This window comes from Streptomyces longisporus (assembly GCF_039532765.1).
In the GTDB taxonomy this organism is placed as follows: domain Bacteria; phylum Actinomycetota; class Actinomycetes; order Streptomycetales; family Streptomycetaceae; genus Streptomyces; species Streptomyces longisporus.
Window position 1 is genome coordinate 770,979 of sequence record NZ_BAAASG010000007.1, and the last position, 57,671, is coordinate 828,649.

Sequence of the window (57,671 nt, forward strand, 5' to 3'; positions counted from 1 at the left end):
AACGGCACGAGGTGCTGCGATCCGCACTGGTCCCGGTGGACGGGCGACCCGAGCAGGTGGTCCGTGGCTGCGCGCCCTTCGAGCTGAGGTGCGTCGACATGGGCGACGGGGACGGACAGGAGCAGGACGATGTCATTGCCGGCCACCTGGCCGGAGAGTTGGAGAAGCCGTTCGACCTGTCGTCCCCGCCCTTGCTGCACGGCGTGCTGTTCCGGATGGCAGCGAACCGGCACACCTTGGTGCTGGTGACGCACCATATCGTCTGGGACGGCGGCTCGGACGTCCTGCTGAGGCGAGAACTGTCCGAACTGTACGCCGCCGAGGTTCGCGGAAGGCGACCTGAACTACCTGAACTCGCCGTGCAGTACGCCGACTTCGCCCGGTGGCAGCGTGAGGAGGAGGCCCCCGCACTGGAAGCCTCCGTCGAGCACTGGGCGCAACGGCTGCGGGACGTGCGCGCGCCGGAGCTGCCCACCGACCGGCCAAGGCCCGCTCTGCGCCGCTTCACGGCGGCCTACAGCCAGATCCCGATCCCGGCTGCCGCGGTCCGCGGTGTGACGGAGCTGGCCCGCACCGCCTCCGTCCCCCCTTTCGTGGTCTACCTGGCGATCTTCGACGTCCTGCTGGCACGGTGGGCGGACGAGCCGCGGGCTGTGGTCGGCACGCCGCTGTCGGGGCGGAGCGAGCCGGAGCTCGAGAACCTGCTGGGCTACTTCGTCAATTCCGTGGTCCTGGTCGCCGACTGCGACCCGGGGTCGACCCTGTCCGAACTGCTCGTCGCGGTCCGCTCGGACCTTTCGAGCGCCTTCGAGCACGGGGACGCTCCCTTCCACCACGTCGTGGACCGGATCAACCCGCCGCGCGACAGCAGTCGCCACCCGCTCTACCAAGTGGCCTTCCAGTACGTGCCCGAAAGCGAACCCCTGCGTCTGATCGGCGTGGACGCGACGGAGGTGAGCGAGCGGTTGCTGCATCGCATCGAGGTCACCACGGAGTTCGACCTCCTGGCCGAGGTGCGGGAGGAAGCGGACACGCAACGTGTCCTGAACCTGCGCTATGCCACGGACATGTTCGACGTCACCAGCATGGACGGTGTCGCCCGGGCTTATGTCGAGATACTCGAAGCCGCCGTCGCGACTCCCGACTCGACTCTCGCCCAGCTCGCCGAGGCGGCGGTGTCGCTGCCCGCCGCGGGGACGAAGCCCTTGAGGGGCCCGGAAAACGTGCCGCACCGCGTGGCGCCGAGCGATGCCGCGCCTACGGTCGTGTCGCGGACGGAGCTGCACGGGCGCATCGCGGCAGTGTGGGCGGAGGTCCTGGGTCTGCCGGAGGTCGACTGCTCGGCCAACTTCTTCGCCATGGGCGGCAGTTCACTTCGCGGTGCGCAGCTCGTACGCCGGCTCGGTGCGGAACTGGGTCTGAACCTTGAGCTGATCGATCTCTTCGACAGCGAGTCGGTGGACGGCCTCGTGGAATTTCTCGGCCGCGCGTCCGCCGCCGCCGGACCGGGGGGTTTCGACCGGCCCGATTCCCGGGCTGCACCCGCCTGAACGGCGCCGCACCACCCGGTTCGCTCGACGCGGCGGGGATGACCACGACACATGGAGGACTGTGATGAGCAACCCGTTCGACGACACCGACGGCGCCTACCTCGTCCTGTGCAACGAGGAGGGGCAGCACTCGCTGTGGCCCGCGGACCTCGACGTGCCGGGGGGCTGGAGCACGGTGCACGGGCCGGCGGGGCACGCGTCGTGTGTGGAGTACGTCGAGGAACACTGGGTGGACATGCGTCCGCGCAGTCTCGCCGCGGCCATGGACCAACCGACGCGGTGACTGAGCGGCGTGACGTGCGGGCCGCCCAGGTGACCACCGCCGCGGTCAGAAGGCGGAGATCGTGCGAGGCGCCCGCTCGCTCCGGCTGAGCGCCCGGACCACGGCAATCGGCCCGTGCCGTCGCATCGCGAGCCGCGACAGGAGAGCGATCGTCTCCTCGTAGTGCTCGGTCGGCAGTTCGGGGGTGGGCAGGCCGACGCTCACCGCCACGTCGTCGCAGTGGACCACCACCTCGACCAGGCGGGTCAGCAGGAAGTCGTCGAGCGTCAGGCTCCACATGCCGGGCAGGTCGACGACCCGGTCCGCGGGCTGCGCGGGGATGGCCCGATCCAGCCGGCTCAGGGCGCCGGACACCTGCTCTGCCAGACTCTCCGGTCCCTCGGCCGCAGCCTTCTTGCCCCGCTCGCGGATCGCGAGATGCTGCTCACTCTGAGGGTCCGCGTCCAGCCAGTCGTCGCCGGTGTAGTGATCGAGGACAGGGATGGGGTGCGCGCCGCGGGCAGGGGCGGCGAGCAGCGGCTCGACGAGCACGATGTTGCGTGCGAGATGGCCGCACAGGCCGGCTACGTCATACCCGGGAAGGACGCTTGGCTCGTTCCATGCGGCGGCCACGGATGGACGGCCGATGAGATCGGCGGCGGCCGTGGCCACCTGCAGATACGCCTCTCTGATCATGCAGAGAGTGTAAGGCGATTCAGTGGCGGCCAGGCTTTGGTCGGCCGATTTCAGTGGGCTGCCGTGGGGCTGGGGCAGTCGATGGATTCCCAGCTGTGTGCGTTGAGTTGGCCGTGCATGGCGCGGGAATAGGTGAGCCTGGTCGCTGGTTCCGGGGCGGCTTGCAGGTCTTCGCGTAAACGTGTTGTGCATAGGTCGTACCAGCGGCGAACCTGATTGAGCTGCCCGAGCTGAGCATGCGTGTACATCAGTATGCGATAGCTCTGCTCGCGATATGGCTCGATTTCAAGGATCCGACGGCAATAGCGCATCACCGAGAGCGGATCGTCTTCCACAAGACTGGTTTCGGCCAACCGCTGGAGAACATAGAGGAATCGGCCACGGAGCCATTCCCTGTGGACATTGGCCCATTCCATGGGGGCTCCTGCCAGGAAGTCCCCTCCGTACAGTTCGGCGGCCGCCCGGTAGTGTTGGCTCGCTTCGCGATGGGCCCCGGCCGACTCGGCACGGTGCCCTTGGTCGACCAGGTCGTCGAAGACCTCGGAGTCCACCCATACTCCCCTGGCCTGCAGGGTGTAGCCGGTTTCGCGAGTGACCAGGCGCAGTGACGGCGAGCTCGTCTCCTCCGACGATGCTTGGCAGTTGGCCAGAACTCTGCGCAACGTGTGCACCGCCACTTTGAGCGAACTGGAATTCGCCGACCAGTAGGATCCCGGCCACAGTGACTCGTGAAGTGTTTCCCGCGGAACCACTCGCCCTTGGCGTAGTAACAGAAACTGAAAGAGGTCACGGGCCTTGCCCGCCTTCCATCGTTGGACCGGTTTCCCGTGAATGGCCAGTTCGAAACTTCCGAGGGTGTGAACCGAGATCGCGTGATTCATCGAGCGCAGGACTCCTCATCAGGGGGCGAGCGTGGGGGCTGATGGTCTCGGATGAAAACGGACGTGGACATTCGGTGAATATGTCCGTGTAGCGACCAGGTGTGGAATCGCGAAGCTCATACGAGTCTGCGACCGAAATGAGGTTACGCACCTGTCCATGCAAGTGCAAGGTTCTTTGGCGGGGCTTGATCAATTCCTGTGGGTGTCTCGGTTGTGGGTGATGCCCAGGACCCGGAGAGTTCATTCAGGTCCGTCGCGGACGGCCTGGGTGGTCTCGGCGAGGTTGCGGAAGGCGGCAGCGCCCGCGGGTGGCTGAGATCACCGGACGTGGATACCCAATGATCACGAACCGTGCCTGCACTGCCACCCGCCCAACGTCCATGGCGATCCGGTCAAATGGCGAAATCCCGCAGGGCGTCGGGCACGTAACTCCCCTACAACCGGCCGCGCGTACGGTCCATCTGTTCCCGGCACCGCGCCCGGGAAGACGACGGATTCGTCCGTGGGCTCCGACCGAACTGCGGGGGTGTTCATCGCATGGCCGGCCTCGACTGCGTGGTCATCGGCTACAACGAGGGAAACTTCGACGACTATCGGGTCATGAGTGAACGGGCGGGCCCCGGTTCACCGGAATACCAGGTCTTCCGCAAGGAGCATCTGGTCGTCGACGGGCGGCCGATGCCATGGATGGACGCCTTCAGCACCCTGCGCAATCGCGTCACCGGACGGCACGACCGCTATCACGTCGGAGAGGTCTTCAACCTCGCGGCGCTGTATCTGACCAGCTTCCTTCGCCGGCGCGGCCTGAGCGCCGAACCGGTGTCGCTCTACAGCGGCGAGCGCGATCGACTCGCGGACCTGCTGGCGGAGCGGCCCACGGTGGTGGCGGTCACCACCACGTTCTACGTCAACATCCTTCCGGTCGTGCCCATCGTGGAGTTCGTCCGGGAGTACTCGCCCGACAGCCACATCGTGATCGGGGGCCCGCTTGTCGACAACCTGTGCATGAACGGCATCACGGACACCGTCCAAGACCTGTTCGACGCGATGGGTGCCGACTCGTACGTGCGGGAATCACAGGGAGAGACCGCCCTCGCGAGGCTCGCCGCGACCCTCAAGGAAGGGCGGGACATCTCCGCCGTCGACAACGTCATCCACTGCACGGACGGCATGTGGCAACTGACCCGGCGGCGTCCGGAGAGCAACGATCTCGACGACAGCTCCATCGACTGGTCGGGCTTCTCCCCGGAACTGATAGGGGCCACCGCTCAGCTGCGCACCGCCCGCAGCTGCGCCTTCAAGTGCAGCTTCTGCGACTACCCCTCACGGGCCGGCGCATTGACGACGGCGTCCGTGGAGACCGTGCGCAAGGAGCTGCGCGCCATGGCGGAACTCGGTGTCAGGAACGTCGTGTTCGTCGACGACACCTTCAACGTACCGCCCAAGCGGTTCAAGGAGATCTGCCGCATGATGATCGAGGAGGACCTCGGGCTGCGGTGGTACTCCTACTTCCGATGTTCCAACGCCCGGGACGAGGAAGCGTTCGACCTGGCCGCCGAGAGCGGCTGCTCCGGGGTGTTCCTGGGAATCGAATCCGGCGACACCGAGATCCTCGCCAACATGCACAAGCTCGCTCAGGACAGCCAGTACCGTGTCGGGCTCGAACGGCTCAACGAGCGTGACATCACCACCTTCGCCTCCATCATCGTCGGGTTTCCCGGTGAGAACGCCCGCACGGTGAGCAACACCGTCGACTTCCTCAACGAGACGAAGCCGACCTTCTGGAGGGCGCAGGCATGGTGGGCCAACCCCCGCTCGCCCGTCTACCGCAACAAAGAGGCGCTCGGCATCGAGGGCGAGGGCTACAGCTGGAGCCACGCCACGATGACGTCGAGCGAGGCGGCCGACCTGACCGATTCCATGTTCGACAGGGTCACCGGCTCCACCTGGCTCCCGCTGTACGACTTCGACTTCTGGTCGTTGCCCTACCTCAGCGGCAAAGGCGTCGGCGTCGACGAGCTGACCCCGATCCTGCAGCTCTCCGAGCAGATCATGCGCGTCCGCGACACCGGTGGAGCCGACGGCGCCCCCCAACTGCGTTCGCTCGAGCAGCAATTCGAAGCCGCCGTCGGTGCGCTCGACTCGGCACCGGCTCGCTTTCGCTTCTGAACCATCCACGCCGACCTGGGCCACCTTCGGAAAGGAGTGCGACCATCATGACTGATTCGGCGTCCGTTGCCGCGACGGTCGATCAGGTCTCCTCCCCGCACTCCCCTCCGCCTGGAACGCAGCCCCGGACACAGCCGGACAACCGGGTTTCCCTGCAGGAGCGGTTCGAGGCATGCGTGGGCCGCTTCCCGGACCGCACCGCCGTCGTGGCGGAGGACGGACGCCTCTCCTTCGCCGAACTCGACCGCCGATCCGATGCCGTCGCCGCAGCCCTCGCCGCCCGCGGCGCCGGCCCCGAGACCTTGGTCGGACTGTGTCTGGGCCGCAGCACGGGACTCGTCATCGGGCTGCTCGGCATCCTGAAGTCGGGCGCCGCCTATCTTCCGCTCGACCCCGCTCACCCGGGTGAACGGCTCTCCTACATGCTCAGGGACAGCGGGGCGCGCCTCGTCCTGGTGGACGCCACCACGGTGGGATGCCTGCCCGCCGGGTCGGATGCACGGGCGCTGCGCGTGGAGCGGCTCTCCGCGCCCGCCACGACCTCCGGGGATCTGCGGGCACTCCCGCTGCATCCCGCCGCTCTCGCGTACACGCTCTACACCTCGGGCTCAACGGGGCGCCCCAAGGGCGTGGCCGTCCAACACGGATCTCTGCCCCGGCTGTTGGACGCTCTGGAGCGAGGCATGCTCACGGGAACGCCCCCAGGCCGCGTGGGCTGGAACGCGAGCATCTCCTTCGACGCGTCCGTCCAGCAGTGGCTGCGACTGTTCCGCGGTGACACCCTCGTCCTGCTCGGCGAGAAGACCCGATCGGACCCGGCGGAACTCGCCGCCGCCATCGACGCCCACTCCCTGACCGACCTGGACATCACTCCCTCCCACCTCGCGCCACTCCTCGACCACTTCAGCCCCGCCCCGGGCCGCGCTCCCCTGCGGCTGCTCGTCGGAGGCGAGGCCGTCGCTCCCTCCCTGTGGACCAGGCTGCGCGACCTGGCCGCCGCCGGCGGGGTGGTCCCCGTGAACCTGTACGGCCCCACGGAGTGCACGGTCGACGCGACGGCCACGTCCATGGCCGACGCGCCGCAGCCACACATCGGAGTTCCGCTCCCCGGCGTACGGGTGTACGTCCTCGATGCCCAACTGTGCCCGGTGCGTCAGGGCGAGACCGGCGAGATATACGTGGCCGGCACGGGAGTCGCCCGTGGCTACCACGCCCGGGCCGGCCTGACCGCCCGGCGTTTCGTCGCCGACCCGTTCGCCGCGGACGGCTCGCGCATGTACCGCACAGGCGATCTGGCCCGGCCGGGGCCAGGGGGGCTGGAGTACCTCGGGCGCACCGACGGACAGGTCAAACTGCGGGGCTACCGCATCGAACTCGGCGAGATCGAGGGCGTGTTGTCCCGGGAGGCGGATGTCCACCAGGTGGTCGCCTCGGTGCGGGACGACTGTCCGGGCGGGCGCGGTATCGCCGTCCACTACGTCCCCGACCACGGGGAGCCCGGCGCGGCCGAACTGCACCGTGTCGCCCGCACACATCTGCCGCCCTACATGATCCCGTCCGCGATCGTGCCCGTGGATCGCATCCCCACCACCGCCGCGGGCAAGGCCGACCGAGCGGCCCTGCCACCGCCCGCGGGCCACGGCCCCGACCCTGGACGAGAGCGTCCGGACCATGTCCCGCCGCAGAGCGCCACCGAGATCATGCTCGCCGAAGTGTTCTCGGACGTCCTCGGTGTCCGGCCCGTCGGCGCGACGGACGACTTCTTCCAACTCGGCGGCCAGTCGCTGTTGGCCATCCGTCTGGCCGGACGGCTGCGTCGCGCACGGGGCCGTGGAGTCCCCCTGGTCGCTGTGTTCGAGAACCCGCGCCTGCGTGACCTGGCCGCGTACCTGGACCGATCCGGGGGCGAAGGGCCGACGGGGCCCGACGAGCGACCCGACCCCCATGCCCGAGCAGGTGAACGATGAGGGAGACCCGGTTGGCACGCACATCGACCCCGCTCGACCTCGTCGGAGCGATACGGGCGCGCGCCGAGCGAGAGGGCACAGCCGTCGCGCTGTCCTGGCTCACCGACCTCAAGGACCGCACCGACACACGCACGTGTGCCGAACTCGACGACGCGGCAGCCGCGGTGGCCGCCGCGCTGCTCGCCGAAGTCGCCCCGGGCGACCGCGTCCTGCTGATCCAGCCGCCCGGACTCGACTTCGTCACTTCATTCGTCGGCTGCCTGTACGCCGGATGCGTCCCGGTCCCGGTGTACCCCCTGCTCGACACCGCGGAGGACCGCGCCAAGGTACGGCGCATCCAGCAGGACAGCGGCTCCCGGGTGGCCTGGACCTCCGACGCGGGCATGGCGGAGTACGTGGCGGAAGCACTCGCCACCCCGGTGTTGTGGCGCACCGGCGAGGACCGACACGTCCCGAGCGATTCCCCGGCCCCTGACACGCTGGCCTTCTTGCAGTACACCTCGGGCTCCACCGCCCAACCGCGCGGCGTCATGGTGACGCACGGCAATCTCACGGCGAACCTGACCGCCATCCGCGACGCGTTCCGGCACACCGCGGACAGCGTCGTGCTGAGCTGGCTGCCCGCGTATCACGACATGGGCCTGATCGGAAACATCCTGCACCCCCTGCACACCGGGTGCAGCGCCTACCTGGCCTCGCCGATCGACTTCATCCGCAACCCCACGGCATGGCCCGCCGCGGTGCACACGTACGGAGTGACCACCAGCGGCGCCCCCAACTTCGCGTACGATCTCGTGGCCCGCACCGTGAACCGCGACGGACTGCCCGCCGGTCTCGATCTGAGCGGCTGGCGGACCGCCTACAGTGGTGCCGAACCCGTATCGACCACCACGCTCCGCCGCTTCGCCGAGGCGCTCGCTCCGGCAGGATTCAGGGACGACTCCTTCGTTCCCTGCTACGGGCTGGCGGAATCCACGCTGTTGGTGACCTCAGTGCCCGTGGGCACGGGCGCGAGCACCCGCATCTCCCGTGAGGGAGAGGAAGTCGTCAGCTGTGGAGTACCGCGCGACTGCGAGGTCGCCGTCGGCGGGCCGGACGGCACGCCGCTGCCCGTGGGGGAAGTGGGCGAGATCCTGGTGCACGGGCCGGCCGTCGCCGCCGGGTACTGGAATCGGCCCGACCTCACCTCCGAGGTGTTCGCAGCGAACGTCAGCGGCAGCGACAAGAAGTGGCTGCGCAGCGGTGACCTCGGCTTCCTGCAGGACGGCGAACTCCACGTCACGGGTCGCATCAAGGATGTCATCATCGTTCGGGGCCGCAATCACCACCCCCAGGACATCGAACGACTCGTCGTCGACCTCTGTCCCGCGGTGCGCCCCGGTTGCGTCGCCGCGTTCGCCGCGCCGGACGACCAGGGCGTGGTGATCGTCGCGGAAGTGCGCCCGGGACAGAGCCTGACCGACGACGACCGGGCACGGATCGCCGGTGCCATCGCCACGTCCTTCGGTCTGGCCCCACACGAGATCGTCGCGGTGCCGCGAGGCACGGTGCCCAAGACCACCAGCGGCAAGCTCAGACGCGGCGAGTGCCGCACCCGGTACCTTGCGGGCGACTACGCCGGGCACCGCTTCGACCACGGCCGGGCCCCCGCTCCGGGCGACACGGCCCCCACAGCCGCTGTACGCCGGGCCGTGCGGGAGGTGCTCGGCACGGGTGTCGGCGACGATCGACCGCTCACCCTGCACGGCCTCGACTCGCTGGGCGCCGTACGGCTGACGGAACTGATCGCGCGCCACGCCGGCGTGGACATCCCCGTCCGCGACCTTTTGGCAGGCGCCACCCTCGCGGACCTGATGGAGCAGGTCGGCACTGCCGAACCGGCGCCGGTCCGGGCAGGCGACGATGCCTCCGGCGCACTGTCCAAGGCTCAGGAATCCCTGCTGTTCCTGCACATGCTCGACCCCGACAGCGACGCCTACACCATCTCCTTCGCCTGCGAGCCAGGACCGGGCACCGACCACGATCTGTTCGAACGGGCCCTGCGCACCGCCCTGGAGCACCAGCCGGAGCTGCACGTCCGCTTCACGTCGTCCGGGGCCGACGGACGCCGAGAACCTGTGTCCACCCGCCGCATGCGCGACGCCCTCGCCCTGACACCGGTGCCCGTCACCGAGGACAGGTTGGCACAGCAGCTGTCCGAGGCGGCCGCCCTGCCCTTCGACCCCGAACAAGGACCGCTGCTGCGCCTGTATCGGTGGCAGACCCCGACACGGCGTGTCTACCAGGTCGTGGTGCACCACCTGGTCACCGATCTGTGGTCGCTGTCCTTGGCGCTGCGTGACCTCGGATCCGCCTACTCCGCCCTGGTCGCCGGACGCCCGGTGCGTCTGCCCGAACCGGGGTCGTACGACGCGTACGTGCGAGAACAGCAGGCCTACCTCGACTCCGGAAAAGCCGGCGAACGTGACGCCTTCCTGCGCGGGATACTGCCACGCCGCGCCGCGTCGCTCGGCGTGCGCACGGACTTCCCCCGCACCGCCGTTCGCAGCCGGCGGGGCGCCCGGGTCGAGGCGAGGGTGGCCGCCCCTGTCGTCCCCGGGCCGGCGGGTCAGGACCCGGTCGGCCTCATGGCCGTGTTGTGGGCCGCCACCTTGCGGCGCTACGGCACGCCGACGCCCGTCGTGGTGGGGGTACCGGTGACCGGCCGCACCGGCGGACGCCACGGGGCCATCGGCGGCTTGTGCACGAACACGGTCCCCCTGGCCCTCGACGTCGAGCCCGACCAGCTCCTGGAAGCGTTGGTCGCCAAGGCCCGTGCCCAGCTCACCGCCGGCCTGGACGCCGGTCTGTATCCGCTGGCCCGCGCCGTTGAGGCCGTCCGTCCCGACCGCGAACCCGGCCGCACCCCGCTGGTCGAGACGCTCATCACCTACCAGGAGAACCCACTGCCGGACGTGGCCGGCCTGCTGGAGGCACTGTCCGGCGGTGATACCGAACTCACCCTTGGTCAGCTCGTGCTGCGGTCCGTCCCCATCGAGCGGCCAAGCTGTCGATACGACCTGGACCTGGTGGTCACGCCCGGTCCCGAAGGTCTTCACCTCACGCTGGACTACGCCGCCGATCTGTTCACCGAACAGACCGCCCGTGGGGTGCTCGACACGTTCTGCGCGGCACTCGCCGCCTCGGAGCGGGCCTGCGGTGCGCGGCTGGCCGACCTCACCGTCCTGTCCGACCACGACGCCGTACTTCTCGAACGCATCGGACGCTGCGCGACCCCGCCCTTGGAGCCTTCGCTGCTTCAGCGGATCAGGGCCACGGCCGAGCACACACCCGGTGCGCCCGCGATCCAGGGACCTCACCAGGTGTGGAGCCGCGGCGAGTTCATCCGGCGGGTCGAACGGGTCGCCGACGCGCTGCGCCTCGTGCACGAGGGAAGGAGCTGACCGCATGACCGCCTTCGCCGGCACATCCGCCCGCGCCGAGCAGGACGCGACCGCCGAGGTCCTGGCGCGGCAGCAGGCCGGTTTGCTGATCACGTCTCCGGCCGACTTCGTCGTCGCCCTGTACGGGGCTTGGGAGGCGGGACTCGGCGTTCTGCCCTTGCCTGTCGACTTCCCCGACGAGCGACTGCGGCACATGCTGGGGGACTGCCGACCGGCGGCCCTGATCGCCTCCGCCGATCAGGCCGACCGTGCCGCCCGCCTCGCGGCAGTCGCACAACCCGCCATCGAGGTCGTCGTCCTGGACGCCGTAGCGGATGGCGACGAGCACGCTCCACGGCCTACGCGCCCGCACGTACCGGAGATCCCCGACGCCGCGGCCTTCACCGTCTACACCAGCGGATCGACCGGTCACCCGAAGGGCGTCCTCATTCGGCACGAGCAGATCGGCCGGCTCATCGCCTGGTGCGCCGACACCTGGCGCCTGGGCCCGTGGGCGCGGGTGGCACAGACGCTCTCCCTCGGCTTCGACTTCGGGCTTCAGGAACTCTTCACCTTCCTGCCGTTCGGCGGCTGCGTCGTGGTGCCCGGTCAGGAGGACCGGCTCAGCGCCCTGGCCTATGCCCGCTTCCTGCGCCGTGAACGCGTCTCGGTGTTGTTCACCACCCCGTCGTTCGCCGACGAACTCATTGCCGCGGGCGAGCGGTTGCCCGACCTGCGGCTCGTCCTTCTGGGGGGTGAAGTGCTCAAGGGAGTGACCGCGGAGGGCATGCGCGCTCTGGCGGCCCCCGACTGCCGGCTGTTCAACGGGTACGGGCCCACCGAAGCCACGGTGAACTGCCTGATGTACGAGATACCCCGCCCGCCCGAAGGGGCGGAGCCGCCGCGCTTGGTTCCCGTCGGCAGCGCCACCGCGGCGGCCCGGATCGACCTGGTCGATGAACAGGGCCGTCCGGTACCGGTCGGCGCTCTGGGCGAGATCCGTATCGGCGGCCCCGGTGTCGCCGACGGCTACCTGAGGCGACCGGAATTGAGCGCCGAACGCTTCGTCAGGTGCCCTGAGACAAACGAGGTCCTCTATCGCACCGGGGACCTCGCGTACGCACGGCACGACGGTGTCTTCGTGGTCGTCGGACGCGCGGACCGCCAGGTGAAGATCCGCGGGCACCGGGCCGAACTCGGTGAGGTGGAGCGAACGCTGCGGAGCGCACCGGGTGTCGTGTCCGCGGAAGTACGCGTCATCGGCATCCCTGCTCGGCTGGTCGCCTACCTGGTCGGCACCGGCATCGACATCCGGACCGTCCGGGATCACGTCGCCGCACGGCTGCCCCCGGCCATGCTTCCCGAGCAGGAAGTTCTCCTGGAGCGGCTGCCCACCACCGCCAACGGCAAGCTCGACGAGGCCGCCCTCGAACGGCTGGCCGAGGAGTGCCATGCGCAGCGCCTCCCCGATGCCGCTTCCCCGGCCGAGATCGAGGCCGCCGTCTGTGCCGTCTGGGCAGCCGCCCTGGCCACCCCCGACGTGGCGCCGGACGTCAACGTTTTCGACGTGGGCGCCCACTCCCTGGTGGTGACCCGGGTGCACGGCCGTATCTCCGCCGCGCTCGGCGTCGACTTTCCCGTCCACGAAGTTTTCGAGTACCCGCGTCCCCGCGACCTGGCCCGGCGGCTGGCCGCCTTGCGGCACGTCGACCGCGACGGCCCCGCCGACACCCTGGCAGCTGCGACAGTGAAGGACGATCAGTGACTCGGATTCCCGCTCACGAGCACCCCGACTCCATCGCGATCACCGGCATGGCGGCTCGGCTGCCCGGTGCCCACAACGTCACCGAGTACTGGCGCAACCTGCGCGAGGGCGTGGAGAGCATCGTGCGGCACAGCCGCGAGGAGATGCTCGCCAACGGAGCCCGGCGAGACCTGGTGGACGACCCCTATTACGTCAACGCCTCCGCACCGCTGGAGGACGCCGACCGCTTCGACGCGGCGTTCTTCGGCTACGCCGCGCGAGAGGCGTCGATCATGGAGCCACAGCACCGGGTGTTCCTCGAATGTGCCTACCACGCGTTGGAGGACGCCGCCTTCGACAGCAGGCGCGACGACCTCCTTGTCGGCGTGTTCGGCGGCTCCACCATGAACACGTACATCCTGCACAACGTGATGCCGCACGCCGAGGACGTGGTCGGCCTGGTCGGTGACCTGCAGACCATGGTCGGCAACGACAAGGACTACCTGACCACCCGCGTCTCCCACAAACTCGACCTGCGTGGACCCAGTCTCGCCGTGCAGACCGCCTGCTCCACCTCGCTCGTGGCCGTGCACATGGCCTGTCGGGCCCTCGTCGACGAGGAGTGTGACGTCGCGCTGGCGGGCGGCGCGTCGGTGCGCATGCCGCATGCCGCGGGGTATCTCGCCAACCCGGGCGGCACCTCCTCCCCGGACGGGCACTGCCGCGCTTTCGACGCCGACGCCGGTGGCAGCGTCGTGGGCAGCGGCGTGGGAGTGGTGGTGCTCAAGCGGCTCGCCGACGCTCTGCGGGACGGCGATCAGATCCACGCCGTCATTCGCGGCTCGGCCATCAACAACGACGGTCAGGCCAAGGCGAGTTTCACCGCGCCGAGCGTGGACGGGCAAAGCCGCGCCGTGGCGCGTGCGCTGCGCCGAGCGGGAGTTGACGCGCGGGACATCCAGATGGTGGAGGCGCACGGCACGGGCACCCCGCTGGGCGACCCGATCGAAGTGGCGGCGCTCACCCGCGCGTTCCGCAACTGGACCGAGGACACCTCGTACTGCTGGTTGGGATCGGCCAAGCCGAACATCGGCCACCTCGACGCCGCCGCGGGCATCGCCGGTCTCATCAAGACCGTCCTCTCCCTGAAGAACCGCAAGGTTCCTCCCGTGGTCAATTTCCGCCGGCCCAACCCCAAACTGGAGCTGGACTCCTCGCCGTTCCGGGTGGCGACCGAACTGGCCCGTCTGGAGGGGGACGGACCACTGCTCGCATCGGTGAACTCGCTCGCCATGGGCGGCACCAACGCCCACGTCGTACTGGAGGAGGCCCCGCCGGTGCGCTCCGTCGGAGCCTCGCCCCGGCGCCGTCACCCCGTCCTGCTGTCCGCGAAGTCCGGTGAGGCCCTGGAGGATCTGAGCCAGTCGCTGGGGCAGTGGGCTCGGGAGAACCCGCACGCCGACGTGGCCGACGTGGCCCACACCCTGGCCACCGGCCGGCGTGAACTCCCGCTGCGCCGCGCCCTGACCGCCCACGACCTGGACGACGTGGCCTATGGACTGTCCGCACGCGGCAGCCGCAGCCAACGCGAGGCGCAGGCACGCGGATCGGTGCGCACCGCCTTCCTCATCCCCGGGCAGGGAACCCAGGTTCCGGCCATGGGGGCCCGACTGGCGCAGGGCGACCCTGTGTTCGCCGCCCACCTGAACCGCGTGATCGGTCTGTTCCGGGAGCGCGCCGGGGTCGACCTGCTGCCGGTACTGCGTCCGGACGCGTCCGCCCTGGAGGAGGCGCGAAGCACCCTCACCGCCACCGAGTACACCCAACCCGCGCTGTTCGCGGTGGAGTGGGCTCTTGGCCGCACCCTCATGGACTACGGCGTCCGGCCCTACGCCATGCTCGGGCACAGCGTCGGCGAACTCGTGGCCGCCGCGCTCAATGGCGTACTGGATCTCGAGCCGGCCGTCGAACTGGTCGCCCGGCGCGGACGGCTGATGAGCGAGACTCCCGAGGGCGCCATGCTCTACGTGAACCTCGCGGAGGAAGAGGCCGTCAAATTGCTGGACGAGGTGCCAGGCGACCTCGCCCTGGCCGCGGTCAACGCCGATCAGCTCGTGGTGGTGTCCGGTGAGCCGCAGGAGATCGAGGAACTGGCCTCCCGCCTGCGCGCCGACGGCGTCTCCTGCGGGCGACTCGAGGTCTCCCGGGCCTTCCACTCGCCCCTGATGGACACGGCCGCGGACGCGTTCGGGCAGACTGCCGGCTCCCACGAGCTGCACGCGCCGCAGGGACTCGTCGTCTCCAACGTCACAGGCGAGTACCTCACCGCGCAGGAGGCCACCGACGGCGACTACTGGGGACGACAGCTGCGCCACACCGTACGGTTCGACGAAGGCCTCAACACCCTCGTCCGCGACGGGGTCTCCGTGTTCATCGAGCTGGGACCCGGCCGCACCCTGACCCGCCTGGCCGCCGGTACGGGAACGCAGGCGGCCTTCCTGACCGCGCTCGCGGGAGAGGACGGCGAAGAGCCGCAGGACCTGCTCGAGCTGCTCACCGGGTTCTGGCTGGAGGGCGGGGAAGTCGACTGGAGCGAGTTCTACGCCCAGGAGGACCGCCTTCGACTGTCGCTTCCGCTCTATCCGTTCGCCCGGACCCGGCACTGGCTCGACCCGCTGCCCGTGAAGACCGTACGCACCGAGCAGGCCGAGGCCGCCCCCCGCGCCCAGGCCGCACCGCAAACGCCCGTGCCCCGCAAGGAGATCGGCACCACGCCCGCGCAGCGCTACGTCGCCGCGCTGTGGACAGAGTTGCTCGGCACGGACGAATTCGGGCTGAACGACAGCTTCTTCGAGATCGGTGGGCACTCCCTCATGGCCATGCAAATGGTCACGCGCCTGCGCAAGGAAGGTGCCGAAGGCCTGGAGATGACCACCCTGTTCGAACTGCCCACGGTCGTGGGTCTGGCCGAGCAGTTGGAACGGCTCGGAGTGCCCGTGACGGACAGCGCGAGGGCGCAGACCTCGGAGGACGACGAAGAGACGGCGGCCCTGCTCGCCGAGGTCGCCGCCCTCTCCGACGAGGAGGTCGAAGCCCGGCTGGCCGAGCTGGAAGGAGACACCGGCGCATGACGACGGACATCCCGCGATCCTCCCTCGACGAACTCGGTCCCGAGCGCCGCCGTCTGGTCGAACGGCTCCTGCGCGAGCGCATCCGCGCCAACGGGACGGCGACACCCGAGACGACCACACCGCGGACGGTTTCCAGCCCCGACCGCGCGGTGCCGGTCACCGGCCCGGTACCCGGGGCCGGCGCCCCCGCGGCGGGCATTCCGTCGCACGGTGCGCAGTCCACGCCCGGGGTCAGCCTGTTCTTCTTCTCCGCCGACACCGACGACCACGCCTGGGACAAACACTCACTCGTGCTGGAGTGCGCCGAACTCGCCGACTCCCTCGGCCTGGACGCGATCTGGGTGCCCGAGCGGCACTTCGACCCCTTCGGCGCCCCCTACCCCAGCCCCGGCCTCCTGCTGGCTGCCATCGCGGCGCGTACCAGCCGAATCGCCCTGCGTTCCGGCAGCGTCGTGCTGCCCCTGCGCGACCCGTTGCTGGTGGCGGAAGAGTGGGGCGTTCTGGACTCGCTCAGCCGGGGGCGGATGGGCATCTCCCTCGCCTCCGGCTGGCATGCGGACGACTTCGTCCTCAACCCCGAGGGCTACGAACGCCGCAAGGAGGTACTGGAAGAGAGGCTCGCGGACCTTCGCACCTTGTGGCACGGCGGGAGCATCACCCGCGAAGGGCCGGGCGGACGTCCTGTCGAGGTACGCACCTACCCGCGCCCGGAACGCACCCCTGAGGTGTGGCTGACGAGTTCTCGCAACCCTGACACCTGGCGCACGGCGGGCCGGCTCGACCTGCATGTCCTGACCGCGCTCCTGGAGCAGACGATCGACGAGATCACCGAGAGGGTCGGTCTCTACCACCAGGCGCTCACCGAGGCAGGGCACCCCACCACCGGCCGTCAGGTCACCTGCATGCTCCACACCCACCTGGCATCCGATCCGGCAAGCGTCGAACAGCGCGTCCGCGGCCCGCTGGTCAGGTATCTCTCCGCCCACATGGACCTGTTCAGCAAGTATGCCGCGGGCGGGGGCGCCGGCATCGACCCGGACGAGGTGACCGAAGCGGACCGTCAAGCGCTCCTGGAGCACGGGGTGCGCCGCTACATGGGGACCTCGGGGCTGTTCGGCAGTGCGGAAAGCTGCCTGCCGAAGGTCGAACGGCTCGGTGCCGCGGGCATCACCGAACTCGGCTGCCTGGTGGACTTCGGGCTGCCGCGCGAACAAGTTCTGGAGAGCGTCGAGGAGCTGGGCCGGCTGCGCGTCGCGCTGCGCGAAACGGCGGGTGCGCCCAAGTGACCGAGAGTTGGTTTGCTCTGTACCCGCCCGTGGGCGGCGGTCGCGGCGCGTACTCCCGGATGGTGGTGGAACTGCGCGAGCACGGGCACTGTCATCTGCCCGCCCTGGCGGGGCGCGACAGCCGTTTCGCAGAGACCGCCGCTGCGCGCTTCAAGGATCTCTCCGACGACCTGTGGAACCAATTGGAGACGGAGTTCGGGCCGGGCCGTTCCCCCGACGGACTGGTGCTGTTCGGATTCAGCATGGGCGCCCTGCTCGCCACGGAGATGGCGGCGCGGCTGCAGCAACGCGGCACCGGCGCGCGCGGGCTGGTCGTCGCCGGCTGCCCACCGCCTCACCTGCTGGCCGGACGTGCCGTGCACACCCTGCCCGACGAGGAACTGACAGCGGCGCTGGCCGCGCAGGGCACGGTGCCCAGCATGGTCCTGGACGACCCGGAGCTGCTCTCCGTGATGGTGCCGGTGTGGCGGGCGGACTGTGCCGCCGTGGCGAGCCACCCACGCCGTCCGGTGGTCCTGGAGTGCCCGGTACACGCCCTGGGGGGTACCGAGGACCCCCTGGTCCGGGAGGCCGATGTGATGGCGTGGCCGCGCCTGGGCGGGGCCGGCTCCTCGGTACGCCTGCTCCCCGGCGACCACGCGGCCGTCCTTGACCGTCAGGACCTCATGGCGGCAGCCGTGCTCGAGGCGGCCGACCGACCCTCGGAGGTGGGGGCCCGATGGTGACCACGCGAGCTTCCCACACCACGGTCATGGACGGCGTACGGCAGGAGCGGGAGCTGCCGTTCGGGAGCAACAGTGTCCAGCACGGCACGGCCGTCTTCGAAGGCATCCGCATGTACGCGACGCCGGCGGGCCCGATGTTGTTCCGGCTCGACGCGCATCTGGAGCGGCTGCTGGACTCGGCGGCCCTGCTGGGCATCCCGCACGCCTACGACCTGACCGCCCTGCGCCGCCATGTGCGGGACGCGGCCGCCGAAAGCGGACTGGACAACGCCTACGTGCGGCCCGTTCTCCACACCCGAGAGCCGCGCCTCGGCGTGAATCTCCGTGACTTCCACTTCACTCTGGGCACGGAGATCTGGGCCCTTCCCCCCGACGACACCCCGTCCAGCCCCGTGCGGGTCACGGTGTCACCCTGGCACCGTCCGTCACAGCTCACCTTTCCGGTGCGCGCCAAGGCGACCGGCACGTACGTGGTGTCCGCGCTGGCCCGCACACGCGCCGCCGAGGACGGCTTCGACGACGCCATCCAGTTGGACCCCAACTCCGGCAGGGTCGCCGAGTCCACGATCGCCAACGTCTTCCTGGTTCGCGACGGCCGTCTGGTGACGCCCTGGCTCGAGGACAGCGTCCTGGCGGGCATCACCCGCGACACCGTCCTGACCCTCGCCCGGGACCTGGGCATCGAGACGGCCGAGGCACCAGTGCAGCCCGGCGAACTGCTCGCCGCCGACGAGGTGTTCCTGACCGGGACGGCCAGCGGCCTGGTGTCCGTGGCGGGTCTCGACACCCACACGTACGCGGCCGGCCGTCCCGTGACGGACGCGCTGAGCCGCGCCTATCGGGAGGCCGTCCTGGGCGAAGGACGCCACCGTCCCTCCTGGCTCACCCCCCTCTCTCACCCCACCCCATCCACTTCGCGCCTCCGGGGAGTATCGTGATCGACCTTTTCCACTGCTTCGGTGCCAAGCCCGCCCACCGTGTCGACACCTCTTTGGCTGCCGAGATGCTACGCGCCAGCGGCTGCCGACATCTCGCCGTGAACACCCACACCATCGACCAGGTCACCGCGGGCGACGATCTGCCCGTGGGCTACGACACGGCGACGCTGGGTTCCGTGATGGCGCTCGTCGGTGAGGAACTGGGCTTGAGCCCCGTTCTCAACATCAACCACCCCACCAGCGCCGCGGAGGCGGTCAAGCGGACCCGCCAGGCCGCCCAGTTGACCGGTATCCGGGTCATCAAGCTGGAAGTCCTCGACCCCGGCTTCAAGCTCAGCGTGAACGCCGAAGTGGTGGAGGCGGCCCGCGAACTGACCGCCGACGGGTTCGAGGTGTGGCCGCTGATCACACCCGACGAACGAACCTTCGCGCAGTGCGTGGAACTGGGGAGCACGATGGTGCGCGTGATGGGATCCCCCATCGGGGCTCGACGGGGCATCGAGCCCCAGTACCTCGCACCGATGGGGGAGATGCTCGTCGACAGTCCGGTCCCGGTCATGCTCGACGGTGGCATCGGCTCCACCGCCGATGTCGAGCAGGCCTTCGCCATCGGCTTCCAGTCGGTCTTGGTCAACTCGTGCCTCTTCGCCGACGGTACGGACCCGGTCACGGCCTTGGCCGGCTTCCGCGCGACAGTGGACCGGGTCGCGTCCGGCACGCCCGCCCACTGACGTACAGCTCCGCCGGGCCGCGGCACGGAACGCCCGGCCGGAGCGGATTGCCGGGGCGGCCCGTGCCGCCCGCCCGCACCCGGCGCGCCCGTGTCTCTGTCAGCACTGTTGGAGGACAGCAATGCAATCGACCGGACGGTGGCTGCTGAAGCCGCCCTCGCCGGAGGCCGAGGCTCGGCTCTTCTGCCTGCCCTATTCGGGCACGGGCGCTTCCTCGTACCGCCGTTGGCCGACCCGGATCGGGCCCCTGGAGGTCTGCCCCGTGCAACTGCCCGGCCGTGAGAACCGCATCCGTCACCCCCCCTATCGCAGCGTGCCGGATTTCGCCGCGGACGCGGCCGAAGCCCTGGCCCCCCACCTGGACCGGCCCTACGTGCTGTTCGGACACTGCATGGGTGCCCTGCTGGCCCATGCGCTGGCCGCCCGCATCGAGGACCTGGGGCTGAACCGGGCCACCCTGCTCGTGGTGTCCTCCGCAGCCGTGCCGCACGTGCCCGCCGAGCAGCGCTACCGCGCTCCCGAGGCCGGGGTCGGCGGCATCTACCACCCCTCCATGACGGACGAGCAGTTCGCCGACGAACTGCACCACGTCTCGGCGGCCCTCGGGGGTGAGGAGATCCTCCCGGAGCTCCTTCCGCTGGCCCTGCGCGTCCTGAGGGCCGATGTGGAGCTGTGCTACGGCTACCGGCTCCCCGCTCCGCGGCCGGTGCGCAGCCCCCTGACGGCGATCGGCTGGACCGCGGACCCCGAAGTGGCGCCCGAGGCGATGCTCCGGTGGAGCGCTTACGGGAACGCGCGGCACCGTGTCCTTGAGGGCGACAAGCTCAGCTGTCTCGCCGCGCCGACAGCCCTGACCCGTCTGCTGGAGGAGGAATACGCCTGCGCGGCCTCCGCAACGGACAAGACGACCACGAGAGGGGCACGATGACGGCGGACCGGCCCAGCACTCTGACCGAGCTCTTCGAACGGACCGCCGGGCGGCATCCGACGGCCATCGCCGTCAGTGACGCCGGCAGCCGGCTCACCTACCGGGAACTCGACGAGGTGACCCGGTCGTCGGCCCGCGCACTCGCCGCCCGCGGCGTGTCCCCCGGAGACACCGTCGCCCTCCACCTGCCGCGCGGGGTGCCCGTGGTCGTGGCCGTGCTGGCCGTCCTGCGGGCGGGCGCCGCTTACCTCCCCATCGACGAGGTGTACCCGGCACCGCGACGCGACCAGATGCTCCGCGACGGCGCGGTGAACCACGTCCTGGTCGCCCCCGGCTGGCAGGAACGCCTGGTGGGCACGGGCGTGCCGGTACTGGAGTGGCCACTGTCGGCTGACGGGCCGCCCGTGTCCGGCGGACCGGGCTCTGTCGCACCGGCCGCTGAGCCGCACCCCGCCGCGGCGGCCTGCGTGCTGTACACCTCCGGCTCCACCGGCACACCCCGTGGCGTGGTGCTGGAGCACCGGCAGATGGTCGACTTCGCCCTGTCCGACACGCTGCCCGCCCTCGGCCCCGGCGACCGTACGGCCCAGTCGTCCAGCATCTCCTTCGACACCTTCACCTTCGAGGTGTGGCGCTCCTTCGCCGGAGGTGCGGAGGTCGTCGTCGTGCCGGGCATCCCGGAGCTGATGGAGACCGACCTGGGCAAAGAGCTGCGCCGGCGACGGATCACCGCCATGCTCGCGCCCGCCATCGCGCTCAACCACCTTGCCCGGCACGACCGTGAGGCGCTCTCCGGACTCCGGTTGCTGTGCTCCGGCGGTGACGTGCTGCTCCCGGCTACCTGCCGCGCGCTGCGCGAGGGAGGCTTCGCCGGGGAACTGTTCAACCTCTACGGGCCGACGGAGGCCACGGTCGCGTGCAGCGGCTTCCCGGTGACCGACCTGGCGCCCCTGGGGGAGCAGGTGCCGATCGGGCACGCCTTCGGCAACGCCCGGCTGTATGTGCTGGACGAGCGGTTGCGGCCCGTGCCGGCGGAGGTGCCGGGCGACCTGTACGTGGGCGGGCCGGGCGTCGGGCGCGGGTACCTCGGGCGCCCCGGGCTCACCGCGCGGAGGTTCGTCCCCGATCCCTTCGCCGGTGACGGGTCGCGGATGTACGCGACGGGGGACCGGGTACGGGCCGGATCGGACGGCGAACTGGAGTACCTGGGGCGTACGGACAGCCAGGTGAAGATCCGCGGTCACCGTGTGGAGCCGCAGGAGGTCGAGCGGTCCCTGTGCCGCTACGACAGGGTCTCGGAGGCCGCCGTCCTCACGGACGGCGAGCCGGGGGAGAAGCGCCTGGTGGCCTTTGTCGTCGCCCAGGAGCCCTTCGTCCTGCGGGAGTTGCGGGCCCACCTGCGAGCGACGGTGCCCGCCCACCTCGTACCGGCGGAGATCATCGTCCTGGAGGCGATGCCCACGGACGCCCACGGCAAGAGGGACCGGCACCGCCTGGCGGACATGCTTGGGGATCACGCCTCGCGCCGCAACCGGTACGTGGCCCCGCGCACCGACACCGAACGTTTTCTCGCCGCGATCTGGGAGGACCTGCTCAACGTCGAGTCGGTCGGTGTCCTGGACGACTTCTTCACGCTCGGCGGACATTCACTCCTGGCGGTTCGGGTGCGTCTGTTGCTGCGGCGGCAGCTGGACGTACCGGTCACCCCGGAAGCGCTCTTCGAGCACAGCGTGCTGGAGGAACAGGCCCGCCTGATCGACGGGCTGCGGAAGGAGGCGCTCACACCATGACGGCCATGGTGATCGACCTTGCCGACCTCGACCTGTTCACCGACGGCGACCCACACGAGGCATGGCGCGTCCTGCGCCGCGATCACCCCGTCCACTGGAATGCCACCGGCGGCGACACCACCAGTGGCCTGGGGTCGTCCGGGTTCTGGGCACTGACGCGTTATCAGGACGTCCACGACGCCTACGTCGACGCGGGCCTGTTCTCGTCCCGGTGGGGGACGGTGATGGGCGGCTCGCACAGGAGGGACGCGGACTCCGCGTCCGGCCGCATGCTGATCGCCTCGGACGACCCGCAGCACCGGCTGATGCGCCAGCAGGTGCACCGGGCCTTTCTGCCCGCTCTCATGGACCGCGCCCGTCGCGTGGTACGCGACTACGTCAACGCCGCGCTCGACAGGATGCTGAAGGACGGCGGCGGTGATTTCGCCACCGACGTCGCACCCGAACTGCCGGCCGGGCTTTTGGCGGCGATGTTCGGTCTCAAGCGCAGGGACGCCCTGCACCTCCTCGCACTGACCCGCTCCATGATCGGATTCCAGGATCCTCGCTATCACAGCGACTCGACTCCGTCGGCGGTGCTGGTCTCCTCCCAGGTCGAGATCTTCGACGTGATGATGGACCTGATGGAGACGAGGCGACGCGCCCCCTCGGACGACCTGGTCAGCATTCTGCTGGGAGCCTCGATCAACGGCCGTCGCTTCACCGAGGACGAGGTCCTGTACAACTGCCTGAATGTGGCGGTGGGCGGCAACGAGACGACCCCCTTCACCGCGTCCGCCGCCGTCCAGGCCTTCATGGACTTTCCCGACCAGGCCCAACTGCTGCTCGACGATGGCGGACTCCTGCCGACCGCAGTGGAGGAGATCTTCCGCTGGACGTCGACCAATGCCTACGTGCAGCGCGTCGCCACACGTGACGTCGAGTTGCACGGTCAGCTGATCCGCGCGGGTGATCCGGTGACGCTGTGGAACGCATCCGCCAACCGCGACGAGGAGAAGTTCCCAGACCCTGACCGATTCGACGTACGCCGCACACCGAACCGGCACATCGCCTTCGGGGTCGGCGTGCACCGGTGCATCGGGATGGGCGCAGCGCAGATGGAGGTCGCGTTGCTGCTGGAGGAGATCGTCCGGCGGGGCGTCACCTTCGAGGCCGCGGGCAGCCCGAGCCGTCTGCGCTCCAACTTCATGCTGGGCCTCACTCGTCTCCCGGTCCACGCCAAGGTGACACGGGGCCCGGCGTGATGCCGGCGCGCCGACACGCGGACAGCCTTGCGGTCCCCCCGGTACCCGGGACGCTGGACGCCCCGGTGTTCCGGGAGGCGATGTCACGGCTCGCGGCAGGCGTGACGATCGTCGCCGCCCGCGACGATGCGGGCCGTTGTCGGGGCTTCACCGCGACCTCGGTGACATCGGCGTCCCTGGAACCGCCGCTGCTGCTGGTGGGCATCGCCCGTACGTCGAGCTGCTACCCCGTGTTCCGCACGGCCCGTGAGTTCACTGTCAACATCCTCAAGGAAGGGCACCAACACCTCGCCCGGCGCTTCGCCGTGTCCGGGATCGACCGCTTCGCGGAGGGCGGCTTCACCGAGTGGCGCGATGGCGGACCGCCCTGCCTGGACGATGCACACGTGTCCCTGTACTGCGCCGCGTTGGACATGATCCCGTTGGGTGACCACGAGCTGCTGGTGGGCAGGGTCATCGAGGCACGGCTTCCAAGCCCCGAGGATGCACCGCTGGTCTGGTACCGGAGGGCCTTCGGCTCCGTGACGGCCGGCTCTCGACCTCCGTCTCTGACCGACTGAAGCCGGGTTACTGCCCCGTGGCCCGCCGCAGGGCGATGGCGGTGAGCAGTATGCCCTGGCGGGAGAGCCACCGGCCGTTGAACCCCTCGATGCGCTCCCCATCGGCTGTGGGGCCCTGGACGAGCAGTCGCGCGGAGAAGGCGCCGGAGTCGGGGTCGATGCGGATGTCCGCCTCGTTGAAGCCGAGTTCGCGCTTGGCAAGCGGGAACCAGACCTTGAACACCGTCTCCTTGGCGCTGAACAACAGCCGGTCCCAGCAGACTTCAGGAGAGGACTGCGTCAACGCCTGCACCCGCGCACGCTCCTGGGGCAGCGAGATGAACTCCAGCAGGTCCGCTGCCAGGGGAAGGTTGGGTTCGGCGTCGATCCCGAGCCCCACGAACGCGGAGGAGCGAGCCATGGCGGCGGCCCGGAACCCAGGACAGTGGGTCAAGCTGCCGACGATGCCATCGGGCCACAGCGGTTCGCCACGCGCGCCCGACAACACGGGCGCCGGCGGCACGCCCAGTTCGCTCATGGCACGGCGCGCACACATGCGAACATTTGCATATTCCATTCGACGCTTCGGCCGGGCGCTCGCGACGGCGGCTGCCTCCTGTGGGTACAGGGCGGTCAGCGCCGCGTCGTAGTCGACGAACGTGCTGCCCGTGCCGACGGGCGAGGGCAGTAACTCATCGATCACAACAACACCTCACGTTCACGCCCTCGTTCCCGAGCCTTCTCCCACGTGCCGCGCTCACAGCGATCGGGCGAGCCTGAACCCGAGGTCGTCGATGGCAAGGGTCGGGTGGCTCTTGCGGCGGCACGACGCCCGGCAGCCCCGGGGCTCGTCGAAGAAACCGCCGCCGCGGAAGACGCGGTACGGGCCGTAGACCCTGGGGTCGTAGACGTCCCAGCACCACTCCCAGACATTGCCGATCATGTCGTGGAGGCCCCACGCGTTCGGCTCCAGCATCGCGATGTCGTGCAGCTCGCCCCCGGAGTTCCCGCGGTACCACGCGATCTCGTCCAGCTCTCCGTAGCGGACGCCTGAACTCCCGGCCCGGCAGGCGTACTCCCATTCCGCCTCGGTGGGAAGGCGGTAGCCGTCGGCTGCCCAGTCGCAGACCACGTCCTCCGCATCGCTGCTGTCGCCCATCGTGTAGCAGGGATCGAGCCCCGCCACCTGCGAGAGCAGGTTGCAGAACCGGACAGCGTCCTTCCATGAGACCTCGGTCATCGGCTTTCGAGGCCCCGCAGAGCTCTGCGGCGCTCCGCCCAGCACAGCGGCGTACAGCTCGCGGGTGACCGGACTCGGCGCCAGCTGGAAGGCGGCAACCTCAACCTTCCAGTCCGTCATCGTGCCTTCGTCCCGCAGCACGATTTCTCCTGCGGGCAGGTCGATCATGGGATCGGCGGCCAGCCGACGCAGCGTCGATGCATGGCTCATCGCAGTCCAACTCCTACACATTCGGTTCGTGTCCTCAACGTGCGATTACCGTCGAGGCACCCGCAGATGCACAAGTACATCACCAAGGACGTTCGGACATCGCTCACCAAGGGGTTGGAGCGTGACCGCGACGCTTGCGGTCGCGGTCACGCTCCCGTACGGCAACGGCCACCGGCCGAGGGCATCAACGCCGGGGGACCGAGCCGGTCAACGGTCAGACACCCAGCCGACCAGTCCGCTTGGCGTCCTGTTGCAGGATTTGGACGGCCGGCTCACAGGCGGCGGGCGACCGGGCAGCGCTGCCGGGCTCCCTCACCTGGGAAGCCCGCACCGGGGAGTCAGCGCTGCTCGGCACCGAGCGAGACCGGCAGAGACCTCAGCCCGCGCAGCGCCGTGCCCGGCTGCCAACGGAGGTCGGCCGGGTCGGCCGCCAGCCGGATGTTCGGGAACCGGTCGATGAGCCGGTCGAAGGCTATCTGTCCCTCCAGCCGGGCCAACTGCGCTCCGACGCAGTAGTGGATGCCGTGTCCGAAGGACAGGCTGGCGCCCGCCTGACGATGGATGTCCAGGCTGCCTGCGTCCGGGAACTGGGACTCGTCCCGGTTGGCCGACGTGAGAGCGACCACCACCAACTCGCCCTCCGGTATCACCACTCCGCCGACCTCTATGGGCTCGGTCGTGAAGCGCAGCGACGACGTGTTGACGGGACTCTCGTAGCGGAGCAGCTCGTCGACCGCGCCGGGCATCAAGGAGCGGTCCGCACGCAGAGCGGCGAGCTGGTCGGGGTGGCGGAGCAGCGCGTACACACCATTGCCGATGAGGTTGACCGTCGTCTCGTTGCCCGCTACCAGCAGCAGGAACGCCATCGACACCAGTTCCTGGGTGTTCAGCTTGCCGTCGTCACTGGAGCGCACCAGGCCGGTGAGCAGGTCGTCCGCCGGTTCCGACCGCTTGCTCTCGATCAACTCGTACAGGTACCCGAGCAGAGCCGTCGTAGCCTGCGCCATGCTCTCCGGATCCCCGCCGGAGAGCTGGGTGGGGACCCAGCCCTTGAAGCGCTCCTGGTCGTCGGACGGAACGCCGAGGAGTTCGCAGATCACCGCCATGGGCAGCGGGTAGGCGAGGGTGCGCATCAGGTCCACCTCGTCGTGGCCCTCCATCGCATCGAGCAGTTCGGTGGTGATCTCCTCGATCCGGGGACCTAGTTTCTCCACCGCTCGCTGCGTGAACACCTTGTTGACCTGCTTGCGCAGCCGGGTGTGGTCCGGCGGGTCGGCGTTCATCATGTGTGCGGCCAATTCGCTGGCGAACACCATGCCGGTCTCACCGTCGGTGTGCCGCTGGATGACCTTCTGGCCGGCCTCGATGTTCTTGGACAGACGGTTGTCGGTCAACACGGACTTCGCGTCGTCGTACCGCGTGACGAGCCAGACCTTGGTCCCACCCGGCGCGATGATCTCGCGGACCGGTGCCTCGGAGCGGAGCACGTCGTATAACGCGTGCGGATCGTGCTCGAACTCCTTCTCGTCGATCTGGAGCGGAGCCGCGCCGTCTTGGCCGCTGGACATGTTTCCTCCCGTTTGTCAATCAAAATTTCAACGACGAATTCGGTGCTCACTCATGAACGGGTCGTACGGGGGTGCGGTGCGGGCAGTCGATCACTAAATGCCGTGTCCCGCAAGGCTGGTTCGGTGAGCGGAACCGTCCTCGGCCTTTCGATCGAGATGTCGCCTGGAGAGCGGCCGGGGAAGCGTGAAACGCCGGGGGTCCGCATCGGCGGGCGCTGCCGAGGATACTGTGTTTGGGAACGTTAGGTGCATGTTTCAGGTATGGGCAAGGTTTGCGGCCGCCAGTGCGGACGGCTTTTGTGGACGCACTGCCGCGTTCCGGGCGGATCCGAATCAGAAACCGCTGTCCGTCGATTTCCGGCCACCCGCGCGGACCAGGCGGAACCGCTCCGCACTCATGATGTCCGCTCTCCTTCCGACGCAGCGTCACGGGCTCGTCTGTCACCGGGCCCGACCAGCGAGAAGGCGTCGCGGGAACCGACAGCCCGAGGAGGATCCGCGACTGCGTCGCAGGGGTCGGCCGGCCATTAAACCTGTGCGCCGCATATTGGCTGGATAGTTCACTGAGGCCCTGATACCTCGTTTGACTCGTGATCAGGTGCGTGTTAGCTTCCTCCGGCAATATGAGCTCGTGAGTTTTTCACATGGGGGACTGGGAAATGACGGACTTACTACAGGAGCGGCACGGGGTGCAGGTATTGATGTGCGATCCTGCGGGGCCCACCGTGGTCACCGAGCAGGATGCACTGGACTTGATTGGTTCGGCATTGTTCAATGCCGAGATTGTGGCCGTTCCTGTGAGTCGCCTTGACGAGAAGTTCTTCTCGCTCGGCACCCGTATCGCCGGTGAAATCATGCAGAAGTTCGTCAACTACCGGATGCGGCTGGCCATCGTCGGCGACATCTCCCGTCATATTGAGGCGAGTGCCGCACTGCGTGCTCTGGTGCATGAATCCAATGCGGCAAGTCATATCTGGTTCCTTCCCGACGTCGAAGCCCTCGACGCGCGCCTGGAGACCACAGGTACGAAAGGGCGGGGCCAGCGCCCGTCCTGAAGGCGAAGTGAGTCGACCGTGTGTCCTGGGGTGCGTCTGGCGGCCCGGCCTCGATCTCTGTCGAACGGGCGCCCGGAAAGCTCCTCGAACGCCGAACACACAGCTGCTGATCGGGGCGTGACGACACGCGTGCCCCCTCTTGCGTGACACCACCGCAATGAGGTCGACCTGCCTTCGAGTCGGCACAGTTGCCGACCTCGGACCCATGGGACGACGTGGTCCCGGCGTGGGCGCACCTCCTGGCCTGCTTGTCCGCCATCGGGATGCGCGCCGCAGTCAGTGACCGCGCGCTCTCAGGGAAGGCGGCGGTCGGCACGGCCACGCGGAGCTCGTGACGGCACACCGGCTGCGCAGACCAGCAGTCGGCTGTGAAACGTCCAGGCAGCATCCACCGTTGGAGCCGTTCGCCAGGAAAGGTTCCTGACTGTTCGGCATGCCCAGGCTCGGTAGTGGGCGGCCCTGGTGGTGTGCCACAACATCGCGAACGATAAGGGGAGTCTCCACTGATGTCGCAGTATGTCCCCATAGCTGTCATCGGCATGGCGTGCCGATTTCCCGGGGCGGACGACCACCGCCAATTCTGGGACGTCATCAGGAACGACCGGTCGCACATCGGTGAAGTCCCACAGGCCCGGTGGGACATGGGGAGAGGCGAGTCGGCGGAGGCCTGCGGCGAAGCTGCGGGGCGCCCTCCCGGCAGATGGGCCGGGCTGATCGACGATGTGGATGCCTTCGACGCACAGTTCTTCCGGCTCTCCCCGCTGGAGGCGGAGAGCACCGACCCGCAGCAGCGGATCATGATGGAACTCGCCTGGTCCTGTCTCGAGGACGCCGCCGTCGTGCCCAGCACGCTCTCCGGGCGCGATGTGGGTGTGTTCATCGGCTCGTTCAACCTGGACTACAAGGAGCTTCAGGAGAGGCAGCTGCGCGAGGTCGCGGCGCACCACTCCACGGGAACGATCGGCGCCGTCATCGCCAACCGGGTCTCCCACTTCTTCGACTTCCACGGCCCCAGCGTCGTCGTCGACACGGCGTCGTCCGCCTCCCTTCACGCCCTCCACCTGGCGGTCCAGTCCCTGCAGCAAGGCGAGTGCTCACTCGCGCTCGCCGGCGGGATCAACCTCGTACTGACCCCGGCTCGGCACACCTCCTTCGCCAAGACCGGCATGCTGTCGCCCACCGGCTCGTGCCATCCCTTCGACGAACGAGCCGACGGCTATGTGCGGGGCGAGGGCGGCGGCACCGTCCTGCTCAAGCCCCTCGCGGACGCCGTGCGCGACGGTGACCGCATCCACGGCGTCATCAAGGGCAGCGCCGTGAACCACAGCGGCAGGACACGCACCCTGACCTATCCCAGCGACGACGCGCAGGCGCAGGTCGTCGCGGACGCCGTCATCCGGGCAGGCGTCTCCCCCGGGACCATCGGATACGTCGAGGCGCACGGCACAGGGACGCCGACCGGCGATCCGGTGGAGATCGAGGGGCTGGTGGAGGGCTTCCGCAGAGCGCGCGGTGAGACAGCGGACCCGGGTGAGCACAACTACTGCGGGCTGGGCTCGGTCAAGCCCAACATCGGCCACCTCGAAGCCGCCGCCGGGATCGCCGGCCTGATCAAGGTGCTGCTCGCGCTGGAGCACCGGCAGCTGCCCGCTCTGCGGGACTTCCAGCGGCTGAACCCGCGCATCGACCTGGACGGCACACCCTTCCACATCGTCGACCGGCTGTGTGAGTGGAAATCGCCGCGGTCGCGGGCCGGTGAACCGCTGCCTCGTCGCGCCAGCGTCAGCTCCTTCGGCATCGGCGGCACCAACGCCCACGTCGTGCTCGAAGAGGCGCCGAGCACCGCACCGGCCGATCCACAGGACCGCCACGCGTACCTCGTCTGCCTGTCCGCCAGAACCGGCACCGCGCTCCGGCGGCGGATCAGCGATATACGGGAATGGCTCGACGGCGACGGTGCCCGGGCCCACCTGAACGACCTCAGTGCCACGCTGCTCCTGGGCCGGGAACACCTCGACCGCCGGACCGCGTTGGTCGTGCGCGACCGTGACGATCTCCGGGCGAAACTGACACTGCTGCTCGACACCGGGCGAGCCGACGACTGCTTCCACGAGCCGGCAGGCACGCACTCGGACAGCGAGCCGGCCGGAGCACCGCGGTCCGCCGACGAGATCGAGTTCGACCTCGGCACCGATCTTCCTGCCGCCGAGTACCGGGAGCGGCTGCTGGGCCTGGCCGAGTCCTTCGCCGAAGGACACGACCACCGGTGGGAGGCCCTGTTCGCGTCGTTCCCGGGACGGCGACTCGGGCTGCCGACCTACGCGTTCGACCGGCACCGTTTCTGGATCACACCGGACGCCGCAGAGGAGAACGCGCCCACCGGGACGCCGGCGTCCGCGACGGGCGAGGAGCCGGAGGGCGCGATCAAGCAGGAGGGGCTCGTGTCGGACAAGACCGCGCGAACACACCGAGGGGAGCGGACGGACACCGACGTCCGGGAGCGTGTCGAGGCGGATCTCCGGAGCCTCGTCAGCGGCGTACTGAAGCTCGCGGCCGACGAGATCCATCCGCGGGACCGGCTGTCCGACCTCGGGTGCGACTCGGTCGGCAACACGCAGCTCGCCCTTCGGCTGAGCGAGCACTACGGCATCGACGTCGCGCCGTCGCTCTTCTACGGATACTTCACCCTGGAGATGCTCAGGGACCGTCTCCTCGAGGCGCAGTACGCCGACGTCGTGGTGGGGAAGTACGCGGCCGCCGGCGAGAACACCGTCGACGAGACGGCCGCCGTCGAGGGAGAGGCGTCCACCCTGCCACGGGACGGGTCAGCCCCTGCGTCCCGCCCCGCGACGCCTCCCGGAGCGGATGCCGGGGATGACGGCGACCACCGAATAGCCGTCATCGGTATGAGCGGCCGCTTTCCACAGGCCCGAACGGTTGACGAGTTCTGGCAGTTGCTCTCCGAGGGCCGGGAGGCCGTGACGCCGATCCCCGCGCACCGGCTGGGCAACTGGGCCGGTGTCGCCGGCGCGCCGGAGGTCAGGGGCGGATGGTTACCCGGCGAAGCCGAGTTCGATCCGCTCTTCTTCGAGATCTCCCCCAAGGAAGCAGAGCAGATGGATCCGCGGCAGCGTCTGCTGCTGCAGGAGTCCTGGCGGGCCCTGGAGGACGCCGGATACGGGCCGAAGCACCTCCGCGACAACACCATGGGCATGTTCGTCGGCGCCGAACAGAGCGACTACCCGGGTCTGGCCGGGGACGAACAGACGTTGACCTCCGGCCACGACGGGATCCTGGCCGCGCGACTCAGCTACTTCCTCGACTTCTCCGGGCCGGTGCTGACCGTCAACACGGCTTGCTCGGCCGGCCTGGCAGCCGTGCACCAGGCGTGCCTGAGCCTGCGCAGCGGTGAGTGCGACACCGCCGTCGCCGCGGGCGTCAGCCTGTTGGCCGGGCCTCAGTTCTACGAGCACGCCACCCAGGCCGGGATGCTGTCACCCGACGGGGTCTGCTACGCCTTCGACAAGCGTGCCAACGGCATGGTGATGGGCGAGGCGATCGCCGCTGTCGTGCTGAAGCCGCTGGCTAAGGCCCTCGCCGAGGGTGACCGGATACACGCGGTCATCACGGCCAGCGGCCTCAACCACGACGGCCGGACCAACGGCATCACCGCGCCCAGCCAGACCGCACAGGTCGCTCTGCTCGACTCCGTGTACCAGCGGTTCGACATCGAACCGGCCGACATCGAGCACGTGATCGCCCACGGCACGGGCACCCGGCTGGGTGACCCCATCGAGGTGAACGCGCTGACCGAGGCGTTCGGCCGGCGCACCGACAAGACCGAGTACTGCGCCCTGACCTCGGTCAAGACGAACGTCGGGCACACCCTGGCCGCCTCGGGCGTGGTCAGCCTGATCGCCCTGGTGCAGGCCATGCGGCATCGGACGGTGCCCGCGAGTCTGCACTCCGAGCAGGAGAGCGAGTACATCGACTGGACGCGCAGCCCGTTCCGTGTCAACAAGGAGGCCCGGCCCTGGCCGGCCCGGCCGGGCCGGGAACGGATGGGTGCCGTCAGCTCCTTCGGCATCAGCGGGACGAACGTCCACGTCGTGGTGGAGAGCCACGGCGACGGATCTGCCGAGCCTCCGGCCGTCTCCCGGCCGTCGTACCTGCTCGCGCTGTCGGCGAAGACGAAGGAGGCGCTCCGGACGCGGGTGGCGGATCTGCTCGCCTTCCTCCGGGCCGGTGGAGCCGATGACGTCGGGCTCGGGCGGATCAGCAGCACCCTGCTCGCTGGGCGGCACCACTTCGCGCACCGCTGTGCGCTGGTCGCGGAAACCTCCCAGGACGCCGAGCGGCTGCTGCAGCAGGTTCTCGACGGCAAGAAGGACCCTCAGGTGTTCCGCGGGCTGCCCGGGAGGGACTTCCGCCCGCAGAACGCGCTCACCGAGTACGGGAACGAGCTGATAGGACGGGTCCGCGCGGGAGACCGGGACGCCCGGTACCGGGACGCGGTCCGGGCCCTGGCCGACCTCTACTGTCAGGGTTATGAGCTGGCCTGGGAGAACCTTTTCGGCGACCGGCCGCTCCCGTGCGTGTCGCTGCCCGGCTACCCCTTCGCCCGCGAGACCTACTGGGCCGACTCGGCGAGGCCCGGCCGCGCTGAGCTGCCGAACACCCTTCTCGCGTCCGCCGCGCTGCACCCGCTGCTGGACAGCAATGTCTCCACACTCCGGTCGCAGCGTTTCGCCAAACGTCTGTCGGCGAGCGAGTTCTTCCTGCGCGACCACGTCGTGGACGGCAAGACCCTGCTGCCCGGAGTGGCCCACATGGAGATGGCGTACACGGCTTCACGGCTGGCCACCGGGTCCGACAGCGTCACCCTGCGCGGCATCATCTGGGGCCGTCCGATCGTCATGGACGATGCGACCCGCACCGTGCACATCGAGTTGACTCCGCTCGGACAGGACGCGCTGGAGTTCGTCATCCACGACGGGACCGAGGGAGAACGTACGGTCTTCTCCCAGGGCCGGGCCGACTACGCCGCCGACCGGCCCACGCTGCCGCGTGGCGCGATCGACATCCCCGCGATCAAGGCACGGTGCACGACCCGCCGTGAGAACGCCGAGATCTTCGCGAGCCTTCGGGAACTGGGGTTCGGGTACGGCGAGACCTTCCAGGCCATGGAGACGCTGTACTGCGGCGAGACCGAGGCGTTGGCCCGGATCGTGCTGGGCGACGGCCTCGAAGAGGACTATCCCGGCTTCACCCTGCATCCGTCGCTGTTCGATGCCGCGCTCAACGCGCTGCGCGGCATCGGGGAGCAGGACGGCGTGTTGCGCATTCCGTTCAGCCTGGAAGAGCTCGTCGTCTTCGCGCCGATTCCGCGGCAGTCCTACTGCCATGCCACCGTCCACCGGATCGCTCGTGACGGCACGATGAGTGTCGACCTCGCGATCTGCGACGACAGCGGCATCGAGTGCGTCCGTCTCACCGGCCTGGTGTTCAAGGAGTTCATGGCCGACAAGGGCGAGCGACTGCACTACTACGTGCCGTGCTGGACCGATGCCGACACCGACGCGGGCTCTGCCCGCGAGCCTGAGTCCCCGGTCGCCGGGCCCACCCTGCTCATCCTCGACGACGAGGACACCCGCGCCAGCCGACTCGGGTCGACGTACCCGGGCCGCGTCGTGCGCGTGCGGAACGGAAGCGCGTTCCAGGAGTCGGGACCGGACCTGTTCACCGTGGACCGCCGCAGTGCCGAGGATTTCAACCGGCTTCTGCGGACCCTGGGCGAACGTGACCTGTCACCGCGGGCGATCGTCAACTTCTGGCCGCTGACCCCGGACCCGTCCGACCTCACGATCGAGCTGGAGGGCCTGCTGCACCTGTTCCGGTCCGTGCACCGGGCCGGAACCGGGCAGGAGGTCCAGTACCTTTCCGTGCTGCCGGACCGGGCCGGGCCGCAGCGGGCGGCAGCGGAGTCGCTTCTGGGCTTCGGCCGGGCCATGACGGCGGTCGACCACCTCTTCCGGGTGGGAAGCCTCCAGGTCGCCGACGCGGGGGACGCGGACGCCGTCGTCGGCAGCGTGCTGCGTGAGCTCGGCCGGGCGGAGGGCGCCACCGCGCGAGGCTGGCACGAGGTCCGGCATGCCGACGGCGTCCGCTCGGAGCGGGTGCTGCGGCCGTGGACCGCCCAAGCGCGCAGCGGTGCCTCCGAGCTGCCTCTCAAGGAGGCCGGCGTCTACCTGCTCAGCGGTGGCGCCGGGGCCCTGGGGCTGCACCTGGGCAGGTACCTCGCCCGGGAGTGCCGGGCGCGGCTCGTCCTGCTCGGCCGCCGGGAGCCGGACGCCTCGCTGCAGGAGGAGTTCGCCGCACTGGAGGCCGCCGGCGCCGAGGTCCTCTACCTCGCCTGTGACGTGGCCGACCGCGACGGTGTGAGCACGGCCCTCGACGCGGCGCGGGAACGATTCGGCCGTCTGGACGGCGTCTTCCACGGCGCGGGCGTCATGGGCGGTACGGGCGTCCTGGATGCGGACTGGGCCGAATTCGAGGGGGTCCTGGCGCCGAAGACGCACGGGACCGTCCATCTGGACGAACTGACCGCCGAGGACCCCCTCGACTTCTTCCTCGTGTTCTCGTCCATCGCCGCCTACGTCGGCGACTTCGGACAGGGAAGCTACGCCGCCGCCAACCGGTTCCTCGACGGCTATGTCCGGCACCGGGAGGAGTTGCGGGCGCAGGGCCTGCGGCACGGCAGGAGCGTGTCGGTCAACTGGCCGTACTGGGACGAGGGCGGCATGCTCGGCGAGCTCGCCGAGGACGGCCCGGCGAAGACCCTGTACCACGACCACTCGGGTATGCGAGGGCTGCGGACCGAGGAGGGTATCGGGGCGCTGCTGGAGATCCTGATGTCCGACGAGACCCAGGTCGTCGTGACGAAGGGCGAGCGTCGGAAGATCGAAAAGGTCCTGCGGGTCGCGGGGGCCGAGCCGGCCGGTTTCGAACGGGCCGGGGCCGGACGGCCCGGTACCGAGCCGGAGCCGGTGAGCGTGAACGAGCCCACGGCCGTCGCGAAGGGCGTGGAACAGGCGCTGGTGGCGGACACAGGTGAGATGTTCACCCGGACGGTCGAGTATCTGAGGGACCGGTTGGCGCAGGTCTTCCACATTCCGAAGGGGCGGATCGACGCCGCCGCGGAGCTGGGGGAGTACGGCATCGAGTCCATCCAGATCATGGAGCTGATGCGGCTTCTGACGAAGGACTTCGACTCGCTTCCGGGAACGCTGTTCTTCGAGTACCGCACGATCCAGGAACTGGCGGAGTACTTCACCGAGTACCAGGCGGCACGCCTGACCGAGCTTCTGGGACCGGCGCGATCCACCGCGGCGGCTCCGGAGGCGCCGGCGAGCGCGCCCGCGGCCGCCGTGCCCTCCCGGCCGGTCACGCCGCAGAGCCGGTTCGCGGAGGTGAGGACCGGCGCCGCGGACCCCGGCGAGGCACCGTCGGCGACGAAGGCGAACGGCCGGGCCGCGGGACGCCCGCGTGACGTGGCGATCATCGGCATGAGCGGCCGGTACCCGAAGTCGCGGAATCTGGACGAGTTCTGGAAGGTGCTGGAGCGCGGCCAGGACTGCATCGAGGAGATCCCGCCGCACCGGTGGGACAAGGACCTGTACTACGCGGCCGAGAAGACCCCCGGCAAGAGTTCCAGCAAGTGGGGCGGCTTCATCGACGGCGCCGAGAACTTCGACGCGCTGTTCTTCAACATGTCGGCGAACCAGGCCGCGCTGACCGATCCCCAGACCCGGCTGTTCCTCCAGTCCGCCTGGGAAGCGATGGAGGACGCCGGGTACACACGCAAGTCCCTCAGCCCCGACAAGGCCCGCAAGGTCGGTGTCTATCTCGGCATGATGTGGAACGAGTACCAGCTGTACAGCGGCGAGGACGTCGTCCTGTCCGACCGCGCCGCCGCATCCAACGCCGTCTCCTACTTCTTCGACCTGCACGGGCAGAGCCTGACCGTCGACACCGCCTGCTCCTCGTCGCTCTACGCGATCGCCATGGCGGTCGAGAGCATCCGGAACGGCTCCTCGTCGCTCGCGTTCGCCGGCGGCGCGAACCTGTCGCTGCACCCCAACAAGTACGTCTCGCTCAGCCAGATGAACTTCTTCTCCGAGGACGGACGCTGCCGCTCGTTCGGCGAGGGCGGCACCGGCTACGTACCCGGCGAGGGCGTCGGCTGCGTCCTGCTCAAGCCGTTCGACCAGGCGGTGCAGGACGGGGACCACATCCACGGTGTGATCCGCGGCGTCGCCACGGTGCACGGCGGCAAGACGAACGGCATGACCGTGCCCAACCCGCTGGCGCAGGCGGACATGGTCGCCGCCGCGCTGGCGGACGCCGGGCTCTCGGCCGAGGACATCAGCTACGTGGAGGGTCACGGCACGGGCACCGCCCTCGGCGACCCGATCGAGATCACCGGTCTGACCCGGGCGTTCCGCAAGCACACCGACAGGAAGCAGTACTGTCCGATCGGTTCGGTGAAATCCAACATCGGCCACCTCGAGGGCGCGGCCGGCGTCGTCGCCGTCACCAAGGTCCTGCTCCAGATGCGGCACGGGATGCTCGTGCCCTCCCTCCATTCCGAGCAGTTGAACTCGTACATCGACTTTCCGAACTCGCCCTTCTACGTACAGCGCGAGCTGAAACCGTGGGAGCGGCCCACCCGGACGGTCGACGGGGTGCAGCGGACCCTGCCCCGGATCGCCGGCGTCTCGTCGTTCGGCGCGCACGGTGCCATCGCGCACGTGATCATCGAGGAGTACCAGCCCGGTCCCGAGCGGCCCGCACGTCCGGCCCGGGTCCCGCGTCCGGAGCTGCTGGTGCTGTCGGCGAAGGACGACGAGCGGCTGCGGGAGAAGGCCCAGGCACTGCTGACGTGGCTGGCCGAGGCCGGCCAGGACGCCGATCCGGCGGACATCGCCTACACCCTCCAGGTGGGCCGCGAGGCCATGGAGGAACGCCTGGCCCTGATCGCCGACGGGCGGGACGCGCTGCGCGAGCGACTGCGCGCGTTCCTCGACGGCGAGCAGGAGACCGCGAACGTCTTCCGCGGGAGCGTGCGGCAGAACAAGGACGCCGTCGCTCTCCTCGAAGCCGACGAGGAGATGCGGGGCCTGGTGCAGCAGTGGCTCGCCCAGGGCCGGCACGACAAGCTGGCCAACGTCTGGGTGAAGGGCCTGGCCCTCGACTGGACGTCCCTCGGCCGCGACACCGAGCCGCTCCGCATCTCCCTGCCGACGTACCCGTTCGTCCAGGAACGCCACTGGCTCGACGCGCCTCCCGCGCTCACGCTCCAGCCGCCGCGGACGGGGGCCCCGGCCGAGCCCGCGGCGACCGGCGCCGCGGCGCCCCCGGACCGGTCCGCCGAGGAACGGACCCGGCCTCTGGCCTTCGTGGAGGACTGGGAGCCCGCGCCCCTGGCCGCGGGCACCGAGCGTGCGCCGCGGGGCATCGTCTTCCTGTGCACCGGAGAGGAGCGGCAGGAGGCGATCGCGCGGGCCGCACGGGAACTCGACCCCGGCCTCCACACGGTCTTCGTCGGGCACGCAGACACCTGTCGGAAGACACACCCTGACCGCTACGAGGTCCGTCGCGGTTCGGCCGAGGACTACCTGGAAGCCTTCCGGGACATCGCGGCCGGCCCCGCTCCGGTGGACGCGGTCGTCAGCATGGAGGCGCTCGAACCCGGCGGCGCCGACGGCGACTTCGGTGACGTCGTCCTCACGGTCCAGGCCATCGCCGGCTCCGGGCTCGACGTACGCCGCTGCATGGTGGCCGGGCTCTACAGCGACGGCCGGGAGCGCGCTCTGCTGGAGGCGCACCTGGGCTTCGAGCGCTCGCTGGGCATGGTGATGCCGAAGCTGTCCGTGGTGGCCGTGCTCCAGGACGCCGCCGACCCGTCGCGGCCGGCGGACACCGCCGCCTGGCTGACGAGGCTGGTCGCAGAGCTGCGTCAGGAGCGGGTGGTCAGCGCGCTGTACCACTCGGGCGGGCGCTTCGTGAGCCGCGTCCGTGAGGCAACGCTGGACGAGAACCGCTCCGGCGCCCTCCGGCACGGTGGCACCTACCTGATCACCGGCGGCTGCGGCGGGCTGGGGATGATCGTGGCCCGGCACCTCGCGGAGCACTACGCGGCGAATCTCGTCCTGACCGGCCGCTCCCCGTTGGACGAGACACGCCGGGAGGCCCTGCGCAGCCTCGCCGCCGGGCAGCGGGTGCTGTACGTCCAGGCGGACAGCTGTGACGCGGACGCCATGAAGCAGGCCGTGACACAGGCGCGCGAGCGCTTCGGTGCACTGCACGGCGTCATCCACGCGGCCGGTGTCCAGGGGCAGGGCAGCGTCCTGGAGAAGGATCCGCGTTCCTTCGAGGACGTCCTCGGCCCCAAGATCCGGGGAACGCTGACACTGGACGAGGTGCTGGTCGGCGAAGAGCTGGACCTGGTCTGCTATTTCTCCTCCACCGCCGCCGTCATCGGCGACTTCGGCACCTGCGACTACGCGGTCGGCAACCGCTTCCAGATGTCCTATGCCCGGCACCGTGACGCCCAGGTGCGGGCGGGCCGCTTGTCCGGACGGACCGTGGTCGTCAACTGGCCGCTGTGGCGCGAGGGTGGCATGGGCTTCGACCACGACACCACCACGATGCTGCTGAAGTCGAGCGGTCAGGACTTCCTGGAGACGGCGGACGGCATCGCCCTGTTCGAGCTCCTGCTGTCCCAGCAGGCCGCCCAGCACATGATTCTGGTCGGCAGACCGAGCCGGGTGTCCCGCTTTCTGGGACTGACATCCCCCGCCGACGTCCCCGCACCACCGGGCACCGGCGCGGCCGCGGTCCCCCCGGTCCGCCCCACCGGCGCGGGCTGGTCGGCCCCGGAGCCGGCCCCTGACGTCGAGGAACGCCTGGCACACGACCTGCGGCGGATCGTCAGCCACGCGGTCGGCCTGTCCCCGGACAGGCTCTACGAGGACGACAACCTCGCCGACTACGGCTTCGATTCGGTGAGTCTGGCCGGACTGGCCACTGCTCTGGGCGACCATTGGAGCGTCGAGGTCACGCCGGCCCTCTTCTACAGCCGTTCCACGCTGCGGAAACTGCGGGAGTACTTCGCCACCGAGCACAAGGAGCTCCTGGCGGCGTTCTACCTCGACCAGGGCGTCGGCGGCGCCACGGCAGCAGAGCCCGCACCCCCGCGGGACGAGGTGACCGCCGTCGGCCGGCCGCGTGCCGGCGCCGAGCCCGTCCGGGGCGCCGCCGGAACCCCGGACGCGGACCTCGGCACCGGGAAGCCGCGTACGGAGGACCAGGACGACGACGCCATCGCGGTCATCGGCATGAGCGGGCGGTTCCCCGGCGCAGACAACCCCTCCGAGTTGTGGTCGGTCCTCGCGGAGGGACGCGAGGCCGTCAGCCCTGTCTCCCACGAGCGCCTCGACCTGTGGGGCGAGCCGCACGACAGCCCCTTCGGCGCGTTCCGCGTCGGCCAGGTGTCCGGCCCGGACGAGTTCGACCCGCTGTTCTTCGAGATATCCCCGAACGAGGCGCGCAGTCTGGACCCGCGCCAGCGCCTGCTCCTCCAGGAATCGTGGCGCGCCCTCGAGGACGCGGGCTGGACGCCCGCGTCGACCCGCAGGATCGGCATGTTCGTGGGAGTCGAGCAGGGGGACTACGACACCCCGGACCCCGAGGCGGGCAGCGTCACCGCCAACCACGACGGCATCCTTGCCGCACGCCTGTCCTACCTGCTCGACCTGAGCGGTCCCGTGATGGCCATCAACACGGCCTGCTCGTCGGGGCTGGTCGCCGCTCACCAGGCATGCGCGAGCATCCGCGGCGGCGAATCCGACGTCGCCCTGGCCGCGGGCGTCAGCCTGATCACCACCTCACAGCTGCTGACCCGGACCCGGCAGGCGGGCATGCTGTCCGAGGACGGCGTCACCTACGCCTTCGACAGGCGCGCGAACGGGATGGTGCTCAGCGAAGCCGTCGCCGTCGTGGTGCTGAAGCGGCTCTCGGCGGCGGTGGCCGACGGCGACCGGATCCACGGCGTCATCCGCGCCAGCGGCATCAACTACGACGGCAGGTCCAACGGCATCACCGCCCCGAACGGCGACGCCCAGGTCGCGCTGCTCCGCGACACCTACCGGCGGCATGGCATCGACCCGGCCGACATCGAGTACGTGGTCGCCCACGGCACCGGCACGCGGCTCGGCGACCCCGTCGAGGTAAACGCGCTCAACGACGTCTTCCGGGGCTTCACCGACAAGAGGCGGTACTGCGCTCTGACGTCCGTGAAGCCCAACGTCGGCCACACGCTCGCTGCCTCCGGGCTCGTCAGCCTCATCGGGGTCCTGCAGGCCATGCGCCACGAGACGATCCCCGGATCCCTGAACTGCGTGCAGGAGAACGAGTACATCGACTGGAAGGACAGCCCGTTCTTCGTCAACAAGACGAGCCGGGCGTGGCCTCGGGCCGCCGGGCGCCGGAGGATCGCCGCGATCAGCTCCTTCGGCATGAGCGGCACCAACGCGCACATGGTGGTCGAGAGTCCCCCGGCGGACGGAGAGAGCGAGGTCACGCAGATGCCCGCCCACCTGCTGGCCCTGTCGGCCAAGTCCGAGGAGTCGCTGCGACAGCGTGTCGCCGATCTGATCGACTTCCTGGAGGACCCCGGGCAGCCGCACGCTCTGCCGGACATCGCCGCGACACTGCTGGACGGGAGGCCTCACTTCCGGCACCGCTGCGCCGTCGTGGCCCGCGACGCCGCCGAGGCGGTGCGCCTGCTGCGCTCGTGGGCCTCGGACGAGGACGACCCCGACGTCCTCACCGGCGAAGTGCCCAAGGACTTCACGCCGAACGACGCAGCCCGGCGGGCCGGGGACCGGCTGCTGGAGGAGGCGGCCGGACCGCACCACGACGGCGCCGGTCTCCGGGACGCGCTGCGCGCCCTGGCGAGGGCCTACTGCCAGGGGTTCGACCTGGCGTGGAACCGGCTGTTCGGCGGCCGGCGCACCGCGCCGGTCACGCTGCCCGGCTACCCCTTCGCCAAGAAGCGCCTGTGGCGGCAGGACACCAAGCGGCCGGCGCCGGGCGGGGTGTTCACGGCCGTAGCCGGCCGAGCCGCCGGCACGGGAGGCCGGTTCGTCACGACGCTCACCGGGTCGGAGTCCTTCCTGCGCGACCATGTCGTGGCCGGGGAGAAGATCCTGCCGGGCGTCGCCCATCTGGAGCTGGTCCGGGCCGCCCACGCCACGCAGCACAACGTACCGACGGTCGCCGTCACCTTCCGCGACGTCGTGTGGCTGCGGCCCGTCAGGGGCGAGGACACCCCGCTCGATCTCCACGTCGAGCTGGAACCGGACGGCGTCGCGGGGACCCGCTACCGCGTCCTGGCGCCGGGAGCCGACGGCCCCGTCGTGCACAGCCAGGGGCGCATCGAGCCCGGTGACGGGTCCGCGGCGCGGCCACGGCTCGACCTCGCGGCCCTGCGGACCGAATGCGGCCGCTACGAGACGACCGCCGGCGAGATGTACCTCGCCTACCGGCGTCAGGGCATCGCGTACGGGCCCTCCTTCCAGGGAGTCAGGCGACTGCTCGTGGGAGACGCCCAGGTCCTCGCCGAACTCGCGCTGCCCGAGGCGCCCGAGTACCGCCCGGGCGGACAGGTGCTGCCTCCGGGGCTGCTGGACGCGGCACTGCAGTCCTCCGCGAGCCTGAGGCGCGGCGGCGGCCTCCATCTTCCGTACGCCGTCGCAGCGGTGGAGATCCTCGGCCCCTGCGAACCGGTCATGTGGGCGTGGCTCAGGAGCACCACGGAGAGCGGCGACGCCTTCGACGTCGACCTGTGCGACGCGCACGGCGAGGTCCGCGTGCGGTTCAGGAGCTTCCGCACCCGGCCCCTGCCCACCGGGGCCGAGGCGCCGCCGGCGGCGGAACGGCCCGCCGTCGGGAGCCCGGTGCTCCTCGAGCCGCGCTGGGAGCCCGCCCCCCTTCCGCAGGCGGACGGCGACGGCCCGCTGGGACGGATGCTGCTGGTCGGCACGGACCCGGACGAGCTGGGCTCCCTCCTCACCGGGCGCGGGGAGGACGTGGACGCCCTGCTGCTGCGCGCCGACGACACCGTCGACGGCCTGCGGGAGCGACTCGCGCGCGGCGGACACTACGACGGCGTCGTCTGGGTCGCGAGCGGCGGTGCGACGGTGCTCCCGGAGAGCGAGGACCTGATCACCCGTCAGGAGGAGGGCGTGTACGCCGGGTTCCGTCTGGCCAAGGCGCTGCTGGCACTCGGCTACGACAAGCGGGACCTGGAGTGGACCGCCCTCACCGTACGCAGCCAGGGCGTCGTCGACACCGACCGCGTCGACCCGACGCACGCCGGCGTGCACGGCCTGCTGGGGTCGCTGGCGAAGGAGAACCCGCGGTGGCGGATGCGCCTCGCCGATGTGGAGGCGGTGCGGGACGACGTGCTGAGGCAGGCGCTGCGCCTGCCGGTGGAGCCGTCCGGCGACAGCTGGGCCAACCGCGGTGGAAACTGGTTCAGGCAGACCCTGGTACCGGTGGCGTTCGACGCGCTCCCCGCCGAGGCGGTGCCGTACCGGCGCGACCGGGTCTACGTGGTCATCGGCGGCGCCGGCGGACTCGGCGCGGTCTGGACCGAGCACGTCGTACGCACCTACGGGGCGCAGGTGGTCTGGATCGGCCGCCGCGCCGAGGACGAGGCCATCCGGGCCAGGATCGACGCACTGTCCCAGCTGGGACCCGCCCCCTGGTACCTGCAGGCCGACGCCACGGACAGGGAGGCGCTGGCGGACGCCGCAGCGCGGATCAGGGCTCGCTTCCCCGAGATCAACGGCGTCGTCCACTCGGCGCTCGTGCTGCTCGACCAGAGCGTGGCCAGGATGCCGGAGGAGCGTTTCCGGGCCGCCGTGCGCGCGAAGGTGGACATCAGTGTCCGCATCGCACAGGTCTTCGCCGACGAGCCGCTGGATTTCGTGCTGTTCTTCTCCTCGACCAACTCGTTCCAGCGCTCCGCGGGACAGAGCAACTACGTGTGCGGCTGCGTCTTCAAGGACGCGTTCGCACGGCTGTGGCGGCAGAGCCGTCCCACCACCGTCAAGGTGATGAACTGGGGCTACTGGGGCACCGTCGGCGTCGTCGCCTCATCCGGGTATCAGCGGCGGATGGAGCGCAGCGGCATCGGCTCCATCGAACCCGCCGAAGGCATGGCCGCGCTGGACCTCCTGCTCTGCGGGCCGTACCACCAACTCGCCGTGGAGAAGACCACCGCCCCGCGGCCGGCCGGTGACGGCACCCGCCCCACCGATTCCGAAGGCCCGGACGACCGGCTGCTGCAGCGCGTGCTCGCGGACTCCGGCAGCGCTCGGGGCTTCGACGACGCTCTGCTGTGCGAACTGCTCCTGCTGCAGTTGCAGACGCTGGGGATGAACCGCGCCGCCGGCTCCGTCGCCGACCTGCGAGCCGCCTTGGCACCGGGTGGCGGCTACGACCGCTGGCTCGGGGAAAGCCTGCGCATCCTGGCCGAGCACGGCTACCTGGAGGCGGGCACCGAGCGCTACACGCCTACGGACAGGGCACGTCTCGACGGCGCCGACGTGTGGCGGCGCTGGGAGGCGGTGTGCCGGGAGAGCGACGGCACCAACCCCTACGTCAACCTGCTGGAGCCGGTGATCCGCGAGCTGCCCGAGGTCCTCTCGGGCCGACGGCGCGCGACCGACGTGATCTTCCCCCGATCGTCGATGAGTCTGGTACGAGGTGTGTACCGGGACTGCGAGAGCGCCACGGCGCTGAACGAGCTCGTGGCGGAGGCGGTGGCCGCCCGCGTCGAGGTCCTGCTCGCCCGCGACCCCGCCCACCGCGTCCGCGTCTTCGAGATCGGTTCCGGCACCGGAGGCACCAGCGAGAAGGTGCTGCGCCGGTTGGCGCAGTACCGCGACAACATGGCGGAGTACTGCTACACCGACGTCTCCCAGTACTTCCTGCGCAACGGACGGCAGGAGTTCGGCGCCGACCATCCGTATCTGCGGTTCGAGCTGTTCGACGCGGAGCGCGCCCCCGCGGAGCAGGGGTTGGACGAGGGCGGTTACGACATCGTCATCGCCACCAACGTCCTGCACGCGACCCGCGACGTCCGGGCGGCGGCGAGGCACACGCGGGCGCTGCTGGGCGCGGACGGCACGCTCGTCCTCAACGAACTGGCGACGCGCACCCCGTTCCTGCACCTGACCTTCGGGCTGCTCGACGGCTGGTGGCGCTACGAGGACACCGAACTGCGCATACCGGGCTGCCCCGGGCTGGCTCCCGAAACCTGGCAGCAGGTGCTGCTGGAGTCGGGCTTCGCCGCTGTGTCCTTCCCCCTCGACGCCATGCACGAGGCAGGCCACCAGATCGTCGTGGCCCACGCCGGCGAGCGGACCGGCGCGCACGCCCCCGCACCGATGGGTGCGGACGACGCGCGGGAGCGGGTGCGGTCCGTGATCGTCGAGCGGCTCCAGACGTCTCTGGGGCTGGATCGCCGGGAGATATCCGAGGAGGACTCCTTCGCCGACTACGGTGTGGACTCCATTCTCGGCGTCGAGCTCACGCAGCTGCTCAGCACCGATCTGGGCATCTCACTCTCGGTCACGGATCTCTTCGATCACAGCTCGGTGCGCGCGCTCGCCGGCTATGTGGTGGAGCACCACCTCGACGCGTCGTCAGCACTCCTGGCCGCCCCGACACCAGTAGCGGCCCCGATACCCGCGGCCCCGGTGCCCGTTCCCGAAACGCCGGTCCTGCCCGCCCCGGTGACCGTGCCCGCCGCGACCGGCACGCCGAGGCCGGCCATGACCGCCACCGTCCCCGACCCCGACCCCGCCGAGCCCGTCGCCGTCATCGGCATGAGCGGAAGGTTCGGCACGGCCAAGGACACCGATCAGCTGTGGCAGCATCTCGCCGAGGGCCGCAGCCTGGTCGGCGAGATCTCCCGCTGGGACATGTCGGCTCTGGTTGCGCCCGGCGCGCCCCATCCCCGGTACGCCTCGCTGATGGACGACATCGACCGGTTCGACCCGCTGTTCTTCCAGATATCCGGCCTCGAAGCCACCTACATGGACCCCCAGCAGCGGATCGTGCTGGAGGAGGCGTGGAAGGCGCTGGAGGACGCCGGCTACGCGGGCGACGCCATCCGCGGCCGGTCCTGCGGCGTCTACATCGGCACCCAGGTCAGCGACTACCTGCCCGGCTCCAGCGCGGACGCCCCCGCCCAGGCCATGTGGGGCAACGCCGAGGCGATCATCCCGGCACGCCTCTCCTATCTCCTCGACCTGCAGGGTCCCGCCATCGCCGTCGAGACCGCCTGCTCCGGATCGCTCGTCGCCCTCCACCTCGCGTGCCAGGCTCTGCGCACGGGGGAGGTCGAGACGGCCCTGGTCGGCGGGGTGTCCGTGCAGTGCGCACCCGACTACTACCTGAACGCCCACAAGGCCGGGATGCTCTCGGAGACCGGTCAGTGCCATTCCTTCGCCGCGGGCGCGGACGGCTTCGTCCCCGGCGAGGGCGTCGGCGTCGTCATGCTCAAGCGGCTGCGAGACGCCCTCGCCGACGGTGACCACATCCACGGCGTGATCCGCGGTTCGGGCATCAACCAGGACGGGACGTCCAACGGCATCACGGCGCCGAGCGCCAAGTCGCAGGAGCGGCTGGAGCGCCAGGTGTACGACACCTTCGGCATCGACCCCGCCGGCATCCAGCTGGTCGAGGCACACGGCACCGGTACCCAGCTCGGCGACCCGATCGAGTTCCAGGCGCTGACCCGCGCGTTCCGTCACTACACCGACCGACGCGAGTACTGCGCCATCGGCTCGGTCAAGACCAACATCGGGCATGCCGCGCCGGCCTCGGGGATGGCAGGGCTCATCAAGATCCTGCTCGCCCTGCGCCACCGCGAGCTGCCGCGCAGCCTCCACTTCGACAGGGGGAACCCCCACATCGACTTCGAGGGCAGCCCGTTCTACGTCAACACGGTGCATCGCCCCTGGACGGCGGAGCCGGGCCGGCCGCGGCGCGCGGCGCTCAGCTCCTTCGGGTTCAGTGGTACCAACGCCCATGTGGTGGTCGAGGAAGCTCCCGACCTGCCGCCCCGCGACACCGTGCCCGTCCAGGACCACCTCGTGGTGCTGTCAGCCCTGTCCTCGGAGCAGTTGCGGACGCAGGCGGAACGGCTGGTGGAGCACCTGCGTCGCCACCCGGACACCGACCTGGGCGACATCGGCTCGACCCTGGTGCGGGGCCGGCGGCACTGCCCCGTCCGGCTGGCGTGCGTGGCCCGCGACACCGCCCACCTGGTGACGCTTCTGGGCCGGTGGCTCGTGGACGGAGGGGAAGCGGAGGTGCGCACCGCCGACCTCACGGAGAACGCGGTGAGTCCGCAGCCCGCTCTGGAGCAGTACGGCGACAGCTGCCTGCGGAAGTGCGCCGAGGGCGCCACAGGAACGGCTCGCCGGGAGCACCTGGAAGCCGTATCCGCCCTCTACCTGCAGGGTTACCAGCTGCGCTACGAGCGGCTCTTCGAGGGCGGAACCTACCGTCGTGTCCCCCTGCCGACCTACCCCTTCCAGCGGCAGCGCCACTGGCTGCCCTCGGAAGACGGGTCACGTCCCACAACCCCCGCACGGTCGGCCGACCGCACTCTCGCGCAGGGTCCTCGGGCCGACGCGGCCCACCTGGCGCTGGCGCCGGTCTGGATCGAGGAACAGGCACCCGAGCCCGGCCCCGGCACATCCGTCCCGAGCGGCATCGTCGTCGTGGGCGGCAGCGCCGCGGAGCGGGCCGCCCTGGCCGCCGAGTGCCCCGACGCCCACTTCCTCGCCGACGGCTCGGCGAGCACGGCATCACTCACCGAGCAGTTGCGGGGTGTGGGCAGGGTCCGCGACCTCGTATGGATCTCCCCGGCGGACGCGGCCGCCGAGCCCGGAGAGCTGCTGGGGCGCACCGCCGTCGGAGTGGAAGCGTTCTTCCGGCTGGTCAAGGCGCTGTTCGAGCTGGGCTACGGCGCCGAGGAGCTGACGTGGACGGTGGTGACACGCCAGACCCAGCCCGTGCGGCCGGGCGAGTCGGTGCTGCCCGCCGACGCGGCGGTGCTCGGCCTGGCCGAGGTCATGGCCAAGGAACTGCCCAACTGGAGCGTGGGCTCCTTCGACCTGGGCCGGTCCGACGAGCTCCCCGCCGGCACTCTGCTCGCGGCCGGGGCCACGACCGTGCGGGCCCTGCGTGACGGCCAGTGGTTCCGTCGCGGCCTGTACCGGGTGGAGCTGCCGGCACCGGCCCGTTCCCCGTACAAGGAGGGCGGGGTGTACGTCGTCCTGGGCGGAGCGGGCGGCATCGGCCGCCTGTGGAGCGAGGACATGATCCGGCGCTACCGGGCGCAGGTCGTGTGGATCGGCCGCCGGGAGAAGGACGCCGTCATCCAGGCGGAGATCGACCGACTGGCCGCTCTCGGGCGGGCGCCGTGGTACGTCCGGGCGGACGCCGCCGACAGGGAATCCCTGCGGGGCGCCTACGCCCGGATCCAGGAGCGGTTCGGCACCGTCCACGGCGTGGTGCAGTCCGTCTTCGGCCTGGTGGACCAGAGCCTGCCCAACACCACCGAGCAGCAGTTCCGGCAGGGGCTGAGCGCGAAGATCGACGCCAGTGTGTCCATGGCGGAGGTCTTCGACGCCGAGGGACTCGACTTCATGCTCTTCTTCTCCTCGATCGCGTCGGTCAACCCGGCCATGGGCTACTGCAGTTACGTGGCCGGCAACGCCTTCGAGGACGCCCTGGCCCGTCGGCTCTCCGGAGCACGCCGGTACGCCGTGAAGGTGGTCAACTGGGGCTACTGGGGCGCCGTCGGCAGCGCACTCGACGTTCCGGAGCACGTCCGTGAGCGCATCTACCGGCGCGAGGGCCTCGGCGACATCGACCCCGCGCTGGCGATGGACGCGGTCGAGCGGCTGCTGGCCGCCCCCCTCGAGCAGATCGCCTACCTCAACACCAGCCGGCCCGAGCGGTTCGACGGCTACACCGACCGCGAGGCGATCCGCGTGCTGGACCCGGCGGAGCTCCGCAGCGATCCGCTCGCCCCGCTGCTGCCCTCGCGCCAGGACCAGCTGCGGACCGTGGAGGCCCGGGCCAAGTCCAAGCTGCGGACGCTGGACGAGCTGCTTCTGCGGCTGCTGTGGTGCACGCTGCACGGGCGTGGCTGGCTCGGGACGGGCACCGTCGACGCGGACTCCTTCCGGCAGGCCGGCGGCATCCTCGGGAAGTACGACCGCTGGGCGTCGGAGACCCTGACGCTGTTCGCCCGACAGGGCTGGCTCGTGGCGGCGGGATCAGAGGGCTCCTACCGTGCCGTCCCCGACGCCGTCGATCCGGACGCCACCGCCGCCGAGTGGGAACGCAACCGGCGCGCGTGGCTCGCGGACCCCGAACTGCGCGCGTCCGTCGACCTGGTCTGCACGACGCTGCGCGCGCTGCCGGACATCCTCACCGGCGCCGTCCCCGCCGTCGACGTGATCTTCCCCGGCTCCTCACTGGACCTGGTCGAGGGGATCTACAAGCGGAACATGATCGCGGACTACTTCAACGACGTCGTCGGTGACTGTGTCGTGGCGCTCATCGAGAGCAGGCTCGCGCACGATCCCGAAGCCCGGATACGCATCCTGGAGATCGGTGCCGGAACGGGTGGCACCACCGCCACGGTCATGCGCCGGCTCGAGCCGTACCGGCAGCACGTCGGCGAGTACTGCTACACCGATCTCTCCAAGGCGTTCCTCATCCACGGCCGACGGGAGTTCGGCGCGCACCGTCCGTTCCTGCGCTGCGAGATCTTCGACGCCGGCCGGCCCGTCACCGAGCAGGGATTCGACGAGGGCGGGTACGACCTGGTCATCGCGACCAACGTGCTGCACGCCACCGAGGAGATCCGTGCGTCCCTGCGCAACAGCAAGGCGCTGCTGAGGTCCGGCGGCGCCCTGGTCGTCAACGAGATCGACGGCTACACCGTCTTCGGCACGCTGACGTTCGCGCTGTTGGACGGCTGGTGGCCACAGGACACGGATCTGCGTGAACCCGGGGGGCCGGGCCTGCGGCCCGAGACGTGGCAGTCGGTGCTGGAGCGGGAGGGCTTCAAGGGCGTCGAGTTCCCCGCGCGGGACGCACACCCGCTCGGCCAGCAGGTGGTCGTCGGCTTCAGCGACGGGGTGATCCGCCGGACCGGCGGCGAACCGTTGCGTTCCGTGACCGAGCCCCTCGCCGGGCAGCTCTCCGAGCCGGTCCCCGTGCCGGTCCCGGAACCGGTCCCCGGACCGTCCTCGGCCGGCTCCCGGTCGGTGGGGCCGGCCGGTGCGCCCCGGGTGGACGGTGCAGTACTCGGCGACGCCGTGCGCACCTATCTCAAGGAGCTGGTCGCTCGGACCCTCCTGATCCCGGCCGAATCCATCGACGCCCGTGAGCAGTTGTCCGCCTACGGCATCGACTCCATCCTCATCCTCCAGCTGCTGACCGCCCTCAAGAAGGATCTGGGGGAGACGAGCAGCACCCTGTTCTTCGAGTACCGCACCATCGAGGCGCTGACGGAGTACTTCGTCACCGAGCGCGGCGAGTCCGTGGCCCGCGCCCTCGGAGTGAGCCCCGACCCGGCCGCCGAACAGAAAACGGCGTCGGCCGTCCCGCGGGCCGTCGTCCCGGACACGCAGGCCCCGGCAGGGCCCGCTCCGACGCCGGGCCCCGGCCGCACACAGGCTCGTCCGGCACCGCGGTCAGGGCGCACCGGTGGCGTCGCGATCGTGGGCATGAGCGCGCGCTTCCCCCAGGCCGAGACGCTCGACGCGTTCTGGTCGGTGCTGCGCGAGGGCCGGAACACCGTCACGGAGATCCCCGCCGACCGGTGGGCACTCGACGGCTTCTACGAGCCCGACAAGGAGGAAGCCGTCGCGAAGGGCAGGAGCTACAGCAAGTGGGGCGCCTTCCTCGACGGGTTCGCCGACTTCGACCCGCTGTTCTTCGAGATGACTCCGAACGACGCCCTGGAGATCGACCCGCAGGAGCGGCTGTTCCTCCAGGAGGCGTGGCGGGCGTTCGAGAACGCCGGCTACACGCGAAGCCGCCTCGAGCGGGAACACCGGTCCAGCGTCGGTGTCTTCGTGGGGATCACCCGTGCCGGACACAACCTCTACGGCCCCGAGCGCTGGCGCCGCGGCGACACCGCCCGGCCCTACACCTCCTTCGGGTCGGCAGCCAACCGCGTCTCGTTCAAGCTGAACCTCAACGGTCCGAGCATGCCCATCGACACGATGTGCTCCTCCTCGATGACGGCGCTCCACGAGGCGTGCGAGCACCTCTTCCGCGGCGACTGCGAACTGGCGGTGGCAGGAGGCGTGAACCTCTATCTGCATCCGTCGAGCTACATCAGCCTGTGCGGTCTGCAGATGCTCGCCGACGGGGACGAGTGCCGCAGCTTCGGCGCCGGCGGCAACGGCTTCGTGCCGGGAGAGGGCGTCGGCGCGCTTGTCCTCAAGCGGCTGGAGGACGCCGAGCGGGACGGCGACCACATCCACGCCGTCATCCGCGGCACCAGCATCAACCACGGCGGCACGACGAACGGTTACACCGTGCCGAATCCGGTCGCACAGGGCCGGGTCGTGCGGGACGCGCTCGACCGTGCGGGCGTCGACGCGCGCACGATCAGCTACGTCGAGGCGCACGGCACCGGAACCGTGCTGGGCGACCCGATCGAGATCAACGGCCTGACCCGGGCGTTCTCCCAGGACACCCAGGATGTGCAGTACTGCGCGATCGGCTCCGTCAAGAGCAACATCGGGCACGCCGAGGCGGCCGCCGGGATCGCGGGCGTGTTCAAGGCCGTTCTGCAGATGCAGCACGGTGAGCTCGTCCCCAGCCTGCACGCCGACGAGGTCAACCCGCACATCGAGTTCGACGAAACGCCGTTCGTCGTCCAGCGCGAGGGCGCGGAGTGGAAGCGGCCGGTCGTCACCGTCGACGGCGTCAGCACAGAGGTGCCGCGCAGGGCGGGCGTCTCGTCCTTCGGCGCGGGCGGCTCCAACGCCCACGTGGTGATCGAGGAGTACGTCCCCGACCAGCCGGCTCCCGGGGCCGACCGGGCCTGCGAGCCGGCCGTGGTCGTCCTGTCCGCCAAGGACGAGGAGCGGCTGCGGGAGCAGGCGAGCGCTCTGCTGGACTGGCTCCCGGAAGCCGAGCGGAGGGGGGCGACGCCGGCCGATGTCGCCTATACCCTCCAGGTCGGACGCGAGGCCATGAGCGAGCGTCTGGGCACGGTCGTCAGCTCGTTCGACGAACTGCGGGACCGACTGCGGGCCTTCCTGGACCAGCCCGACGGCGGCGCCGCCGGTCTGCACCGCGGTCGTGCGGCACGCTCCGACCGCGCGCTGACCGCGCTGACCGCCGACGCCGACATGAGCGCGGTCGTCGGGACGTGGCTGGCCAAGGCCGCGTACGCCAAGGTGCTCGACCTGTGGGTGAACGGCTTCGAGCTGGACTGGGGCAGCCTCCATCCGGCCGGGGCGGCGCGCATAGTCCCGCTGCCCACATATCCCTTCGCCCGGGAGCGGTATTGGATCGCGGAGCGGCCGCTCGACGTCCGGCTCCCCGAGAGCCACACCGACGCCGTGGACGGGGAGCCGGAGAACTGCCCGCCGGATCCGCTGATCGACGATCTCCTCGACGAGGTGGTGAACGGCTCTCTCGGCGTCGAAGCCGCCGCCGAGAACATCCGACGGTCCGTCCTCGACGGCACCGGCGTGAACACCGACAACGAGGGGCGCTGATCATGGACAGCCGGCTGGAACGGCTTCTGCTGGATCTCAAGGCCGATCGCGTCTCCAAGGAGTACGTCAAGCGGTACCTGAGGAACCTTCAGGGGCAGCCGGGTTCACCCGCGGGCGCCCCGGAAGCGGCGCCGTCGACCGAGCTGCTGCGGTGCCATCCGGTCTGGCGGGCCGCCGACGGACCCGCGACAGGCCGGAAGCCGGGACACGTGGTGCTCCTCGCCGGGCCGCCGGAACTGGAACACGCGCTGCGTCGGCAGGACGCGACGATCGACGTGCGCCTCCTGAGGTCCGCGGCCACCGGACTCGCGGACCGCTATGCCGACCTCGCGGGCCAGGTGCTCACCGCGCTCCGCTCGCTGGTCGGCGACCCGCACCTGCCCTCCACGCTGGTTCAGCTCGTCTGCTCCCTTCGAGGAGAGGACACCCTGCTGTCCGGCCTGATCGGCATGATCAGGAGTGCGGGTCTGGAGCACCCCGGGATCGTTCCCCAGTTGCTTCTCGTCGACCCGGCCGCCGGTCCGGAGCCCACCGCGCTCCAGATCCTGGCGAGTCGCGAACGCGGCGACGACCGTGTCGTGCGCTTCCGTGACGGCGTCCGTGAGGTACTGACCTGGCAGGAGCTGCCGAGTCCCGAGCACACGGCCCTGCCCTGGCGGGAAGGCGGCACGTACGTCGTCACCGGCGGTCTCGGCGGGCTCGGACTGATCTTCGCCCGTGACCTGCTGCGGTCCGTACGGAACACGTCCGTCCTGCTGAGCGGCCGCTCCGCACTCGACGGCGACCGGCGAGACCTGCTGGAGGGACTGCACCGTCCGCATGCGCGGGTCGAGTACACCCGGCTCGACGTGGCCGACCCGGACGCCGTCGAGGCGTATCTGGCCGACGTGCGGCGTGAGCACGGTGCCATCCACGGCATCATCCACTCCGCCGGGGTGCTCCGGGACGCCTTCGTGTCGCACAAGAGCGCCGAGGAACTGCGTGAGGTCCTCGCCCCGAAAACGGCCGGCACCCTCAACCTGGACGCCGCCAGCAAGGACGACGCACTCGATTTCTTCGCCCTGTTCTCCTCCACGGCGGCCGTCACGGGCAACGTCGGCCAGTCCGACTACGCCGCCGCCAACGCGTTCCTCGACGCGTTCGCGCACCACCGGGGCGGTCTGGTCGCGCAGGGCCTGCGTGCGGGGCGCAGCATCTCGCTCAACTGGCCGCTGTGGGCCGAGGGCGGGATGCGGGTCGACGCGGAGACGGAGCAGGCGCTGCGAGAACAGACGGGCATGCACGCCTTACACACCGAGTCGGGCATCAGGGTCTTCCACGAGTCAGTGGGGTCGGACCACTGCCAGGTGATGGCGGTCGAGGGCGACGGCCCGCGCATCCGCCGGACGCTGCTTGGGCAGCAGACGACCACCACCCGATCCGCCCCGGCCCCCACTCCCGTCCCCGCCGTCGCGGAGGACATCGACGACGAGGCGCTGCGCGACAGGATCGTCCGCAGGCTCGGGCAGATGCTCAGCACCGTCATCGGCCTCCCGGTCGCGAAGATCGACGCCCAGGTGCCGCTGGCGACCTACGGCATCGACTCCATCGTCGTCACCCGGCTCAACCGCAAACTCGCCGACGTCTTCCCGGATCTGCCCAAGACGCTGCTGTACGAGTTCAATTCCCTGGACGCACTCGCACGCCATCTCCTTGGGGCACACCGGCAGGGATGTCTGGACTGGACGGGGACCGAGAAGCCCCAGCAGGCCACCGCGGCACCGCGGCCGACGACCGCCTCCGCCACCGAGGCGCAGGCACCCGCCCCCGCCACCGTGCGGAAGGCGCCCGCGGCGGCCTCGACCACCGAGGACGCGGTCGCCGTCATCGGCATGAGCGGACGCTTCCCGATGGCCCGGAACCTGCGGGAGTTCTGGGAGAACCTGGCCACCGGACGGGACTGCGTCACGGAGATCCCCGAGGGCCGCTGGCCGCTGGAGGGCTTCTACCACCCCGACCGCGACGAGGCGGTGGCGGCAGGCCTGAGCTACGGCAAATGGGGCGGATTCCTGGACGGGTTCGACGAGTTCGACCCCCTCTTCTTCGCCATCTCGCCGCAGGAAGCCATGAGCATGGACCCGCAGGAGCGCCTGTTCCTGCAGGAGTCCTGGAACGCGCTGGAGGACGCCGGCTACACCCGGCAGCGCCTGGCCGACGCGCATCGCCGGAAGGTGGGCGTCTTCGCCGGCGTCTCGAAGACCGGGTTCGACCTGTACGGGCCCGAGCTGTGGAAACGGAACGAGAAGCTGCACCCCCTGACCTCGTTCGCCTCGGTGGCGAACCGGGTGTCGTACCTCCTCGACCTCACGGGGCCGAGTCTGCCGGTCGACACGCTCTGCTCGTCATCCCTGAGCGCCGTCCACGAGGCGATCCAGCACCTCCGCCGTGGCGAGTGCGACCTGGCCGTCGCGGGCGGGGTCAACCTCTACCTGCACCCGTCGAACTACACCCTGATGTCCAGCAAGCGGATGCTGTCGGACGACGGCAAGTGCCGCAGCTTCGGAGCCGGTGGCAACGGATTCGTGCCGGGCGAGGGTGTGGCCGTCGTCCTGCTCAAGCGGCTGTCCGACGCCGAGCGGGACAACGACAACATCCGGGCCGTCCTGCGGGGCAGCAGCGTCAACCACGGCGGCCGCACCAACGGCTACACGGTGCCCAGCCCGGTCGCGCAGGCCGAGGTCGTGCGCGAGGCGCTCACCCGCGCCGGCGTCTCCGCCGGCGAGGTGAGCTTCGTGGAAGCACATGGCACCGGCACCGAGCTGGGCGATCCGATCGAGATCGACGGGCTGACCCAGGCGTTCGCGTCGGACACCGGCTCCCGCCAGCACTGCGCCATCGGCTCCCTGAAGAGCAACATAGGTCACCTCGAAGCCGCCGCCGGCATCGCCGGGCTGCTCAAGGTCGTCCTCCAGATGGAACACGGGTCCATCGCGGCCGGTCTGCACGCGCAGGAGGCCAACCCCAACATCGACTTCACCCGGACGCCGTTCCGCCTCCAGCGGGAGACGACCGAATGGACGCGGCCTGCGATCGTGGGCCGCGACGGGCAGACGACGCAGGGCGACCGGATCGCCGGAGTGTCCTCGTTCGGCGCCGGCGGTTCCAACGCCCATGTCGTCGTGGCGGAGTACCGCCCAGCCGACCCGGCGCCCGCCTCCGCGCCTGAGGACGCCCCGCGACTGATCGTCCTCTCGGCGAAGGACACCGAGCGTCTGCGGGAGCGGGCCCGGGACCTGCTCGACTGGCTGCACTCACAGGCCCCGGCCACTCTCGACCTCGGCGCCGTCGCCCACACCCTTCAGCTCGGCCGTGAGGCGATGGACGCGCGGCTCGCGCTGTCCGTCGGCTCACCCGCCGAACTCACCCGGAAACTCGCCGCCTTCGTCGCCGGCGAGGAGGACATCGAGGACCTGCACCTCGGTAACGTCAAGGAGCACCGGGAGGCGCTCTCCGCTCTCGGCGACGACGGCGACATGGCCACGACCGTCGACCTGTGGATCGAGAAGGGCAAGTTCGACCGGCTGCTCGGTCTCTGGGTCAGGGGCCTGAGCGTCGACTGGGGCAAGCTGTACGGCCCCCGGCGCCCCCGGATGCTCCCGCTGCCCGGCTACCCCTTCGCCCGCGAGCGCTACTGGGTGGGCGACCTGACCGCGGAACCCGGCCCCGTCGACTCCGGCGCCGGCCGGCTCCACCCGCTCGTGCACACCAACACCTCCACCCTCGACGCCCAGCGCTTCGGCTCGTTCTTCTCGGGCGAGGAGCCCTTCCTCACCGACCATGTCGTCAACGGCCGCAAGGTGCTGCCTGCCGCCGCGTACCTGGAGATGGCCCGGGCCGCGCTGGATTCCTCGCTCGACGGACACACGGGTCGGACCGTGCTCCGCAACGTGGTGTGGGCCCAGCCCCTGACGGTCGCCGAGAATCCCGCACACCTCGTCACGACGCTGTACGCCGCGCAGGACGGGACGGACGGCGAGGTGGCCTTCGAGATCTCCGGCATTCCGGGAGGTGATCCCGGCGCGGAGGCCGTCGTCCACAGCCAGGGGACGGCACGGGCCCTCGCCGGCGCCGACGAGCAGGCGGCGGTGGACGTGGCCGCGTTGCGGGCGGCGTGCCGTGCCGCGCGGCTGGACGCCGAGGAGTGCTATCGCGTCTACCGGGCCATGGGTCTCGACTACGGTCCCGCGCACCGCGGCATCGAGAGCGTGGCGATCGGCGACGGGCAGGCGCTGGCACGGCTGCGACTGCCGTCCGGGACCACGGCGGACGCCGACGGGTACGTACTGCATCCGAGTCTGCTGGACGCCGCCCTGCAGTCCACCGTCGGACTGTTCGGCCGGGACGGCGACGACGGGCACTCCGCCCCCGCCACGCTCCACCTCCCCTTCGCCCTCGACGAGCTGGACGTCCTGGGACCGTGCACCCCGCAGATGTGGGCGTGGGTCCGGTACGGCGACGACGACCGGCCCGACCTCGGCGTCCGCAAGCTGGACATCGACCTCCTCGACGGCGACGGCGTGCCGCGCTGCCGCCTCCGGGGGCTCACCTCCAGGGCATACGCCGCGAACGAGTCCGTCGAGCGGGCCGGCGACACCCTCCCGCACCACGAGAAGGAGGCCCCGGCCATTGCGGCCGCCGAGGACGGCGGCTCTGTCCCGGCGGGCACGCTGGAGGAGCGGGCCCGCCGCTACCTGGTCGACTTCCTCGCCTCCGAGCTGCGCGTACCCGCCGAACGGATCGACCCCGACGACGCCCTCGAGCAGTACGGCATCGACTCGATCATGGCGATGAACCTGACCAACCGTCTGGAGGGGGTCTTCGGCTCGCTGTCCAAGACGCTCTTCTACGAGTACCAGAGCATCAGCGCCCTGTCCGGGTACTTCCTCGGTGCTCATCGGCCTCGCCTGGCCCAACTGCTCGCGGCGCAGGACCAGCAGAAGTCCGGCACCCCGGCGGACGCCGTCGCCCCCCGTGGCGCGCGCGGATCGGAGAACGTCCGCCGGACGACCACGCGGCGCGGCCGCCGGGAGCCGGTGGCCCTGGACACGGAGATCGCCGTCATCGGACTGGCCGGCCGCTACCCCCAGGCACGCAACACCCGGGAGTTCTGGCGGAACTTGGCCGAGGGCCGCGACAGCGTCACCGAAATCCCCGCCGACCGCTGGGACCACGGTCCCTACTTCGACCCGGACAGGAACGCGCCCGGAAAGACGTACACCAAGTGGGGCGGCTTCCTGGACGGTGTCGACCGCTTCGATTCGCTCTTCTTCAACATCTCCCCACGCGAGGCGGCGTTCATGGACCCGCAGGAGCGGCTGTTCCTGGAATGCGTGCACGAGACGCTCGAGGACGCGGGGTACACACGCCAGACGCTGAGCCACTGCGACGACCGCGGCCTGCCCGGCAACGTCGGCGTCTTCGTGGGGGTCATGTACGAGGAGTACCAGCTCTACGGTGCCCAGGAGCAGGCGCGCGGCCGTAACGTCACGCTGTCCGGCAGCGCGTCGACCATCGCCAACCGGGTCTCGTACGTCTTCGACCTGCACGGCCCGAGCCTGGCCGTCGACACCATGTGCTCGTCGTCACTCACCGCCCTGCACCTCGCCTGCCAGAGCCTGCGGGCCGGAGGCTGCGAACTGGCCGTCGCGGG

23 protein-coding genes (2 of these 23 cut by a window edge) are annotated in these 57,671 nt (G+C 70.3%); 18 read left to right on the forward strand and 5 right to left on the reverse strand.

What is annotated here, in order from left to right; genetic code table 11:
* Both ABD355_RS15135 and ABD355_RS15140 read left to right on the forward strand, forming a co-directional pair.
* Nucleotides 1-1,550, forward strand: the 3' portion of a protein-coding gene (locus tag ABD355_RS15135) for a condensation domain-containing protein (RefSeq protein WP_344400788.1). The gene continues 157 nt to the left of window position 1, outside the view; 1,550 of the gene's 1,707 nt are visible here — the last part of the coding sequence; the start codon falls outside the window, past its left edge; it ends in the stop codon at nucleotides 1,548-1,550.
* A gap of 64 nt (nucleotides 1,551-1,614) precedes the next feature.
* The gene (locus ABD355_RS15140; protein ID WP_344400789.1) at nucleotides 1,615-1,833 is read left to right on the forward strand and encodes an MbtH family protein; all 219 of its coding nucleotides are present in this window, start codon (nucleotides 1,615-1,617) and stop codon (nucleotides 1,831-1,833) included.
* A 45-nt stretch (nucleotides 1,834-1,878) separates the two neighbouring features.
* Here ABD355_RS15140 and ABD355_RS15145 read toward each other — a convergent pair whose 3' ends face one another.
* The gene (locus tag ABD355_RS15145; protein ID WP_344400790.1) at nucleotides 1,879-2,508 is read right to left on the reverse strand and encodes a maleylpyruvate isomerase N-terminal domain-containing protein; all 630 of its coding nucleotides are present in this window, start codon (nucleotides 2,506-2,508) and stop codon (nucleotides 1,879-1,881) included.
* Between the two features lie 50 nt (nucleotides 2,509-2,558).
* On the reverse strand, nucleotides 2,559-3,389 hold the full coding sequence (locus ABD355_RS15150) for an AfsR/SARP family transcriptional regulator (protein ID WP_344400791.1): 831 nt from the start codon (nucleotides 3,387-3,389) through the stop codon (nucleotides 2,559-2,561).
* A 537-nt stretch (nucleotides 3,390-3,926) separates the two neighbouring features.
* On the opposite strand from ABD355_RS15150, the gene ABD355_RS15155 reads away from it, so the two are divergent.
* The 13 genes from ABD355_RS15155 (at nucleotide 3,927) to ABD355_RS15215 (ending at nucleotide 24,024) form a co-directional block, all read left to right on the forward strand.
* On the forward strand, nucleotides 3,927-5,558 hold the full coding sequence (locus tag ABD355_RS15155; protein ID WP_344400792.1) for a PhpK family radical SAM P-methyltransferase: 1,632 nt from the start codon (nucleotides 3,927-3,929) through the stop codon (nucleotides 5,556-5,558).
* A gap of 47 nt (nucleotides 5,559-5,605) precedes the next feature.
* The gene (locus ABD355_RS15160) at nucleotides 5,606-7,525 is read left to right on the forward strand and encodes a non-ribosomal peptide synthetase (protein ID WP_344400793.1); all 1,920 of its coding nucleotides are present in this window, start codon (nucleotides 5,606-5,608) and stop codon (nucleotides 7,523-7,525) included.
* 11 nt (nucleotides 7,526-7,536) lie between these two features.
* Nucleotides 7,537-10,968, forward strand: coding sequence for an AMP-binding protein (locus tag ABD355_RS15165; RefSeq protein ID WP_344400794.1), 3,432 nt, complete (start codon nucleotides 7,537-7,539; stop codon nucleotides 10,966-10,968).
* Between the two features lie 4 nt (nucleotides 10,969-10,972).
* Nucleotides 10,973-12,712 carry a non-ribosomal peptide synthetase gene (locus ABD355_RS15170; protein ID WP_344400795.1) on the forward strand — a complete coding sequence of 580 codons (1,740 nt, stop codon included), beginning with the start codon at nucleotides 10,973-10,975 and terminating at the stop codon, nucleotides 12,710-12,712.
* On the forward strand, nucleotides 12,709-15,822 hold the full coding sequence (locus tag ABD355_RS15175; RefSeq protein WP_344400796.1) for a type I polyketide synthase: 3,114 nt from the start codon (nucleotides 12,709-12,711) through the stop codon (nucleotides 15,820-15,822). The genes ABD355_RS15170 and ABD355_RS15175 overlap by 4 nt, the downstream gene beginning before the upstream one ends.
* Nucleotides 15,819-17,108 carry an LLM class flavin-dependent oxidoreductase gene (locus ABD355_RS15180; RefSeq protein WP_344400798.1) on the forward strand — a complete coding sequence of 430 codons (1,290 nt, stop codon included), beginning with the start codon at nucleotides 15,819-15,821 and terminating at the stop codon, nucleotides 17,106-17,108. The genes ABD355_RS15175 and ABD355_RS15180 overlap by 4 nt, the downstream gene beginning before the upstream one ends.
* On the forward strand, nucleotides 17,105-17,833 hold the full coding sequence (locus ABD355_RS15185) for a thioesterase II family protein (protein ID WP_344400799.1): 729 nt from the start codon (nucleotides 17,105-17,107) through the stop codon (nucleotides 17,831-17,833). The genes ABD355_RS15180 and ABD355_RS15185 overlap by 4 nt, the downstream gene beginning before the upstream one ends.
* On the forward strand, nucleotides 17,827-18,771 hold the full coding sequence (locus tag ABD355_RS15190; RefSeq protein ID WP_344400800.1) for an aminotransferase class IV: 945 nt from the start codon (nucleotides 17,827-17,829) through the stop codon (nucleotides 18,769-18,771). Before ABD355_RS15185 ends, ABD355_RS15190 begins: the two co-directional genes overlap by 7 nt.
* Nucleotides 18,768-19,502, forward strand: a complete 735-nt coding sequence (locus ABD355_RS15195) for a beta/alpha barrel domain-containing protein (RefSeq protein WP_344400801.1) — start codon at nucleotides 18,768-18,770, stop codon at nucleotides 19,500-19,502. The genes ABD355_RS15190 and ABD355_RS15195 overlap by 4 nt, the downstream gene beginning before the upstream one ends.
* 121 nt (nucleotides 19,503-19,623) lie before the next feature.
* Nucleotides 19,624-20,430: a thioesterase II family protein gene (locus tag ABD355_RS15200; protein ID WP_344400802.1), complete on the forward strand. Its 807-nt coding sequence runs from the start codon at nucleotides 19,624-19,626 to the stop codon at nucleotides 20,428-20,430.
* On the forward strand, nucleotides 20,427-22,220 hold the full coding sequence (locus ABD355_RS15205) for a non-ribosomal peptide synthetase (RefSeq protein WP_344400803.1): 1,794 nt from the start codon (nucleotides 20,427-20,429) through the stop codon (nucleotides 22,218-22,220). Before ABD355_RS15200 ends, ABD355_RS15205 begins: the two co-directional genes overlap by 4 nt.
* Complete coding sequence (locus ABD355_RS15210) at nucleotides 22,217-23,464, forward strand: cytochrome P450 (protein WP_344400804.1); 1,248 nt, start codon at nucleotides 22,217-22,219, stop codon at nucleotides 23,462-23,464. The genes ABD355_RS15205 and ABD355_RS15210 overlap by 4 nt, the downstream gene beginning before the upstream one ends.
* Before the next feature lie 80 nt (nucleotides 23,465-23,544).
* Nucleotides 23,545-24,024 carry a flavin reductase family protein gene (locus tag ABD355_RS15215; protein WP_344400805.1) on the forward strand — a complete coding sequence of 160 codons (480 nt, stop codon included), beginning with the start codon at nucleotides 23,545-23,547 and terminating at the stop codon, nucleotides 24,022-24,024.
* Between the two features lie 7 nt (nucleotides 24,025-24,031).
* Here ABD355_RS15215 and ABD355_RS15220 read toward each other — a convergent pair whose 3' ends face one another.
* The 3 genes from ABD355_RS15220 to ABD355_RS15230 form a co-directional block, all read right to left on the reverse strand.
* On the reverse strand, nucleotides 24,032-24,706 hold the full coding sequence (locus tag ABD355_RS15220; protein ID WP_344400806.1) for a 4'-phosphopantetheinyl transferase family protein: 675 nt from the start codon (nucleotides 24,704-24,706) through the stop codon (nucleotides 24,032-24,034).
* Nucleotides 24,707-24,760: 54 nt separating this feature from the next.
* Nucleotides 24,761-25,453 carry a formylglycine-generating enzyme family protein gene (locus ABD355_RS15225; protein ID WP_344400807.1) on the reverse strand — a complete coding sequence of 231 codons (693 nt, stop codon included), beginning with the start codon at nucleotides 25,451-25,453 and terminating at the stop codon, nucleotides 24,761-24,763.
* A gap of 338 nt (nucleotides 25,454-25,791) precedes the next feature.
* A complete protein-coding gene (locus ABD355_RS15230) occupies nucleotides 25,792-27,021 on the reverse strand; it encodes a cytochrome P450 family protein (protein WP_344400808.1) in 1,230 nt (409 codons plus the stop codon).
* A 659-nt stretch (nucleotides 27,022-27,680) separates the two neighbouring features.
* Here ABD355_RS15230 and ABD355_RS15235 point away from each other — a divergent pair.
* From ABD355_RS15235 to ABD355_RS15245, 3 genes are all read left to right on the forward strand, one after another.
* Entirely contained in the window at nucleotides 27,681-28,076 is a 396-nt protein-coding gene (locus ABD355_RS15235) for a DUF4180 domain-containing protein (RefSeq protein ID WP_344401221.1), read from the forward strand.
* A gap of 506 nt (nucleotides 28,077-28,582) precedes the next feature.
* Nucleotides 28,583-51,982, forward strand: coding sequence for an SDR family NAD(P)-dependent oxidoreductase (locus ABD355_RS15240; RefSeq protein ID WP_344400809.1), 23,400 nt, complete (start codon nucleotides 28,583-28,585; stop codon nucleotides 51,980-51,982).
* Between the two features lie 2 nt (nucleotides 51,983-51,984).
* Nucleotides 51,985-57,671, forward strand: partial view of an SDR family NAD(P)-dependent oxidoreductase gene (locus tag ABD355_RS15245; RefSeq protein ID WP_344400811.1) — the start only. Its footprint extends 8,065 nt past the window's final position; only the first 5,687 of its 13,752 coding nucleotides appear in the window; its start codon is at nucleotides 51,985-51,987; the stop codon falls past the right edge of the window.

Bases quoted from the DNA above. Each gene is read 5' to 3' on its own strand.
- ABD355_RS15140 (WP_344400789.1), top strand. From the start codon at position 1,615: ATGAGCAACCCGTTCGACGACACCGACGGCGCCTACCTCGTCCTGTGC.
- ABD355_RS15145 (WP_344400790.1), bottom strand. From the start codon at position 2,508: ATGATCAGAGAGGCGTATCTGCAGGTGGCCACGGCCGCCGCCGATCTC.
- ABD355_RS15150 (WP_344400791.1), bottom strand. From the start codon at position 3,389: ATGAATCACGCGATCTCGGTTCACACCCTCGGAAGTTTCGAACTGGCC.
- ABD355_RS15155 (WP_344400792.1), top strand. From the start codon at position 3,927: ATGGCCGGCCTCGACTGCGTGGTCATCGGCTACAACGAGGGAAACTTC.
- ABD355_RS15160 (WP_344400793.1), top strand. From the start codon at position 5,606: ATGACTGATTCGGCGTCCGTTGCCGCGACGGTCGATCAGGTCTCCTCC.
- ABD355_RS15170 (WP_344400795.1), top strand. From the start codon at position 10,973: ATGACCGCCTTCGCCGGCACATCCGCCCGCGCCGAGCAGGACGCGACC.
- ABD355_RS15180 (WP_344400798.1), top strand. From the start codon at position 15,819: ATGACGACGGACATCCCGCGATCCTCCCTCGACGAACTCGGTCCCGAG.
- ABD355_RS15190 (WP_344400800.1), top strand. From the start codon at position 17,827: ATGGTGACCACGCGAGCTTCCCACACCACGGTCATGGACGGCGTACGG.
- ABD355_RS15200 (WP_344400802.1), top strand. From the start codon at position 19,624: ATGCAATCGACCGGACGGTGGCTGCTGAAGCCGCCCTCGCCGGAGGCC.
- ABD355_RS15205 (WP_344400803.1), top strand. From the start codon at position 20,427: ATGACGGCGGACCGGCCCAGCACTCTGACCGAGCTCTTCGAACGGACC.
- ABD355_RS15210 (WP_344400804.1), top strand. From the start codon at position 22,217: ATGACGGCCATGGTGATCGACCTTGCCGACCTCGACCTGTTCACCGAC.
- ABD355_RS15215 (WP_344400805.1), top strand. From the start codon at position 23,545: ATGTCACGGCTCGCGGCAGGCGTGACGATCGTCGCCGCCCGCGACGAT.
- ABD355_RS15225 (WP_344400807.1), bottom strand. From the start codon at position 25,453: ATGAGCCATGCATCGACGCTGCGTCGGCTGGCCGCCGATCCCATGATC.
- ABD355_RS15230 (WP_344400808.1), bottom strand. From the start codon at position 27,021: ATGTCCAGCGGCCAAGACGGCGCGGCTCCGCTCCAGATCGACGAGAAG.
- ABD355_RS15235 (WP_344401221.1), top strand. From the start codon at position 27,681: ATGACGGACTTACTACAGGAGCGGCACGGGGTGCAGGTATTGATGTGC.
- ABD355_RS15240 (WP_344400809.1), top strand. From the start codon at position 28,583: ATGTCGCAGTATGTCCCCATAGCTGTCATCGGCATGGCGTGCCGATTT.